Below are 57,671 nucleotides of genomic sequence, written 5' to 3'. Positions count from 1 at the left end.
AATCACTGCTAGGAGATGGCGGCATTGATTGCTGGTAAAAATTGATTTGACCGATCTGGTTTGCGTTGACTTGGATTGCCACCCCATTCTGCATCAAGCTGCGCCACTGGGCTTCCTCAAGACGTTCGAGCTGGACCTGAACACGCCCCTTGAGATGTTTAGCAGAAAGGAGCAATTGCTTTCCAACAATCATCACACCCAGCAAACCGAGAAACAGCAAATTGCCATAGCTGAGTGGGTTTTCCTGGCTGAGGGTAGGCGCGTTGTTCCATACAAAACCGATGTAGGGCGATGTAACTTGGTAAATGTCGGCTACTAGGTTTTGCATCAGCCCACCCAAATGCCCAAAAATCTTTGTGCCAGCAAGCATCTCTGCTTGTTGGTGTAGAAAAATCAAGGATGAAACCAAATAAAATAACGCCCCCAGGACCATCAAGGAGAACCCTGCTCCCTGACGTATACGGTAGCGTTGAATCGCTTGTTGAATGTTCATTCCCTGCACCCGCTCTTCGTTAGCTGATTTCGTCCGCGCCCGCTCTGCAGCCACTAACAATGTTGCTAACGGCATCAAATGTTAACGGCTCCTAGTCGTTTTTCTTGAGAATCGAAACAGTACTTACAACCCAGTCGCATGATTTCACTGCGCGCCATAGCCCCGGTGCTACGCACAAGCTCGCTACACGGTCAGGGACTGCGACAGAAACAAAATGACGCGGCGTATTTCGCATTTCTTACTGCTGAGCCTAGCCGTTAGTTGAATGCTGGCCCCATCACCAAATGGGCTATACACATGCCAACGATATTTTGCCGAATCTGCTCTCTGTTCGTATTGTTGACGTTCCACGGGGGCAGCTATGCCGCCTCTGCTCATGAGCAGGAACAGCTCAGCCTAATCCAACAGCAACTCGACACTATCGAACGAATTACGACGCGAGCTGAGACAGTCAGTACGGCTGAACCAAACGAACGCTATCGCTTCGACTATCCCCGACTGACCCAGGACATTCAGCGCATCCGTCACGGAGTGCAGGGCTACCTGTCCCCTTCCCGCGCTCAACCCCGCGATCCCAATGAACTGATCGGTGATTACCGCCTGGACACTCCGCCCGCGGAGTCCACGCCATGAGCATGACTGACGCTCAGACCGCAGCTTTCCAAAACGCCTCCGGCTTCTCGGCACAGAACAGTTCGACGCTGTGGCTGTCCCTGGTTCTGGTCCTGACTTTGCTTTGGTGTGCCTGGGTGATGTGGACGGCCTACCGGGGTTGGGCGACAGGCAGTGTGCGCTTTGGAGCCTTCGGCGGCAGTGCCGCGCGCGTCTTGCTCGCCCTACTCGTCCTGATGTTCTTCACCCTGTCCTAACCCAGGAGATCGCCTCCATGCTCAAGTGCCTTGTCCCCCTAAGAAACAACCTGCGTGATCGTGCCAGTCAACGTCTAATCGGATTGTTGTTGGTGCTCGGTCCAGGCTTCGCATTTGCCGAACTCCCCACCATGGAAGCGCCTTCACGTGGTGAAGGCTCCGGGTTGATCGAAACGATCAAAAACTACGCCTACGACGGCGGGATACTGCTCGGTCTGCTAATCGCCCTGCTCGCGTTTCTCGGCGTGGCCTGGCATTCACTGACCGTCTACGCCGACGTACAAAACCAGCGCAAAACCTGGAAAGACCTCGGCGCCGTAGTCGGCATCGGAGCCTTACTGGTGGTGATCATCATCTGGTTCCTGACCAAGGCTGCCGCGATTCTGTGAGGTTGCTATGAACGACGCTATCGAACGCCTTGTCGACGGCACCTTGGTCTTTCTGCCAGAGCGACTCAATCGCGATCCTGCCGTATTGCGCGGTTTAACCAATGATGAGATGTGGCTAGCGCTCGGCACCGGCGCTGTCATTGGCCTGCTACTGGGCGTTCCTCTGGCGATCGCCACCGCCTCCATTGCCGTGGCGCCGACCAGCATGATTGCAGGCATGGCGCTGGTGCTATTTGCCGGTGGCACGCTACTGCGCCGGGCCAAACGGGCTCGGCCCGAGACCTGGTTGTACCGCAAGCTCGAATGGGTACTGGCCAGCCGTTGGCGCCTGGGTCGCGGCAGTTTGATCCTGCATTCTGGCGTCTGGACGGTTCGTCGTTCGCGTCGACTGCGTCCTGCCCTGTTCCGGTGGCAGCCATGAGTCGATTTCGGAACAAGGTGGATGCCCAACAGGCCCATATCTTCAGCCTGCGTCAGGCGGTAGTTACCCTCGCCTTGGTCTGCGCCGGTCTCTGGTATGGCTGGTGCTCGGCACCGACCGATCTGACCGTGCATGTCCCCCCGGATCTGCGCTCGGGCAGCACGCGCAAGTGGTGGGATATCCCCTCAGAGAATGTCTATGCCTTCGCCCTGTACATCTTTGGTCAACTCAACCGCTGGCCCTCCGATGGCGAGCAGGATTATCGCCGCGCCATCTATGGCTTGCAGTCCTACCTGACACCCGCCTGCAAGGCCTTCCTCGACGGCGACTACGAGTACCGCAGGGCTGCTGGCGAACTACGTCAGCGGGTGCGTGGCGTCTACGAAATTCTGGGCCGAGGCTACAGCGAAGATCCGGAACTCAGGGTCAAGCAACTCGACCGCGACAGCTGGTTGGTCAAGCTCGACCTCAATGCCGATGAGTATTACTCCGCCGAACCGGTGAAGCGGGTAGTGGTGCGTTATCCATTACGCGTGGTGCGTTTTGATCTGGACCCCGAACGCAATAAGTGGGGGCTGGCACTGGATTGTTATCAGGGCACTCCGCAAAAAATCTCCCTCCCTGGAGGTGAGCCATGAAGCGGATTTCTACCCTAGGACTCACCGTCGCACTGATGCTATGGGGAGCTGCAGCGGGGGCCGTCGAACTGATGCACTGGGAACGCCTCCCCCTCGCGGTCCCATTGGTGATCAATCAAGAGCGGGTGGTCTTTGTCGACGAGGCTTTTCGCGTTGGCGTACCCTCAACTCTGACAGGCAAGCTGCGCGTGCAATCTACCGGCGGCACGCTGTACCTGCGCGCGTCAGAAGCCATTGCACCTACCCGATTACAACTGCAATCGGTCGCGACGGGCGAGATCATCCTGCTGGATATCGCGGCCACGCCTGGTGATCAACCGCTGGAGCCCGTGCGTATCCTTAAGAACCCTCAGGCGCAGTCTGCCGAGGCTGAATCGAGCACCGTCCCTGTTCCAGAACGTACACCGATCCCGGTCGCTTTGACGCGCTACGCCGCGCAAAACCTGTACGCGCCGCTACGCACCGTGGAATCCCTGCCTGGAGTACGCCGCGTCCCGCTCAAGCTGCGCACCGAACTGCCGACCCTGCTGCCGACCGAAAACGTGTCCAGCACACCCATCGCCGCCTGGCGACTCGGTGATTACTGGGTGACGGCAGTGAAGTTGCGCAATCGTGGTTCAGCGACGGTGCAACTCGATCCGCGTCAGCTTCAGGCCAAGCTGTTCGCCGCAACCTTTCAGCATGCTTTCCTCGGGCCTGCCGGCAGTGCTGAAGACACCACCATTGCCTACCTCGTCACCCGCGGTGCCGGCCTCGAGCAAGCCGTGCTACTCCCGCCCGTTGCGCGAGGTGCTGACGATGAAAGCTAACGCCTTGCTCAAATGGCTAGTACCGGCTGCGCTGCTGGCCGTAGTGATTATTATCCTGAAAAGCTGGGTCGTGGGTGGTAGCACGCCCTCTTCAGAGCACCCTGTTGACCACGGCAACCTTCAGTTATCCGCCGAGCAAGCCAAGTCGCTTGGCATTGCGGGCGATACCCCACGCGACACCGTCGCCACCCTGGTCGGCCAGGTGAAGGCGATGCGCAGCGACATGCTCGGTTTGAAGAAACACAACGATTCACTGCAGACCGAGAACAACCGCCTGCGCGAACGGGAAAACAGTGTCGACTCGCGTATCCAGACCGCGCTGGGCAGTGTGACTCAGCAGGTCGACGAAGGCCGCCGACAAGCCAACGAGGCCCGGCTCAAAGCGGAACAAGACAGTCGTCAGGCTCGCGGTCTGCTGACGCAATTGCAGGATCAGTTGTCGGGGCTGACCGGTAAAGGCAAGGACATGCCAATCGGCTTGGGGCTTGAGCCGGGTGACGGTGCTCAGTTCGAAGGGCAGCATTCTGCTAATGATGCGCTGCAGTGGATTGAACCCTCGGATGCTCCGTCCACCGACGCCCGAGGCAAAACCAAGACCTTCTCCGCATTGAGTCTGCCTACCGCCTTCAACTCACTGGAAGGCTTGAACGATAACGCTGTCGATCGTAGCCAGAAACAGTTACGTGCACTTACCAAGGCTGAGCGCGACCTGACGCGATCCGTTGATCGTACCGAAGGCGCGAAGCCGGTCTACACCATTCCCGAAAACGCCACACTGATGGGCTCGGTCGCGATGACCGCGCTGATCGGCCGCGTCCCGGTGGACGGCACCGTGAATGATCCCTACCCCTTCAAGGTGCTGGTCGGCCCGGAGAACCTGACGGCCAACGGCATCGACCTGCCGGACGTCGCGGGTGCCGTGATGAGCGGCACGGCGTCCGGTGACTGGACCCTGTCTTGCGTGCGCGGACAGGTCGAGTCGATCACCTTTGTGTTTACCAATGGCACCATCCGCACGGTGCCTCAGCCGAAGGCGGTGGCCAGCCGCAATGCTTCCACCACCCAGAGCTCAAACACCGACAAGATCCGTGGCGGACTCGGTTACCTGTCCGATCCGTATGGTATTCCTTGCATTGCCGGCGAGCGCCGCTCGAACGCTCAGCAATACCTCGGTAGCCAGAGCCTGATCACTGCGGCCGGCGCCGGTGTCGCCGCCTTGCTCGGGGATGAGCAAAACAACAGCAGCGTGATCAGTTCGGGCGGCAGTACCCTCGGGGTCACCAGCAGCACGGGCAACAGCGCGCTGAACTCAATCCTCAGTGGTGGGGTCAGCGATATCCGGGAGTGGATCAACAAGCTGTATGGCGAGGCCTTTGCTGCCGTGTACGTGCCACCGGCCGCCCAAGTCGCACTGCACCTCGACCATGAGATCACCATCGATTACGAGCCCAAGGGCCGGAGCGTTCGCCATGAAAAAGACCATGCCTCCCTGCCTGACCTGGATTAGCGTGCTGTGCTGGGTCCTAGCGGGGTGTTCTACCGACAAGGACACGCTTTTGCCCCATGGCGAGCAAACCATGCTGGACATCTGGAACGGCGCCGGTTCGCAAGGCACTCAGCAGCAACTGCTGGAGGCTCGGCAGCAGTTACGCCGTCCGCTGGCCCAGCCAGATTTCTCCGTTGCTCTCCAGGAACCGTACACGCGCACAGCGGTGAACGAGATCCACAACTTGTTCCTTCGCCTGCCCAATCCCGATCTGGTGCTGTACGTGTATCCGCATTTGAGTGGTACCGAGCAGGCACCGGTCCCGGGCTACTCGACCGTCTTTCCGTTCTACCAACGTGTGCAGTACGCATTACCTGGTGAACGTCAGGAAGACTTGTAGTGCGTACCGGCGATTCGGGCAACCGCCCCCCCGCATGGAAAGCCTGGCGCAACTCATTACGCCCTCGCGCCACCTTGGCCGATGAAGCCGCACTCTATGCGCATAACCCCAGCTTCACTGATCACCTACCGTGGGTCGAGTACCTCGATACCGAGCAGTGTTTTCTGCTCGATGACGATCGTTCGGTGGGGGCGGTGTTCGAGTTGCTGCCCATCGGCACCGAAGGGCGCGAACCCGATTGGCTGATGGCGGCCCGCGATGCCCTTGAGGATGCCCTGCAGGACAGCTTTGACGAGCTGGATCAAGCGCCTTGGGTGGCGCAGTTTTTCTGCCAGGACGACAACGACTTCACCCCCTACCTGACCCGGCTCACCGATTATATTCAGGACAGCGCGCGAGGCACGGTCTTCACCGAAGCGTACCTGGAACTGACTCGCCGACATCTAAAGGCCATCGCCAAGCCGGGCGGTCTGTTTGAGGATAAGGTGGTGACGCGCCTGCCCTGGCGTGGCAATAACCGACGGGTGCGCCTGGTGATCTATCGCTGGCTTGAGTCTGGCGCTGAGGAGGCAGGACTCACCCCGGTGCAATCCCTGCAACAGACTTGCGAACGTATCGCGGCTTCGTTGCAGGCGTGCGGGGTGCAATCGACGCGAGTCGATGGCCGCGGTTTGTATGCCTGGTTGTTGCCCTGGTTCAATCCAGCGCCGAAGCTCACCGATGAAGCGCCCGAGGATTTCTACCGCCGCGTGGCCTATCCGGAGTTGGGCGACGGTGAATCGCTGGAAATGCCCTTCGATCATGACTTCGCCGAGCGGCTGTTCTTCAATGAGCCGCGTTCGGATGTCCAACGCGGACTCTGGTACTTCGACAGCCAACCCCATCAGGTCATGGTGGTGGACAAGCTGCGCCGGGCACCGTCGATTGGTCAACTCACCGGCGAAACCCACAAAGGCGATGCGGTGAACGCCCTGTTCGACCAGTTACCTGAAGGAACGGTGATGAGTCTGACCCTGGTGATCAAGCCGCAGGATGTACTTGAGGATCAGTTGAACCGCCTGGCCCGCAAAGCCATCGGTGAAAACCTGGCCTCGACCCAGACTCGTCAGGATGTCGAAGAGGCTCGCGCGATCATCGGCCGCCAGCACAAGCTGTACCGAGGAACCCTGGCGTTCTACGTACACGGTCACGATGAACAGCAATTGCACCAGCGCTCGGCCAGCCTTGCCAACGCGCTGTTGGGCGCGGGGCTGCAACCGGTACGTGAAGGCGATGAGGTCGCCGCCTGCAACAGCTACCTGCGTTGGTTGCCGATGGCTTACAACCCGGCCCGCGACACGCGTAAATGGTACACCCGCCTGATGTTCGCCCAGCACCTGGCGAACCTGGTTCCAGTCTGGGGCCGCAGCACCGGCACCGGCCACCCGGGCATCACCCTGTTCAACCGCGGCGGCTCGCCATTGAGCTTCGACCCATTGTCACGCCTGGATCGGGCCATGAACGGTCATCTGCTGTTGTTCGGCCCCACCGGTGCCGGCAAATCGGCGACCCTGGTCACCCTATTGATGCAGGTCATGGCCGTGTACCGCCCTCGCCTGTTTATCGTCGAGGCCGGCAACTCATTCGGTTTGCAGGGCGACTACTTCGCGACACAGGGCTTGTCGGTCAACAAGGTCCAATTGAAGCCTGGCGCCTCGGTCAGTCTCGCCCCCTTTGCCGATTCCTACCGTCTAGTCGAGCAGCCAGATCAGGTGGCGAGTCTTTCCGTTGATGAGTGGGACGATGAAGCGGTAGCCAGTCACGAGGACCAGCGCGACGTGCTCGGCGAACTGGAAATCACCGCCCGGTTGATGATCACCGGCGGCGAGGCCAAGGAAGAAGCCCGCTTGAGTCGAGCCGATCGCAGTCTGATCCGCGAGTGCATTCTGGATGCGGCACAGACGTGTGTCGCGGTGGGTCGGCAGGTACTGACCCGAGACGTGCGCGACGCCTTGCTGCGCGTCGCCGCTGACCCGCACTTGCCGGAAAAGCGTCGCGAGCGTGCCCAGGAAATGGGCGAGTCCATCGACCTGTTTTGCCAGGGTTTCGAGGGTGAACTGTTCGATCGCGAGGGCACGCCTTGGCCCGAGAGCGATGTGACCATTGTCGATCTCGCCACTTACGCTCGCGAAGGCTACGAGGCGCAGATGTCCATCAGCTACATCAGCCTGATGAACACCGTGAACAACCTCGCCGAACGCGACCAGTACCTGGGGCGGCCGATCATCATGGTCACCGACGAGGGCCATATCATCACCAAGAACCCGCTGCTGGCGCCATTCGTGGTCAAGGGCACGAAGATGTGGCGCAAGCTCGGTGCCTGGTTCTGGCTCGCCACACAGAACCTTGCCGACTTCCCCACGGCCGCGCAGACCATGCTCAACATGATCGAATGGTGGATTTGTTTGAACATGCCGCCCGCGGAAATCGAAGAAATCGCACGGTTCAAGAAACTCACGCCGGCACAGAAAGCCTTGTTGCTCTCCGCCAGCAAGGAACCGGGCAAATACACCGAGGGGGTCGTGCTGTCGATAAAACTCGAAACGCTGTTTCGAGCCGTGCCGCCCAGCCTTTACCTCGCCCTGGCCATGACGGAGCCCGAGGAAAAAGCCGAGCGCTGGACACTGATGCAGAACAACGGCTGCTCAGAGTTGGACGCGGCTTACCGGGTAGCTGAGCGGATCGATAGAGCGCGAGGAATAGAACCAACATAAAAATAGCTATTCAGGTATGGCGCGCCCAGAGAGTGAGCTGCGAAATTGCATCGCCCGCGCGGAGCTACTTTAAATCAAGATTATTTCTGTCAGTTTCAACACCACTTTCTATTGTTAATGATGCGACCCTGGCTGCGACCTTGCTTTAGCAGCCTTTTTCACTTCCGACTCCAAACTGTTTATCAGATAACTCAAATCATGCTTCGATATACGTTTCGGTCTGACCATACGCTCTGGATCATTAATGCGTGCTTTTGTTTTATCCGAAAGCGCACTATCTAGACAATTGGCAAAGTCCATTTCATCGTCGAATATAGCTTCTACTTTTTGAGCCTCATCATGAATCACAAGTGCCCTCAGAGGACAGCTCTTAATTGCTTTTAACAATCCATCATCAAGCGTAGTTACAACAGGAATCATGAACTGATTGCCCTTTTTTTCTGTCATAAGCGTTTCGCAATGTCGAAACATATAGAGGTCCCACGCAAGCGCGGAAATCCTGTCATTCGAATCTCCGTTTGGGTTCCGCAACGCGGGCTCGTCAAAGATGGGCATTCTACTTTGCTTATCAACGAATCCGCTCAGAGCCTTCCATCCAAAATAAAGCTCTTTTAGGGGCATGAGGTCAAAATTATCAAGACAGAAATCCACCAGGCAGCGAATACCGTCATCCACGCCTTGGCCATTCCAGCACTCCAGCATCGCGCGTAACATTATTGACTGCATCATGTCTCGCCGCTGGATACAGGCCCATGCCTCCCCATTGGTCAAGAATGCATCCCACATTTCCTCGGCTGCTGGTATGTAGTCCTTAATCTGTTCGGCATGCCCTTTCAGCGCCCTATCCCTAACCTCGGGGAGCTGCATCATGGCATCAAACATCTTTGCTGCTGCAACCTTCTGGTACGGCCATGGATTATTAGGCTTTACAACTTCACGTAGGTTTTCCAGTGTCGCAAACGTCCAATCAAAACCACGCCCGCTTTGATCTTCAATGAACTGCAAGGTCGCCCTCACCTTTTCGCGGTGTTTCGATTTTTCACGACGAAAAAAACCAGGTAACTCAGTAAGAAAATTTGTATCGAGTAGTGAGAAAAATGGAAACTCCAAGGGGGCACTACCGTCCCTCATCTGCCTCTCGATAGCATCGGAAAATGCAAAAATGCCCTTTCCCGCAAACAGAGGAGCCACAGGCACATTTGGATTATCTGACCTGCCCAGAGCCTGCAATGGAACCCCTCCCTCATCGCTCGCGAACAACACACGAATGCCCGAGAACGCTTCACGATCAGAAGCGACGATGTCTGCGAGAGAATCACCTGGTGAGCGAAGTAAAATGGCAGTCTTCACACGTAGCATCTTTTTCATTTCTTGACGCAGATCGAGTTTGTTTACCATCGTGATGTGCCCTCTTAAAGATATGCTGATGCGGTTGCCAACTCAGAAAATGAGAGCGGTCGGTGGGTTGCTGCCACATATCTGGGTTCCGTTGCGCAACCTGATGCCCGCTCGCTTTCGTCGAGAGCCGCGCGAGTTGCAGAGCAAACATCGGAAAAAGCGCTGCACCTAAAAACCACAAGTGACTCAGGACTGTAACCTGCTGGTCTGTGCCAATGCGATAGGCCAGGCTAAATGCAAACGTGTGATCAAGTTGATACAGGTATCCGTGTGTCGCGCTGAAGCCGCTGCTGAATCCTCAACAGGAATCCGGCTTCAAAAGCATCTTGGCAGTCACCGGCAGGAAGGGTCTTGCGTATTTGCGCCAGCTCCCACCACAGTGGTATTTCGCCGCTCGTATCGAGCCAAGCCTGAGCGCATTGCACGCCACGTTCGATCATTGGGGCAAATTCGCTGCCCCAAGGTGTCAGAAGACTTGGGCAACCATCCGCCGCAGGAATTGAGATGTAGTTTTCGTCCATACACACCCTAGATTTCTGATTTATTGTTAAACGCAGAGTCCCGCCTCGAAAATCTTAACGACACCAAATGAACGCTCGATAACAGGTATGAGCATCAAATGGCCTAGATCAACACCAATGTAGACTATATCCCGTGGATTGAGAGTCCCTCAAGGCGCAATTTGCGCGCATGACTCAAGACTACGAACAACTGCGCCTGCAACTGGCGGAGAACATCCGCTTGATACGGCGCGTGAAGAACCTTACCCAAGAGCAGTTGGCGCTCATGGCCGAGGTGGATCGTACCTATGTCAGTCAAATCGAACGAGGGGTAGGCAACCCGTCGCTATTGGTCCTGTGCAAACTCGCCAATATTTTTGAGATCACCGCGGATCAGCTACTCATCGAGCCTGACGCCCTTCGCCGTGTGCTGGACATCGAGTAGCCATTTCATCGTCCTGTAAATCCTTGTAAACCGACAACCCCACGTTCGGCTTTATCACTGACACCCCCCTCTTACGTCATTGAACCTGTCCAGGCCATTCATCTAGAGCCTGGATCATGTCTGTTTCCTGCCTGTCAATTGCGCCCCAGAATCTACGGCCTTTGGCGCTGAGCATCCTGCTGGCGTGCGGGCCGAGCATGGCGCTGGATACCGGCAGCATCACGTCCTCTGTATTGTCGCCAAATTGCCTTGCATACAGGGTCGTCGGCATCTGTTTCTGGCTCCTCTGCACGCCCTTCGGCTGCACAGTCAAAACCTCGACTAAGGTTCGCCATTTCATTCCTGAGCTGGTGGTCTCGAGCTACGCCACCACCGGCAATACCCCCTGGACCGAGATGGCCACACTCTCCTCTCCCATCAGCGGTGCGGAAGGTGGTGGCAACCTGATCACGCCGAACACCCACCGCGACAACCTGCCCCGCTTCAAGAACGTCGATGGCATTGGCCACCCCGGTGGCTGGATCGCCACGCAACTGGCTTCGCAATCCGGCTATGCCTGCGCCAGCGGTGCAACTGCATTCATGCCTTACTACCTGAGTACTCTGGACTCACTGGCCTGGCGCCACGGCACCCCGGAAAGTTTCTACCCCGAGTCGCTCATGCCGGGGATCCGTGAAGTTGGTAGTCAGTCCTCGGGAAACATGTGGGGCAACGTCTATCCCCGCCAAGGCTTTTTGGTACAGCCCGACGACTTCAAGGCGGCCGCGGTCATGGCACAACGGGCCGGCGATGTGATTAGCCGTAACGGACAGCCGCATGTGTATGTACCGCTCACACCCACCCCACGCGACGGCTACTGGCCACCGGGACCGATCGTTGAAAACGACGCTTCGACCCACAAATGGCAATTGCTTTACCCCCAGGTTCAGTCCACGTGCACGATCTTCCCCAGCGATCCAGTACAGAGCGCGGATGGCGGCTACGCCTGGTCGCTGTGGCGGCCCTATAGCTGCTGCAAACGTGAGGGACAGACCTTTCTGTTCAGTATCGACTTCGAGGGTGGTGCGTCATGAGCCGGTTTATCACCCGATCATGGTTGGACGTGATGAGTCTGTCATTCTGCGGACTGCTCGCCGTGGCCACGCATGCCCACGCCGCCGAAGGCGATTACCGCCTGGGCACTCAAGGCGAAGTACTCGACGACCGAGTGATGTACACCATTGGTGGCGGCTCGGCAGTCGGCTCACCGAGTTCGCTCTACCGACCCAGTGGTCTCGGTGTCGGCGGGTCATGGCGAGCGAACATGATGTGCGGAAACATGAGCCTCACCAACACCCTGCAAAACCAACTGAACGGCGTCACCGAAGGTTTCCAGCAGATCATGGGCAGCATCGTGCAGAACGCGACCCAAGCGGTGATGTCGCTGCCGGCGTTGATCATCCAGCGCGCCAACCCAGGCCTCTATGAGTTGCTCAGTAACGGGGTGATGCAGGGGCGCATCGACTTCGACCGCTCCAAGCTGACCTGCCAGGCCATGGCCGAAAAGATGGCGGATAAGGTCGGTCAAGCCGGTTGGGGCGCGCTGGCCAAAAACCAGGAGATGCAGGGCAATCTGGAGCAAATCGGCGGTGATGCGGTGGCCGCGGTGAAAAATACCGAGACCCATAACGGCAACAATGGCGTGTCCTGGGTCGGCGGTTGGAAGGCCGGAGGTAACGGACAGACGCCCATTCGAGTGACCGCCGACGTGGTGCGCGCGGGCTATAACCTGCTGCATAACCGTACGGTGGATGACAGTGCCTCGATCAGTAGCAGTGACTGCTTAGGCGGGGCTATTTGCCAGACATGGACCTCGCCCCGAGAGGAATCCGAATGGGCTGTTCGCGTGTTGGGCGAGAGCGAAGTCGCGACCTGCGACACCTGCGAAACCTTGCGTGCTACCGCGGGCAGCGGATTGACACCGCTGATTCAGGAGGCCTACAGCGAACGCCTCAAGGCCCTGCAAGGGTTGCTATCCGGCTCACTGCCGCCTACCCCTGACAACCTAGCTAAAGCCTCCAGCCCGATGCTGCCGGTGACCCGTGGTGTGATCGAAGCCCTACGTGACGACCCCGACCAGGATCTGCTGGCGCGACGCCTAGCCAGCGAGACGGCCTTGTCCAGCGTACTCGACAAAGCACTGCTGCTATTGCGTACTCTGCTGGCAGGCAGTCACGAGCCGAACATCGCCTCCGCCGAGCCGGCCCAGACAGCTTTGACGAAAAATATCGACGCCCTGGAGCGCGAGATACGCCTGCTACAAACCGAGCTGCAGGTCCGGCAGATGCTCGCCACCAATACCGCCAGCTTGGTGCTCGATCGGCATGCCGGTGGTGCCGATGCTTCGCGTACCGTCGAGCAAGGCGACCCCGAGCCCGGTCGACTCAATGATGCTGACGCCAGGCGCAAGTGAGCCATGAAACGCTCACTGCTACTCACTTTGCTTTCGAGTCTGGGGATTGCCGCGGTGATGGTCCTGACCGCCGCACTGGTCGCCTGGATCGGCCGCACTGCGCTGGGCAGCTTCGAGGCCTGGCAGCAGGCATTCGAATCCGTACGGCCCTATCTGCGGTGGTGGCGTGCCCTGCTCTACGGAGCCCTCTTAGCGCTCTGGTGGGATCTGCTTCGCCGCTACCGACATCGACCACAGGATCGACTGTGCGTGAAACGCATCGGGACATTAGGGCTCGTGCTCTTTACCTGCGTCGAACTCACCCGACTGTGAGGTCACCACCATGCTCATGAGCACCAACAGCTACCTGGAGTTTTACCTCTCTCTCTTGGCCTGGATCATCAACAATGGCCTCTGGAGCGTCCTGTCCGACACCGGGCTGTTCGCCGCGCCCTTCGGCGCGATCATCCTCCAGGAATGGCTGTCGGCCCGTCAGCAAGGCGCGGATGAAGGTAACAAGGGATTGCTCTCGGTGCCGCTGATCGAGACCCGGCTGTGGCTGGCCTACATCATCGTGTTATTCGGCTGCGCGCCTGTCTTTCCGTTGAGCCTGGCCTCAATCGCGTTCGATGATGTGGCGAGCCAGCGCTGCGGTATCAGTGTGGCTAAGCCAGCAGAAACCGCCTGGGGGACCACTTTCAATACCATTGGCGAACGCTCTGCCAACGTGCCGATCTGGTGGTTTCTGGTGCATGCCTTGAGCAAAGGGGTAACCGCCGCGGCCACCGCCTCCATCCCCTGCGCACCGGATATCCGGCAGATGCGCATGGAAATCGACAGTTCGCGCATCGACAGCCAGGTATTGCTGCAAGAAGTCGCCGACTTCACCCGCGATTGCTATGGCTATTCCCGTTCTCGGTTGTTCACCAACCGCCCGCAATTGGACAAGGCACAAAGTCACGACACGTCCTGGATCGGCTCAAGCTATTTTCTCGACACGCCCGGCTACTACGATACGGATCGTTCACGCACTCCGCGAGTAAGCTGGCCGTATGACGAAAGCCGCGATGTGTCCTTACCTAGGCTGGAGAATGGCGCGGGCTACCCCACCTGCAAGCAGTGGTGGAGTGATAGCGGTGTTGGGTTGCGCGAGCGCTTGATCCAGCAAGTCGATCCTTCGCTGCTGACTCAGCTGAAAGGTTGGTTGACTGGTCGCTCGAGCAACGAGATCGAGGATGCCACCCTGCGTGAGCTGGTCAGCCCGCGCCAACAATCGATGTCCATGTCGCCCGGACAGGTGTACCAGGACTATGGCTCCAGCGCCCGCGGCGGCTCGATCAATCAGGGGCTCAATAACCTGGCCACCAATACCGGATTGGCACTGGGTTCCTTCAGTAATTTTCCCGCAATGAATGCGCTACGCGCCGCCCTGCCTATGGTGCAGGCGTTCCTGATTATGGGCGTCATCATCAGCCTGCCATTGATCCTGCTGGTCAGTACCTATCAGCTGAAGACCGTCATGACGGTGACGTTCGCGCTGTTCACGCTGCACATGCTGAGTTTCTGGTGGGAACTGGCCCGCTGGGTCGACTCCAGCATGCTCGACACTTTGTACAACCAGGTCTCGGCTTCCAATCAAGTGTTGTTATCGCTGCCTACATCCGGCTTCATGGATGGAACCGTCACGGCACAGGTGATCGAGTATGTGATGGGGGCAATGTTCTTGGTGCTGCCTGGACTATTTTTGGTCGCCATGAGCTGGGCTGGCTACTCAATCGGCAACAGCCTTGAGGGGATGTTAGGAGGTGCAAGCAAAGCCGCGCATGGAGCAGCGGGCAAAGGAACAGATCAGTTGATGGGTGCTACGAAGAAACTCATCTGACGTCATCAGATGATTTGAAATGACCTATGTAGTGGCCATTGTCATCGTAGTTGCCAAGATAGGAGTTAGCCCCAAGATAGTCTGGACCTGGATTATCCCCTTCAAGATTCATGTCAATGACAGCCTTGGACTGCAGAAAAGCGATCTCAGCGATCATCACCACAACAGAAGCGACCAACCAGAAACCGATAAAGAGCAGCCCCCCAACCAACGCCAACTTGGCAGTCAGAAAGCTCCCGCGAACAAGAAATTTACCTGCGGGCATTCCTGTCGTCACCGCACGCTCAGCCGCGCGCGACTCAAACGCTTTCAACTTGCGATACCCGCGCTTTATCGACATGCCACAGGTATATGCCCAGCGGTGGGCACGTGAATTCTGAACAGAGTTCTGAGTCGGCATGGTCTCGCCCTCTTCTGAGCGTTTTCATGGTTGAGGCAGGAGTAACAGCCTACTACTGAAAACTGTCCGTGCCTGACCGTTTATCAGTTTGCCCAGCCGGAAAATCTTCACTGGAAGACAGAAGACAAGCCCCATGAGACAGCTTCTCTACAGTGATTGACCCATATAAATCGTCCGGCTAAATACAAGGTACGGATCGCTGTCATCGACAGCACCCTGCCCAGGTAGCCAGAGCCTTCAAGGCTACGTCACTTCGGTGATGGTTCCCCCAAGTGCGATTAGCGTTCGGTGGCTCGCACGATGACCGTATCTACGGTGATGAACGCCTACCGCTCTCCTGAGCGCCTTTCGAGCTCTGCTCGTGAGGTAAGCCCTCATGATTTTTCTTCAACCCACTGCGGGAAAATCTTTCCCCGCACGGGACAGGTTTCTTCGCGTTTTCAACGGAGACATACCATGCCCAACTCACTTACACAGGAAACACTGAACACCCTTCGGTTGCCCATCGTGTTCACTCCTGGCGCGTGGCAACGCGCAGTACTGCTCGATCACTCCGATCATGCTGAGAAGCTGCAGATCGATCGGCTGAGCAATGTATTGCGCGCAGCCTTCGAAGCCCACCTGGCCTATCCATATAAGCCCTATGTGCTGTTCGAGGTAGTCCACATTCAATCAACCGATCAGGTAGACCACGACCCGTTGCTGCAATTGAGTCTCAGCCTACTCCATGAACCGGGTCAGCCTGGCGCCTTGCTGATAGCGCTTGCAGGAGAACACCGGCGCTAAGCGCCATTGGCGGCGCCCACCTCCACATTCGGACGGTATGCAAGACCTGTATCAATGCAACCCATCACCCAACCGGGGAAACCTCCCCCGACGGGCAAGGCGTTCCTCCGTTTTTCTCTCGAGGAAATTGCCATGCGCGATATCTACCAAGACGTAACTGACAAGATCGTTACCGCGTTAGACCAAGGCGTTGCTCCCTGGATCAAGCCTTGGTCCTCAAGTGGTTCCGCTTACATCGGTTATCAACCCTACCCCATCAACGCCATCACGCGACGTCCGTATTCGGGCATCAATTTACCGCTGCTCTGGGCCGAGGCCAGGTTGCAGGGGTTCACTCAAGATCGTTGGCTGACCTTCAACCAAGCCAAAAAGGCCGGTGGGCACATCCGTAAGGGCGAGCACAGCACCCTGGCGGTGCTCTATAAGCCGATGGAGCGCGAGGAACAGACCGAGTCAGGCCAACCCGTACTCGATGAAAACGGTCAGCCCAAGGTCGCTCACTTCGGCATTCTCAGGACGCATTTTCTGTTCAACATCGAGCAAACGGAGGGGCTCGAAGCGCTCAATGATACCCTGCTTGAAACGGAACCGACCAATCCCTTCCAGGCCAACAGCGTTGCGGAAAATCTGCTGTTAAGTTCAGGTGCACGCATCGTTCATCGGCCTGTCGACGAAGCCTTTTACCACCCGATCAGGGATCTCATCCAACTGCCGACAAAAGCGCAATTCCACGATGAAGGTGGGTACTACGCTACCGCACTGCACGAACTGACGCACTGGACCGGGCATCACTCTCGGTTGCAGCGCGAAGGCGTGACGTCATCCTTTCCGTTCGGCTCGCCAGGCTACGCGTTTGAGGAGTTGATCGCCGAGATGGGTCCTGCGTTTTTATGTGCTTACGCCGGCATTCAGGGAGAGCTGAGGCACGAGGGCTATATCGATTCCTGGCTCGGCCTGCTCAAGGCTGACAAACGCGCGATCTTCCGCGCCAGTGGCCACGCCCGAAGCGCGTCGGAGTATGTGCTCAACCTGCAGCAGCAACTGAAGCAGATGGTAATGGATGACTCACGATGCATGAACGATGGAGTTTGATCGTTACCTCACCGCTGCAATCGCTTCACAGGGCCCAACACGAGTTGGACCCTTTTTTCTACGCCCAGAAAAAAATCCCCATGCCGCAGGGCTCTGACGCAAAAAATCAGAGATGGGCACACACCCGCAGCCTGTCATTCCGCATCCAGGTTCTGCGCCAAAAAATCCACCAGCTCGAGCGGACTCCGGCTGTCGATCACCTTGTAGATCAGATCGCGTTTACTGCGCGGCAACTTCTTAACCACGCTCTTCGCCGAGGCCCTGACGGCTTCTTCGGTCCCATGGATACGTGCCGCGAGCAGCAGCACGAGTGTGGCGTCAGTGAGGTTCATGGCAAGACCCAAAAAATAGGCACCGCAGTGTACCGACTCTTGTCTTTTCCATACCAGCCCCCCAACAAACTGACGTGTAGCAGTATCGATAATCCGATTGCCGCACAAAGGGACACCAGCCAAAAGGACGGGTAAGGGTTGGAAGGGAATGGGGATTCAAGGGTAAGAGCCCTATCCGAAAAGGCTAAAAGGCCACTGACCCAATCACTTCCCGGAGGTCACGATGCTCAGTCTGTTTCGCCACAAAAGGCAGAAGCCCCCTCCGCCGCCGACCGTGAGCGTCGCCGAAGGTTACCTGTCCATCGAGTCGTCCCAGAGCTTATTAGGAGCCGAGCACCGCCGCCAGTTGCTCGATCGCATCTGGCAGTACACCGCCCTCTCCCACGCGCAATTCACCCAGCTCTATTTAAATCCGATCCATCGTTACGCCGAACAGGTCCAGCAACTGCCCGCCAGCGAGACGCACCACCATGCGTATCTCGGCGGTATGCTTGACCATGGCCTGGAGTTGGTCGCTTGCAGTTTGAAATTGCGTCAGTCGTATCTGCTTCCCACTGGCGCTGCGCCAGAAGACCAAGCCGCCCAGACCGATGCCTGGTCGGCGGGTATTGCTTATGGTGCGTTGCTGCATGACATCGGCAAGATCGCCGTGGACCTGCAGGTCGAACGCCAGGATGGCCGTGTTTGGCATCCTTGGCAGGGCCCCCTGGATCAGCCCTACCGTTTTCGCTACTTCAAAGGTCGCGACTATCACTTGCATGGCGCCGCAACCGGCTTGCTCTACACCCAGATTCTCGACCGCCCGATATTGGATTGGCTCAGTGGATTTCCGTCGCTGTGGGCCAGCCTGCTGTATGTCCTGGCGGGTCAGTACGAACGTGCCGGCGTGCTGGGCGAGTTGGTGATTCAAGCCGACCGCGTCTCCACCGCGCAGAACATCGGTGGCAACCCGAACAAGGCACTGCAGGCACCAATGCATTCGCTGCAACATCACTTGATCAGCGGACTGCGTCATCTGGTTCAACACGAGTTGAAACTCAACCAGCCAGGTGCCGCGGGTTGGTTGACTCAAGATGCTCTGTGGCTCGTCAGCAAGACCGTCACCGACAAGCTGCGAGCCTATCTACTGTCGCAATCAATTGAGGGCATTCCCTCGTCCAATCTCGCGGTGTTTGACGAGCTGCAGTCACATGGATTGGTTGAGTCCACGCCGGAAGGCAAAGCCATCTGGACCGCTCTCGTCAAGCAGGGAAACTGGCAGCAGAGCTTTACCTTTCTGCGCCTTCAACCGGCGTTGATCTGGGGGAACGAAGACCGGCCTGAGGTATTTAGCGGAACATTGAGCATTGCGGCTCATGAGCACTTAACTGACGCCCCGGTACCAACATCAGCGCCTGAGACAGTTAGTACAAGGTCAGGCCAAAGCCAACCGCAGCCGGATCCCATGGCGCTAGAGGATACCGACTACCTCGGCACGCTGCTGAACATGTTCGAGTTGGAGGAGCCTGAGGCCCGTGATGTCCCCTCAGAAAGCGCTGTCGAAACTTCAACGACTCCATTGGATAACCCAGGCCAGGCATTCCTGAATTGGGTCAAGAAAGGCATTCTCAGCCACAAGCTGATCATCAACGACAGCAAGGCTAAAATCCACACGGTGGATGGGAGCGTATTTCTGGTCACGCCTGGTCTCTTTCAACGCTATACACAGGAATTCCCCGGTATCTCTCAGGGCGCCTGCCAAGACATCGAAGAATGGCGTTGGGTGCAGAAGCAGTTTGAGAAACTGAAGGTCCACAGGAAGCGCGACGATGGTTTAAATATTTGGGTCTGTCAGGTGGAAGGTCCTCGGAAGAAAGGAGAACTCCAGGGCTATTTGATAGAAAAACCAAAAATATTATTCGATGTTACGCTGGTGCCATCGGACAATATTTTTTTAAAATTGAAAAATCTTAAATGTTCGTAACATCCCAGAATCGACTCAGACAATCAGGCGCGTGCGCATTCCATGCCATCCGGCCACTCATTCTACAGTCATCCGGCCGAGCTGTCGGAGCGCAGCGACGCAGGTTTGCATTGTTAGTCTGAAGTCTCTGTCGCCGTCAATTTCGTTGCGCGCCTGCGCATCGATTCGCCCTTCAGCTCAATCCGGTAAACGCTCCACGACGACCTCTCTGCTTCGATAAAAGAGGTCGACGGTAGCGAATTAATCCTGCGCTGCTGCCTACCTTGTGGGTGGCCGGATGCCCGTGGAATCCGCACTCAGCGCGTGGAACATGTGCGCCAGTGCCATTCCTACCCTGCTTTTCCTTCTGCGGAGATGTTGCCTCGACAACGCTGACAGACTTCCTAGAAAGGCAGCTCATCCGCCGGTACTTTATCCGGCGGCTCTTTGCGTGGAGATAGGTGCTCCAATAAAAATCGCAGCTTGCCCAGCAGTTCGTCGAAGGTGATTACTTCCACGTTCTTACAGGCATTTCGAAACACTTCGAAACTCCGGCGTTGCATGTCCTCCTTGGGCAAAATGCCGGCGATGACCACGCATCTGATGGCATCCGGACGTGAGTCTCGGAGCTCTGGGCGTTGCTGATGAATTAACCAATTCTCGTGAAGTTTGCTCTGCTGATAAAGCACCTGAGTAACCGCCCCACTCAGCTCCTCGTCAGGCGCGAACACTTCTTTGTTTCGGTAGGGCTTCGCACGCAGCAAGGAACTGCTTGGTTTCTTAATTTCCACAATGGCTAGGGCGAGGCCTTGCTCGGCGAATAGATAGTCACCAATCTGTGCGCCGGTACCGTCCAATCTAGAGCCCTGGGCATGAAACTGGGTGTGAAGCAATCTAACAGGACGGGCGAAAATCATGGTGAGGATGAAGATATTGCGCTCAAAGAATTTCTGCCAGACGTTTTCAGAAAGTCCTTTCTGAAGCATGCTTTCGTACTGTTCAATCATCTGAGCCAGGGTGACGCGTTCAATCTCGGCATGCAGCTCGATCAGTTCCCTGGGTACCTCCGTCGCCAGCTTTTCTACATTGGAGCGCAGCGCTTTGACCGTTGCTTTTCGCCCAGCGCGAGCGACTTCTTTGCTTTGTCTTCCCCGGTCCAGGCGAACCTCAACCAGTTGGCCTTCCGGGTTAACTTGGACAATGGGTGGAAACCTCTCAGAATCCAAAGGTGCCAAAAGCGTGTTGCGGATGTGGACTGTTCTGGCCTGTTTCACGACATCGCGCATTTTTCGAGTCGTGCGCTCGAATGCTCGCCGTATCGTTTGAAGATCATCCTCCGGAATTCGTACGGTATTGCCGTCCACCCTTAAAATATCGTCACGCCCCAACACGATGGTGTTAAGTTGCTGAAAGCTGGAAAGCCCCCGCCAAATTTCATCCAACTCCTTAGTTAGCCCTAGCCCATAGTTGCATGGGTTAAACGTCCGCCACGGAAGCGTCAGCTCTATGTCAGAAATCGCCGATGCCGGATTATCCGGTAGGCTTTTCCCAAAGTACTTTTCATAAGTGATTGTTCGGAAGCGGCCATGCCGAGGCTTCAGGTAGCGCTGTGCATGAGGATTGGAGAACACTGGATAGGTGACAATCTGCTTCTGATAGACCCTTGCCAGCCAATGCCAATCGGGTTCAGGCTGACTATGCCAACGACGGGGGTCAGAGGCATCCCGAACGAAAGTCTGCATGAACAGATCTCGATACTCTAGGCCTTCATCGGTCACGCCAGCTTCAATCCGAAACGCTGGCTCCATGACCTCAACATCCGTGTACCACCTACTTTGCCCCTGACGACGTTGCACTGCCATTGCTCTCCCTCCTGGGATTTGCACATGAACCTTCCGAGAAATGTGCAAGGTGATTGTCACGGACAGCTGCGTAGTCATGTAGCGGTTAGGCGCTAGGAAGGTGTCTAGAGAGTCCGGGGCGATTCACACGTCACGTTGAAAGCTCAGCCGTTGCGATCGATTAAGCACCGTTATTGAGATCTGCAATCATCATTGCCATCGAGCTCCGACTTGCACCGAGGTGAGTCAGCTTTTCGACGTTCTCAGCTGTAAAAAAGCGCCGGCCGGCAGCCACAATCTCTTGGGCCTTTAATATGCTCTGTGGCACCTCACCAACCCACTTCGCAGTGACTGTGAGATGCCGTGGGCTCATTGCATCAATATCGGTCGAGCAAGTCTTACTGAGCTCGCGCATGGGCTGAATTAGATTGGTAACTAACATTTCTTTGAAACGAGCCTTGATGAACAGAAGCCCATCCAGGCTGGCGACAGGTACTGGCTTGGTTGGCCATCCCTTTCCGTCATTCGCTTTTCGGTTCGAGGTTTCAAAAAATGCTTCAGCCTCCGTTTCTGTCATCGCCACTTCTTTCTCAATAACTGCGTTGTCTCGGTCAGCTCGCTGTTTCAGAACGGCAAAAATCCCAGTCCCTATCGCGCCCATTAGGCGGACCTTTTTTTCCTGCAACTCTCGATAATCTGACTCCAGCACCTCAATCGTGGCAATCATTCTCGGCATGTCTTCAATCATCGCCATTACTGACTCGATACGCCGACGGCGGGCAATAGCCTGATCAACTCGCTGACGCTCGCGGGTAAAGGTCATGCCAAAGTGTGTTTTGCCGCAATGGCTACCGATCGCCGTTTCATGACCGTCACTGGTGGTTATCAAATAACCGTTCAGGTGGGGGGTATGACACGACTCGATACCGCAAGGAATTCTGTCAAGGAATCGGTAAGGTGCTAAAACCGATCCAAAACGTCGGACAGCCTTCGGATGAAACGCAAGCGACGGCTCAAAGCCAGGTCTCGCCAGAAGGTCTTCATAGGTGTTGATTACAACCAGCTCTTGATTCAAGTCCCTTTACCTCCCGGATAGCTGCAGGTTACTGGCGATGAGCCAGCCCCCATATTAAAGCACTTAATCGCCTCTTATTTTGTAGATGAACGTCCAGTACGGATCGGAGCAGTAAAATCGTGCCCTCCATTTTGGGGCTGTGCTGCGAAAGAAAGCACAGCAACAAAACGCCCCTGTTAGCTCATATCTTTCACTTACGGCTCTTACACCGGCAGCGAAAAACTGGCGTCGGGCGTGGGCCATGCAGCCGAATTCGGTGATCCCGAGGACAAGGCTGGCTTTGTAGCCACCCTAGTCGTCGCAGACCAACCAGCCTTTCCAGTCGCCCAGGAAGTTGCGGGCATGCTCGCCTGATCGACCACGGCTGAAGTCGTACACCACTGCATTGATCGGGGCGGTGGTCGTCGTGGCATAGCCCCAGACATGCGCCCGGTGGGTTTTCTTCTCGCCTGGTGCGAGCATTTGCACAGGAGTTTCGTCGACATGCACTACGTTGTGCTCAAGTACGACTACGCGTAGGGCATCGATCAATGGCTGCAATTGCACACCGCAGATATCCACCCAACTGGCTAGCGTTAAACGAGCAATCGCAAGACCAGCACGCCCGAAGATTTGATCCTGGCGATACAGCGGCAAATGATCGGCGTATTACCGTAACGAACGCCGGCAGTGTTGCGGGCGCTTGATTCCGGTAAATCGGTAGCCACTTGCGGATCACGCTGGCGTTGATGCCGTGATGGATGGCTACGCTGAAAATCGTCGCTCCGGGTTGCAGGCATTCCTGAACGACCTGGGCTTTGAATGATTTAGGGTAAGAGCTTCGTTAGCGCATGAAAATCCTGGCGATAAGGGCGATCGCGTCCGCTTAAAATTCGCAGACACCATCGCCCTAAATGCTGGAGTTCGGTAGGTGACTTGGCCCGACGGATACAGTGCATCCACCATCTCTCCCACTCTATTATTAATGGCCGCCTAACCACCACTAAAGTATGAGCCTAACCAACTAATCGATAATTCGATGCCATGAGAAATACCATGTCCAAACCTTAATCATCTTGCTGGTGGCGTCGAAAGCGGGAGTGCAGCGTTTCAATCAACGGACTTGTACGTAGATTTGGAGCTTCGTATCGGACGGCTCGAGGCATCGCAATTCGTGCCCATATTCTGGCTGGTGCGTGAATTTCATACATAGCTAATGAATACGCGATCAAGGTGATATTACGCTAAGCTGGACGCAACGAGGCGCTACCAAAGGAGAGGATATGGCATCGGCCAGGCAGGATTTTGAGCGTTTTGTGGGATGGCTTTATCAGCCTGAAAAAGGCATCCCTTCGGATGTCCGTCGTCTAGCTGCCTTGGTTTTGTCGAAATTCGATGAATTGGCTGAGACCTCGCGTCAACGAAGTCAGCGATCCATATACCTAGTTGAACTGATTCGACGAGAACTCGAGGGTACCGCAGACATTGCTCCGGTCGCAGTTGCTCAGGCTGATCTCGGGACATGGCCTTGGGCGAAACTTCGACATCTGACACTCGGTCCATTTCGAGGCTTTCGAGCAGCTGAGCCATTCGACCTCACCAAGCAAATCATCCTTTTCTACGGCCCCAACGGTAGCGGCAAAACCAGTCTGTGCGAAGGACTGGAGTACGCGCTCTTGGGAGATGTCGAAGAGGCGGGAAGCAAGCGCATTGCTGCCCGCACTTATCTCGCCAATGTCCATGATGGGCGATTCAACGCACCAATACTGAAAGCGACCGATCAGCAAGGGCGAGAAGTAAATGTCGTTGCCAACGCTGACACCTATCGTTTCTGCTTCGTAGAAAAGAACCGGATCGACGCGTTTTCCAGAATCGCCGCACGCCCCAATGCCCAACGAGCGGAACTCATTGCCACTCTCTTCGGCATGGATCAGTTCAATGAGTTCGTGGGCCATTTCAATGAGAGCATCGATGGGCAGCTTATCCTTCTCGGCGAACAACAGACCACATTGACTGCTCGCCGAAATGCGTTGGCAGCAGATAGAACGACCGTTGAAAATGAAGCAGCATCCCAGCAAGCACTGGCGGAAGAAGAGGCAGCCCTAGCGAAGGAGTACGACGCCGAGATCACATATGACGTGCTTAAAGAGCTTATCGGTACCGCCGAAACTCCGGGTCGCCTTCAGGAACTCGAAGCGATTTTGGAAGCAGTACCGCTTAATGTGCTCGGCGTAACGCGCCAGGGCCTTCTAGATGCTTTTGAGAAGACACACAAATGTGATGAGGAGCTCAAAGACATCGTTGAAGCTCTTCGCGCCAGAAGCGACCAAGTCTCTTTTAAGGCGCTTTATGACTCGGTCCTGGCCCTACAAGAAGTCGCGGGAGACCGGTGCCCGGCCTGTGACACCCCACTGAAAGGTCAGACTCACGTAGCTGCAGATCCATATCTAAGGGCGGGCGAAGGGCTTAAACAGCTTGAAGAGCTTGGTGTTCTCCAGGAGCAGCAGCAGGTTACGCAGACCACGCTTGGGCAAGCGTCACGTGAGTTGCGCCAGATGTTCAGTCCCGTCGCCGCTTTCATCGATGCCCAGCCCGGAGAAAATAAGGCCATTTCCCAGTGGATTGGTCAGCTTCCAGAAGAACCGGTTGAACGTTGGTGGTCAAGCATCTACCCCCAAACGGTGGTGATTCAAGATGCACTACCGTCCCTTGATGAAATCCTGTCTGTGGTGGATCGCATGGCAGCACAAGACGTTGCGTCGTTGCAAGCTCAGCAGGATCGCCAGCCGCACATTACGGAGCGTCGACGGCTCAACGAATTCCAGCTCAAGGTTCAAGCCCAGGATCTTAAGAGACAGCAACTGCAAGAGAACGTTGAGGCTGCAAATAGCCGTATCAATGCATTCGACGAAACAAATGCTGAGCTAATTGCCCAAGCGAACCAAGAGATTCTCGACATAGAGCGGGATACCCCCTTCAAGGGGACCTATGACCGATTTCTTGTAGAACTAAGGTCCTACAGGGATCAGCTCCCGGGGCAGTTGATAGCGGGACTCAACGACGCCGCCAAGGATCTTTACAACGCATTCAATCGCAACGATCGGGATGAGGACAAATTATTCGCACTGCATCTTCCAATTGGAGGTGAAGGGAAGATTGAGATCTGCTTCCAAGGTAATCCGGGCGCTCGGGTCGATGCACTTCACATACTTAGCGAAGGCCATATTCGCTGCCTCGGGTTGGCAATCCTCATGGCTAAGGCGAAAAGCATAGAATGCCCTGTCATCGTCTTCGACGACGCCATTAATGCAATCGACCACGATCATCGAGGCGGTATCCGAGAAACAATCTTTGAAAGTGACCACTTTGCTCAAACTCAATTAATCGTCACCTGTCACAGCAACGAATTCATCAAGGACATCCAGCAACATATCCCCGTCCAGAGACGCAATGGTTGCCAGGTCTATCTGTTACGCCATCATGACGGCAACTATCAACCCAGAGTGACCGGAAACGTACCTAGCGCAAACTACATCGCGAAAGCTAGGGCCGCAAGAGAGGCCCTGAATGATAGAGATGCCCTAGCAGCGTCACGCCAAGCCTTAGAAATGCTGTCTGAAAAGGTATGGCGTTGGCTCGGCAGCCACGACCAGGGGGTCTTAAATATCATGCTCGCCGGGGTTGGTGCCGAGCCCGGGTTGAGAAACCTTTGTGAAGCACTGGTCAAGAAGTTACGGGATGCACAAACATTCAACCATGCCAACAAAGGCCCCCTGTTGACCGCCTATGATCGCATTTTGGGAATCCCAGCCACTAACCTAGTGTGGACCTACCTTAACAAGGGAACGCACGAAGAAGCTGACCGCGATGATTTTGATGGAGAGCTTGTGGAGTCAGTAGTTCACACCTTAGAAGAGCTTGATCACCTCGATCTACGGGCTGGACGCTAACGATGCGATGCCTGTGCCCTGCCCATCTTTGGTACCCGATTAGAAGTACTGATGCGAGTGTGAACATACCCTATGCGATCCATGCCTTTTACTCGACCTACACTCATTGCTGCAGTCGAATTGCTAGAGCAGAACACGCAGGCACGCTTTAATCAGGTTGTGCTTCGGCTTGGCCTCGAGGATGAAATCACCTCAAGCACTAGCCTTAGCGTGGCCAAGAAATGCGATCTCCTCGGCCGCATCGTGGTGCAACGCGCCGAGACCGTAGTTCAGACGCTTGATGGCACCATGAGCTTGGGTGAGGCCGTAATTCGACAGGCCGCGCAGCTGGAGCAACAGGATCAAACTCAATCCTTGCATGCAGCTTTCGCGCGGAGCTTGGCGCGGGACGGCTATGTGCTCGTCTTTGATGACCATGGGCTAAACGCCTCCATTCGCGCCGCTCTGCCCGGCGAGGTCCAACTTCCTGAAACCGACGACGAGGTCCACCGCCTCCTGAAATTTTTCGGGTTCGTTATCCCTCTCGGTCATATTGACCAGGCGATTGAAGCCCACACACGCGGCGACTGGGCGGCCTGCAATAGCCAGCTTCGGACGTTCTTCGAAAGCCTGTTGGACGAGATAGCCCGTAATATCCGGCCGCTAGAGGCGGCTCAGCGCCCAAGCTCTGAGAACCGGCGCGCACTCCTTGCGGAGATCGGTTTTCTTGCTGTGGACCGTAACGAATGGACGCAGGATGGAAAGAACTACATCAACGGTCTCTTCAAGATGCTCCACTCGGAAGGCTCCCATCCGGGCCTTTCCGACGAGGATCACAGCACCTTCCGATTACATGTAGTGCTCATTACGGCGAGGACTTTCTTGCGCCGCCTATCAACCGGCCGGTGATGCCCATGGCTTTTTTCTCGCAAGATCAGTTAGATGCAATCGCCCGCGCGCTTGGCGATACCACAGAGGGTCTGAGCGGACCTGAGATCGAGCACCTGCTGGCCTCGTGCAAGATTGCCGATCCCGGACCTATGACGAAGCGCGTACGTATCTACAACGCTTTTGCAGAATGCCAGAACACCAAACGAAACCGTACCAACATCCTCGAGTTCATTCGGCGCGCCATGAAGCCCGCTCGCTACATTCACGAGCCTAACCGCTACGAGCCAATGCGGGCTCGCCTGAACCAGGCGCTTGTGTTCGCCGGGCTTGTGGTCGATGAGGCCGGCGAGCTGAAGTCGGCGGATGTAGCCAAGACCTTGCCAGAAGCTCTGCAGAGGGCTCGCGACTTGCGCGCGGACCTTGAAGGGCGAGGGGTTCACCCAGATGTCTTGAAATTCTGCCGCGCCGAACTTCTCGTTGACAACTACTTTCATGCGGCGCAAGAAGCTGTCAAAAGTGTTGCTGACAAGATGCGTACCCGCACCGGAATGGCCGATGACGGATCTGCTCTGGTCGATCGTGTTCTCTCTGGCAATTCCCCTCTCATGGCTATCAACGCGCTGTCGACGGCTAGCGAACGTAGCGAGCAGAGTGGGTTTGCCAATCTTGTCCGCGGTACATTCGGCATGTTTCGCAATCCGACCGCGCATGAGGCCCGAATACATTGGGCGATGACCAAGGAAGACGCACAAGACCTGATGTCGATCGTTTCTCTGATTCATCGACGCTTAGACATGGCGCAAGTGCTATCACGCGCGTGATCATTAGAGGTATCGAGAGCTAAATGGAAAACGAACTAGAATCCGATCGCATCGGCCGCATTGGGGAGCGACAGTTCGAATTGCTCTGCGAACGCGCTGCTCTTTGTTGCAATAAGAGCGCCATCGACGTCATGGGTTGGGACTTTATCGTCGAATTCCCGATGGCGCTGGCTGGGCAACCGTCGTTGCCTCTCGATCAACGTCTAACCAATGCTGCTCGGGTTCAGTTGAAATCAACGCTCGGCCGCACCGGGAACCGTATCCGTCTAAGCCTGTCGGCCATCGAACGCCTGGCCAAGGATCCTCGGCCCGCCCTCATCATCGTGTTTTGCCTGAGCAGTGACGGCGAAATCCACACCGCGTATCTCGTCCATCTTATAGGGAAAGAGCTCGCACGCATTCTTAAACGGTTGAGGCTCGCGGAGGCTCGTAAGGCCCATGACATCAACCACACCGATATCAGCTACGCCTACGAAAAAATTGGGTTACGGTTCAAACCGACACCCGGGGGCTTGTTGGCCGCGGTGAGTGACGCGTGTGGGCAAAATCCTAGCGCCTACACAATCGAGAAGCAGCGGCAGCTTGTCGAACTCGGTTATGAGAATGGCCAGTTCGAGGCAGAAGCCATTATCCAAATCGAAGGTCCGGAGCATTTCAGCAATATCCTACTCGGCCTTGCACCCTTAAAACCGCACCGCATCCAAGTCTTCGATAGCCGTTTTGGCATACGCCTTCCCTATCAAGGCACAATTTTTGACGACATCGAGGCGCTGTATCTTACCCCTCCCACCTTGGGTTCCTGCGAGATTTCAATCCGTGGCCTCGGCTTCGGACAAGCCGCACGGTTCGACGCTGAAATGTTTATCGGACCGTCGCTTTCAGAACTTCATGGACCAGAGCTTCTCATCCGCTCCGCAGAAATGGACATTCGTCTAACCCCGACGGGACTCAAATTTGAAAGCGTCGGCTTGATCGATGATATGCAGCACAGCTTGGAGGAATGGGCAGAGCTACTTCGCGCGCTAACGCTCATGTCATCTGGTCGGGCGACCTTGGCGATTACCGGAAACAGCAAGATTCCCCCGATCACACTACATGTCAATCAACCGGTCACAGGGCCGTACCTCAAAGAACTGCCGCTCATTTCCACATTCGCGGACGGGTGGTTACGTCTTCTAACGAACGCTGGCATGCGCTCCACTGCTAGCTTTACGCTCGATGCTTTCTGGGAGGCGAATGAAGCACGGATAGCCGTGGATATCCTGCTTAACCCGCAGCCTGAGGCCCGCTTTGAATTCCAATCTCTAGGAACTGAAGAGGCATTTCCCCCTTCGGAAGGGCTGTATTTCAACATCGCGTCATTTGTCGATACCAGCATCGCTTTCAGCGCGAAGGTTTTCTTTGTAAAAACCGAAGATCCTGACTGGCAATATCGGTCAAGACGTTTCGAAGCCCTTGATGTTCGCCCGAAGGTCGATGACTTGGAAGAATATGGGTTCGACCAAGCGACCGCCTCAGGCCTGAAACTGGTCATCGATCCAAGGAACATCAAGACGGTGCCCCTGCGGAATGCAAGCTAGCCACCGAGCCCATGGATATGCGTGCATCACTGAAACAGCATTGGCCCGAGTGATTGCCGTGTTCGGTGCGGCGCAGCCACACTGCGAGTATGGGTGAGCTGACGAACCGAGGCAATCGCCCGGTCTTACTGCCACACCAAGTGATCTACACCGGCAATTGGAGAGGCACCGAGGCCGTACCAAGAGGTTCAGACCGCGTGCTGAGGTCGAGCTGGGGTGTTCGTCGTATGAGAGCACTGCGATCGTGGGTGGACGCCAGCGGTCGGTGAGAGCTACCGCGACGCAGGTCAATTCCGGAGCTTCATAACCGCTCGATTCCTACGGGCTCACTGGCATCGAATAATCCCAAATATCGGGCCAGGCCGATGGCATGAGCCCATTGACGATATTGACAGGTCCTGTTTAAAAGTCAGCATCGCGGGCTATCCATGCGGGGACATTACAGATGAAGATCACTTGGCAACGCTGCTTGACGTACGACGAGGCGAAAGATCGCCATCGCGTCATTTACCTTCACGAATGGGACAATAAGCCATTCTATTGGGGAAAAGCACACAACAGCTTTTTCGGCGGCGGTAAACGCCAGATTGGCGACCTCCATGCAACCGGTAGGTACAACTCGGGCTATCGGCACTGGATCGAAGGGTGTCTCAGGCATGGAGCGAAACTCTATGTCGGACAACTTAGCGATCTCGCTTTGACAAATATCAATGAAGTAGAAAATTACCTTATCCATGAATACGGGCACGAAATGAATATCCGCGTGCGTATGCCACCCGTGCCTCTAGACATTGAGCACCTTGGCGACGTTCCTGCCTCGATTGCAAAGAGGCGAACGAAGGATACGGAGATCACCTGCGGATCTCGTGATTTAGTGTGAAGCTGTAGAGGAATCAGCATGGAAATCTCAGAACATCAGCAACAGCTTCTTAGGATAACTCGTCACGAAGCGGCCCACTTTGTCGTAGCTGAAGCGATGGGATTCGCGGGGCAGCGCATCTCGATTCATTATCAGGATACTGACCGCTACCGCGGAAAAGCAGATCACGACCTGACCGAACGTTGCGGCTCCTTGGATGAGGTGAAACAGTACGCAATCCGGCGAACGATTACGCTAATGGCCGGGGCCATTGGTGAGGCACTAGATTCGGAGGGACGAATCGACAGAACAGAGGCTGACCGAATCTTCGAAGGTGAAGACACTGGTGCTGGCAGCGATAGGTCCACGTCACACGAATTTATCCATCTGATCTACCACGTCAGCGAGCCTGAATCAGCGTCCCCTGCCGACATAAAAAATCAGCTATGGAAGCAAGCTGTGGCTGTGACTTACATGCACGCAAATGTCGTGGAGGGGATCGCGCAAGCCCTTATGGCCACTATGGTCCTCAAGCCCGACGGCCTTCACATGGAGTTGACCAACCAACAAATCGAAATTCTGTTAGGTCAGAGCATCCCCAGGATGGACGGTCAACTGGAAGCGCTCTGCAAGGAAATTAACGGCCTAACGAAGCAGACAGATGACACGCTTCGGCCTGTGCTCTAACAAAGCCTCAGTGGCGTGGAGGGGCCTCGGGGTTGCGATCGTGTCCGCTATGAAAATAGGCGGACACAATCGCCCTCAATAGGAAGGTTGGAGTGCTCTAGGCCGAAGGAACAGTCACTCTTTGAAGACGTTTATCAGACCATCAATTACCGGGATGAAACTTTCGGCGTGGGGGGATGGCATACCTACGCTCTATGGCCACTCTGAAAGATGTTGAGCAAAGATGAATTTACGTTTTGCTGGATCATTGTCTGTGGCTTCGGCGCGTTTTAGGGCTTCGAGCAAGCCCAACCTCTTCTCCGTCACCAGCTGTAGCAATTTTTCAAGCTCTTCGATCGTGAGGAAGAACATGCGCTGCAGCGGTATCTGGAGGCTCTCGGAGTAAGCAGCGTAAATCTCGCTCAACTCTTCCTGCCCTACAGCACTAGCCAAGCTGATACCGCTTCCGATATATAGCTCCTTGTAGGTCACCACAATCAGATACGTTTCAGGCCTCGCTCTGATGATTGGGTCAGCGTCCCCGAGAGCAAAAAGCCTTGCATTAACAGCGTGGGCCTGCTCAACAGCCTTGAGCAGGGAAGTCGAGGTCGCCCCCCGCACTACTCCTCGCAAATGAGCAGCTTTACCACGAGGAGCCATTTCGACAGCTTTGGCCTCAATGTAAATGTTGGCATCTCCATCTACGACCAGAAAATCAACCAGCTTCCCCTTCCCTACTAGTTTTTTCTCTAGAGCCTTTTCATCAAGGTACACCAGGCGTGTGGTGGCGATTAGACCACCGATGTATGCCTCAAAACGTCTTCCAGAGTTGAGTCTAAACTTTTCACTATCTGATTTTTTCAACGTATCAAAAACGAAGTGATCGAGATTTTTCGCAAGCAATTGAGGATAGACACAGCAATAATAATCCATGCTCTTTAGGAGCGGGAATCTGAGAAAAGGAGTTTCCTCGACAAACTCACTAATCCGATGCATCTTTGAATCTTGATCGCGCAACGCATCGGGCAATTCAGAAGTATGAATCGATATGGCTTTCAAAAAAGCATCAACATGCTTCGGATCGATCTCGTGTTCGATGGGTGAAAAGTAATCTCGTCGAAAGACTGGAGAGCAGCCGTCTTCCATAAAGCGGCTCAAGAGCCCCAATGACAGCCGTATGAATGAGGATATCGGCAACCCAACTGCTTTGACGAAGATCTCTGGAAGAAATGCTCCTCGTTTACATTGAGAAACAACTGATTTTGGCGAGCGATAGCATCCAAATTTATTCTGTTCTGATATAAGAATTGCTGCGCAGCGAGCGCTCGAAAGAAGAGCGTCAGATCTTCATACTGGCTGGGTTTTCGGCCATCCCAAGACAGTCTATAAATTTTATTGATTAGCTCATCAAATTCTTGATCGTTTATTCGCGGACGACCACTTTGAGAGACCTGCTCATCCATAAACACCCATTTCAGCAGTACCAGATGAATCCACGGCTGCTTCCTTATCTGGTTAATTTCCTCTATTTCCTCACGGTATAGCAAGCCCATGGAAGCTGACAGGATGCTGACAGGCTCATACTTTCTGAATTTATTCCTGATTGGTTTGAGCAGCGTATAAAACTGCTCATTCGTAATAGACTTAGTGCTACTAGGGCGCTGGACTTGAGGCGTACCCTGGTCCCCAATAACTATACCCAGGATCGAGTGCTTTATATTCATTGAATGTCCTTTTTCTGAGATGCAAACAAGCTCAAGCACGCCTTAAGGCTGTGAGGTTAACGGCGGGCGCTTCATGGCTGTCGTCAACCGAGTCCAGACGAAGATCCAGAAGATAGTGGTAAATATGGACAGCCGAGCCGTTCACCGGCCGCGTCTCCCGGTAGCCCCTCAAATGAGGATGGTCTTTATCGAGCGTGAGGGTGCCCCGACTGTCGAACCCAGCATAAATGGTTTCATTGACCCACCGCTCGTACTCCGAGCACAAACATCGGAAGTTGCCGGTCGAGTAAACGACAATGGCAATGGAGGTAACCCCCAGCGAGTTATATCCTGCGATCTTGTTAAGATGGTCTTCGGCCGTCTTGCGTTCGAAACGGCGCAGGCGGAAGGCCTCAACAATCGAAATGCAACTCGTGCCTACGTAGATGCCACCATCAATTTCCCCTACCCCTTTTTTCGAGGCAGAACTGCCCACCCTCGCTTGGTCTTTCACCGTCCAGCTCAAATAATCCAAGCGATGGCCCAGCAGCGAAGTCAACCAGTCATTGATCATGTTTTCCTGGTCTATCGACATTGGTGCGTCACCGTCCGTGGGGCGGTACAAGTTGTTCTTTCGCGTCAGAAGCTCCTGAGCCACTCCGTACATATTGTTTGCAAGGAAAGCTTCCAACGTATCGCCCTGCTCTGTCTGACCAAACACCAGGCATTGCTCGTGCGGTGGCAATGCGCGGATTTCCTGCCACATGACCCTCGCCTGCGTGTGGTTGGGCTTGATATACAGGTCAATCACATAAGGAGAACGTTTCAAGCGCAAGGCGTTGTTCTTCCGAAGATCCCTTTCCAGCGCTTCGAATGCCTGCTTCTGCTCGGCAGGTAATTCGACATGCAGCTTTTCGACCTCATGCAAATGCGCCAGTGCCTCCTCCACCTGCTCTTGTTCTTGAAGGCACACGCAACGGACATGCACGAGCTCGCAAGAGAGTAGAAAGCGCTCCGGCACATCACGCCAGACACAATCGAACTCTTGCCACTGCTTGCATTCCAACAGAAGCCCCAGTGCCTCCTCGAAATCCAAGGCTCCTACGTCCTGCGACTCAACAGCACGATAGACCTCGCGCCACTGCACATAGCGTTGCCAGTTCTCGCTGCCTACCTTGCTCGCCCCCTCCTTTTCTGCGAGGGCACGACTCGCCTTGAGCCTTCCCGTCGCATAGGAGATCTGCCGCTGAGCCTTCAGCAGGGCATCGAACAGGTTGAACGCACGCTGGGCATCGATACTCAAATAACAGTTCGCCATTAATTGCCGGGCATATCGAGAGACCTCATCACTTGCCTGCATGGCATCGTCGAGGAACGCGTCCAGCCTGGCAATCCGTTCCTTATCGTTGAGGGTCGCATCGTCGGCAATCGCTTTAAGCTCAATCAACTGGTCCAGCGGCTCAAATGAGACAGAGGAATGGCTGCGTTTACAGGAAGCGCCATACTTCACCAGACGCTGTGCAAGCTTTAACTGACCGGCGTTGGCCGCCATCACCGCCACTCGGAAAATCTCTGGAATCCAGACAATCCTTTCAGACTCGAAGTCCAGCGTGGCCACCTGCTCGAGAATGCGCGACTTCCTTGCAGACGATCGCGTCGCCTCATACAGCTCGAGCCACCCGCCAAGGGGCGTTGGCCGGTCTTGCAGTACGCCCAGGAACTTCGTGAAGTCATCTTCCGGGAACAAGTTGCTTGCCTGGCACACCCGCGCCCACAGCTGGACCTTGCTGTGCCCAACACTATCGTTGAAGACTTCGAATACCCCCGTCAAGCGATCGGCGGCAAATCCAAAATCCTGAATCAAGCACAGCAAGGCGTCGAACACATTTTTTCTGCATTGGGGGTCAGCATCGACGACAAGCCTTAGCAGAAAACGCAAATGAGTCCTTACCGCGCCAAATAGCCCCCTGTGAGCTTCTTCAGTGGCCCCGGCGTCATGTGCGAGTAGACCATCAAAGGCATGGATCACTGTTCGACGCAGGCGCTCATTGCAACAGCGCAGCAGCCCACTCCAGTCAAAGCTGTCGAAGACGGGGCCGTCATCTATGCTGACACGCGCGCTGCCAAAGCGCTGTTTCAGATGCCTCAGGTAGTCCTTTGCCAATAACGTGGCAACCTCCGCTCTTTTCCCCGCATCGCTGCCTGTGCCCCCCTCTGACAACGCCTGGATGCACCAGAACGAAAACATCCACTCAGCAACCGGTAGCTCGTCATTTCGATCCCGCAGCCGCTTGCGCCTGGCCACCAGAAAATCAGCAGCCAGGTGGCAATGGTCTTTGAACAGACGCGAGGCCCTGCCGTCTTCAGGCCCGCGATACTCCATACGCTCGACTGCCTGCTTCAAGCCCGGCAGCAGCCCCTTGCTCTCGACATGAGATGCGGTCTCACGCTCCGCCATCCAGGCGAACACCTCGGCAATCGCCAGCACGGTGTCCCTGGCCGCCTCGGCGTCAATCGTCTCATCGTGGGCAATGGCATACACATCCAGGGCCTGGGCGAACACCAATTGCTGCCACGCCCTGTCGTAGTCGTAACGGTGCGACAACCGCTGAGCGGCACGGTGCAGCCACTCATGGATCTGGATCAATCCGATATGACTGGTCGCCCTGTGGCGCAGCAACAGGCACGCATAACGTGAGGAGTGGATTTTCCTGAACAGGATTTCTGCCAGATGCGGCGCCTGCGTCGAGCGCTGCAACAAAAGGTGCGTGTAAGGAAAGCTGTCACGCCGTGCATCATCTTCGCATTCATACTTCACGATGCCTTCCACGAGATGATGGGTCGTCTCGTAGTCGTAATAGTTCCTCGCATCTTTCCACCACTGGAAACAATCAAAAACGCGCTCGTTCGGTAGGCGCCGATAACGCTCGATCACGTCGTCCAGTTGGGACAGATCCAGTGCTGGGCAATAGGCCTCCTGCTCGCTCCCAACGGAGCCGGTACGCACCTCATCTGAATCCCGCCGTGCAGGTCGCACGATCGCATTCATTCGATTCTCGGACAACGCGATATCGGCCGCACATTGTTCCCAGCTGTCATGCAGGAAGTCATCAGCCATCACATACTGAAATGCACCGGCTAGGAAGTCCTCGCGCGACTGTGCAGAGCGGAACTTCAGGTAAAAAACATACGGCCGCCTATAAGCCAGCACCATTTTCAACCACCATTCCTTGAATGCCACCTCCTGGTCCGTCCTTGAGGCCCTCAACTGCTCCCAAAGCAGTGTGCCGACCCCGACAAGGTCTTCGTCCTCGAAGGAAATCTTGTACCCACCGTATGACGCAGACAACTTGTGACATGCTTGCACGTAGCCCATTTCGGTGACACAGCACTCATCGACCCGCACATGCGGCGCCACCCAGCCGTCGCCACCGTGTTTGATGTCATAAAGAGAAGCCACTGTCGCAAGCTGTTGCTTCAGCTTTTGCGGCATGTCGTGGGCGACGGGAATCGGCCTGACCACCTCCAGCAGCCCACTTTTAAAGGTAACCACACGCTGCTGTTCAAGTTCGGCCAGCGGCACAGGGTCTTTCAGCGCCTGCCAGCCCTCCTCATCATGCAACCAGGTCGCCTGTTCTTGCAGAAGGCCGAGCACCGTGGTGCGGTTCAGTACGCGAGGATAAACAGCGCCGGCCGCCAGCAACTCAGCGATATAGCCATGCAGGGGTGTGATGACGTCGGGCTCGCCTTGGTTCTGACGTTCGTAAAAGTCGAGTTTCTTCTCGAGATCTTGGATGAGACGTGCCGTATCCACCCCATGCCTCCTTGCGCCGCTGAAAATAGCCGGTCACGCTACCACTCCAGGGGCAGGGGCGCATTTGAATTTCGTACCCGCAGCTAGATGAACGAATCTTCATGTTGCCCGTTCCTCTATACTCGGTGATGGATGTCTATCCAAGAGCATCACCACGCGGCCAACTAGCATGACCACGCCGACGCTCAGGAAAGCAGGTTCGAATGAGCTACTACGGTCTTTGACCCAGCCGATCAGATAGGGCAGCACGAAACCGGCTGATGCCCCCAACGCCGCGATCAAACCGATGCCCGCCGCGGCTGCCCTGCCCGACAGCACTCTGCTGGGCAATCGCCAGAACGGCGCCATCGAAGAAAAGCAGGCCGCGCAAGCGGTCGCGAAAGCCGCCATGATCAGCACTGGAGAAGGCAGCGCCAGTACGACGCCGATGGACACCGCGCACATCACCGGGGCAGCGCGATATGCCAGACCTCGCTGCCTGACCTTCCGGTGTAGAGTGCGCGCAGCAGCATGCTCACCGCAGCGAAACAGAAGGGAATGGCGGTGATCTTGCCGATCTCGAAGGCCGTGTAATGAGTCTGGAAAGCTTCCTCGAAGGACTTGATCACCAACGGCCAGGCGCCTCCTCTGCAAGCCGAGACTGCCGTACACTGAAAACCATCAAGGACCACGCTGGTCCGTGTCAGGAATCGCCATTCGCGATCGCTCGCGCACCCGATGTGAATGGGGGCAAAACTGGGGGCACAATTCGATTTTTGCGGGTTATAACTACCGTTTTAGAGCCTAGTCAAAATGTTTTTCGGGGATCCGGATAGTCTCTGAACCAAGGACGAACGCCTGAAAATGCGAAATGCCATAGCGCAAGGTCCTGCTTGCGCTTGATTTTACAAGCGACTAGCCAAATGCCATCATTCGCGCACCGATAGCTTTAGCCAAGGACGTTGCGTGAGCCACAAGTTCAAATTCCTGACCCTTCCTCACCGTTCCGGAGAGGTCGCGAACGTTTTCATTCACGGCTATTCGGCCGGTCACGATATGGAAGACCGATGCGCGCTACGCAAGTGCATACCGTCCTCTTTACACAACTGCATCAACATCTTCGCCTTCTGGCCGTCAGGTCATTGGGCTCAGTTCGATGATTGGTCAAGCAAAAGTATCCTTGCGGCGGGCCGACTCAGTTTTCTGGCCGGTGCAGGGCTCGCAGTGGCTGATCGCGCGGTCCACTTCAATACCAGTCGCAAGCGCGCCACAGCCATGGGCAAAACGCTGCTATCGCAGCTTGAAACCTATCTGTTAAAACATCATCCCTACGTTTCGAAAGTCAATCTGGTCGGACATTCACTCGGCGGACGTGTCGTCATCCATGCCCTGCTCGATTTGCAAGGCAAACCTGCGGATGACAGCCTGGTGATCGGCGATGTTCTTCTGATGGCTGCAGCGAGCACGCTGTCGGGAGATGAAGCGAAAACCATTGGCGAACGCATTAATGGCAAGCTCTACAATGCCTGGTCGAGCGACGACAAGGTCCTGTTGTTCAATCTCGGGGAAAACAGTGCCGGTCGTCAGGAGATCGACCATTGCCAGAACGTGCCAATGCATGGGTTTGGCCATACGGACTATTGGCCACGTCTAGAACGGGTGCTGCGGGCATCAGGCTTCCATGGCTACAGGGGTGGCCTGCCCTCTACAAAACAACCCGAGATGATCATCAAGAGCCCCGATCCGGTCGTGGCCGACCACCTTCTCTATGACCTGCTTGAATTGACTAGCGACGGAATTCGCAACCAGGTCGTCAAGCACCTGCGTAGCAGCAGCTGGACAAAACTGGAAACGGAGCATTCGCTCTATCTGCTGACCAAGGAATTCCAACTGCTGGGCGGTCACTGCCTGGTCAACCTGGCGCGGGGAAAAGGTCTCAAGTACGTTCAGATCCTGCTCATGCTGGCCGAACATTACGGGTTGGTAAGCGAGTTGCACGACTGTGCGCAAGTGATCGAAATGGAGGCGCTGCTGATCAGCAAATGCTTCCAGTCGTCATTCGGCGAAGAGCATCTGCTCGCATCGATGCAGGACATTGTTCAGCAAATGCATGGCCTGTCAGAGAAGGCGTATTTCGAACAGGTCGATGCCCTGGCAGCGAGTCTGACCGTTACTTCGTACTTCTCGACCCCTGAAGCGCCCGCACCGGTTTATCGCAAGACCGGCTCCGCACAGACGGGTGAAAGTAAAGAGTTGGTGCTCGCTAGCGGGTCGATCCTGACATCGTTCAGCACTCTGATGCCGACCGAACGTATGAAGGCAGCGGTGAACAATCTGAAAAGTGCGGTCAAACCTGGCTACTCGGCATTGATTCCAGCGGTTGCGGCTGTCTTCTACGCGCGCTTGAAGCTAAACAATGAAGGGTTGCTCTGACTTGCTGAGATAAAACCTGGCCAGCGGCTGCTGTCCAGGCTCACCGGATCAAACCACGCCGTACTCGCCTTCGATGACACTTTGCGAGTCAAACGCTTGGCTTAACTGGGTCTCAAGCTCTGCCAGTTGAGTCTGGCGGTTGCGCAGGTCATCGAGGCTAGCCTCCTGCTCGACCAGGATCTTCTCGAACGCCTTGATTTGTGGCGCGAAAATATCCATGACTTTTTCGTGATCCATCAGCAGTTTCATTGGCTCGGCAAAGTAGCTTTTGACCACTTCGGCCAAATCGCCCTGCAACTGTTTCAGTTCGGTTTCCGCACGCTGCTGCTGAGCAACACTGATGACGTCAGTCAACACCTGAATGCCTGCACCAATCGGGCCGGCCCACCGGCTGATGTTGGCAGCCAGCTTGGTTGCTTCCCAAGGTTTGAATTTGTAGACATAGCCGGTGAGGTTTTTCAGGGTCTCGCGGGCCAGGAATACGCCACTCTTGATGCTTTCAACAGGAATTTTCGATACGGCCGTCAGCGCACGGCTCGACGCTGACAACGCCGACGCGGTGATGCTGTCGGCGAAGTCCGAGGAGCTGTCTAGTTGATGTTCGATCTTGGCACTGATGCCGTTCATGATGCTTGAGGACTGGTTGAATGCGGTGCTGAACAGGTGATCTATGCGAAAGCGCAGCTTCTCGCCGATATCATTGTTCGAAAAACCAATCTGCGATTCGAGAAAGGCGCGCACCTGGTCGCGCGGCAATGTGCGAATGCTGTTAAGCAAATCGGTTTCGAGGTTGTTCAACTCTTCGTAGAGGTTGCCGACCGTCGCTAGGATTTTCCGTTTGCCTTCGGCAATGTCCTCCTGGATGCGTGCGGAATCACGTCGCTGGTTATCGGCCAAAAGCCTGAACTTGATCAGTTCGTCCTGAGCCAGGGCAATTTTCTTGCCCAGCACATCACGCACGACATCGATGCCGGTCTTCTTGATCAGGGTTTCACGACCGCTGCCATCGAGTACTTGTTGCGTCACCACTTTCAGTTCGCTGATCCGCGAGCGCTGGTCATATAGGTCCTTTTGCTCCAGCCAGAACTCCAGTCCGCGGCTATTCGGGTTGGAGGCTACGCAGACCACATTGATCGCGTCACGCTCGGCCGCAGAGAGGTCGACAAAACGCTGCAATTTATCCAGCAGGTTGTTCTTTTTGATTGTGCTCTGCTGCTCGAACTCTTCGGCATCGCGCAGATCGGCAACTTCATCCATTTTATTGATGACGAAGATGGTCGAACTCAACTTGTTCAGATCGCGCAGTACCCAGCGGACGATGTCCTGGTGACTTTCCTTGAGCGGGTTCGTGGCATCGACCACGTAGAAGATCAGATGAGCCTCGGAAATGTAGTTCTTGGTGATATCGCCGTATTGCACCAACGCGCCGTTTTCGGCTGCCTTTTCCTTGTCACCGAACAGACCGGGAGTGTCAACAATCTCACAACGATCCTGAAGATTGTCGGGACGATAGATCGCCAATGCGTCCGAAGACTCATTGGTGTCGATCTTCATGTCTTTCATGACCTGGCCCAGCCAGCCTGCAACGACGCTGGTCTTGCCGTCAGAAAATGCACCCAGCAAAGCGATACGCAGCGCATCCGACTGAACGTCGCCAATCGCTTTTTTGATCTTTTCGATGTCCTGAGAGACGTCCAGCCCAAGGGCCTCCAGCGCGCCCACCAGTTTCTGGAGGTTGTCGAGCGACTTGATCACCTCGGTCTTGCTGGCGTTGAAATGTTTAAATTGTTCCATAGGGTCTATCTCCCACCTCGTTTTTCAGTGCCTGAATCGAGGCGATCTTTTCATCGAACAAGCGAGTGACGTCGGCCATCTTGCGGCGTTCGTCTGTTAATTGGCTCAAGACTGAGCTTTCGATTTTGTCCTTGATCTTCGCCAGCATGTCTTCGGTATCACGCTTGAAGGTCTTCGTTACCTTTTCACGCTCGGCCTTGATGGCCTTGGCAACTTGCTCCTGGGCTTCGGCAATCTTCTTGCCACGACCACCGAAGAGGTAACTCAGCCCCGCGGCGAACACGCCGATCACGCCGCCCACAATCGCTCCGACGATATTGCCGATCACCGGAAAAAATGTACCGATACTGAACCCGCTCAAAGCATAGCCGCCGATGCTCAGCAAGAAGCTGCCTACGTCAGAGAAGTTGAAGCTGATAGCGTCCATGGCACTGGACAGCGAAATGGAATTGTTCGCCGCCTCGCTCAAACGCTGCTGGAAACTCACCCGCTCGGCATTTTCCTGCAGGCGCTTGAGTGCACGCTCGATGGTCCGGGACAGGTCTTCAAGCAACTGCTCCTGGATCGCCTCCAACCTTTCGGACAGTTTTGCCTGCCCCTCACTGACATGGCGCTGAATGACACGCTCGACATCATCCTTGTCACTGAAGTGCACTTCGACAGCTTCGCGCGCCGCAGAGGTCAGATCGTAGAAAAAGCGATCCAGTGCACTATTGCGCTTGGAACCGAAGCTGCTCGCCTGATCCTGGAAACTCTTGCGAATGACCTCCTGACACTCGAGAACTTCCACGCCGATCCTGGCGCAGACTGCCTGATGCTCGTCTCGTTGCTTTTGCAGGTCCGCGATGGTGTCTTGCAACAGACGCAGTACTTTGCGTTTGTTGCTTTCGACGATGTCGACCTCAAAATTGGCGCAGCCATCGCCGATCGCCCGGTGCAACTGATCCAGTTGGCTGAAGCTACGCATCGCCTGTTGACTGACGAAGTCCTGTTTGTAGGCACGTTGCGATTTGAGCAGGTCGGTGCGAGCAGGGTGAATGCTGGTCAGACCACGTTCGTCGAATGCGACCCCCGTAAAACCGAGCAATCCTTGCAGGCTTTGGCAGCCGCTGACCAGCTCGGTACCCAAGATGTCTTCCAGCACCCCACGAGTCTGTTCGCGGGTCGCGACGGCATCTTTATGAGTCCGCTCCAGGGATTCGCGGTCACTGGCGAATTCGTAGGAGTCCGCCTTGCCGCGCAGATTGCAAATCGCGTACACCTTGGCATCACGATTGAGGTAGTGCTTGATCTTCCGGGCAGTCTCGGCCTCTGGTTTTTTATTGGTGCCGTTCACGTAGAACACCAGATGGGCTTTGGCGATGGCCGCCTGAACCATTGCTTCGTATTTCGACTCGTTACCCTCGATACCGGGGACGTCGATAAGGTGAAAGTTTTTGCCCTGGTGGCAGAACTGGTAAATCACGTTGTCCTGGGTGAAATCTGCCTGGCCGGTGCCAACGATCTCGCCGTCGACCTGGCCGGCACAACGCTGCAGATTTTCGAGTTCTTTTTGCTGTTTTAGCAACGTCGGGAGCCTGTCGCTAACCAGCTCGCTCAAAGAGTGTTGTTCGTGCATTAGTAGGTCCGGATTCTACGAAGGGAAGGTCATTGCAAGGGCATCTACGCAATGGCTCACAGCAATTGCGCATAACCCAGGACACCTGCAATGGCTCCCAACACAATCCCTCCCACTAATCCGAATACCAGCTTCATCCTGGCCCGCTGCTCCAGCGAAATACGGGCAGACTCACTCTGACGTTGGCACTCGCTCAATTGCGCCTGGGTGGCCTGCAACTGACTGCCCTTCTCCACCAACTGTTGCTCAAGGCGCTGAAAGTCGCCACGCATGCCCTGAAGCTGCAAGCCTGTCTGCTGCAGCTCGCTCTGGGTTTGCGTGTGGTTTTTCTGGCTGTCAGCCAGTCGTGTTTCGGTGGCCTGCAATGCCTGACAAGTGCTGTCGAGATCGCTGACGGCAAGGCTCAGGCGCTCATTGCAGTACGTGTAATCCTGCCGAGTATGTTCGAGCTGCTGGCGGGTCGTCTGCAGATCGCGCTGGGTCTGATTGACCAGCGCACCGATGTCGTCGCCCAGCGCAGCTATGTCTTCACAGAAACTCACGTAACGATTACTGAGCTCCTCGATAAGCTCATCGCTTTTGTGCGAGAACACCGCTTGAATATCAGCGGCGGTCGCCTGGTTGCGCTGAATCAGGGCTTGGCGTTTCTTCTCTTCGAAGAGGATGCGCAGACTCTCGATGATGGTGCTCTTGCCGGCGTTGGTTTCGCCAAAAAAGGCAATGGTGAAGTTGTCCCACTCGGCGTGCTTTTCCAGATAGGAAATCTCGCCATCAAAACGCGACTTCATTTCGCCGAGTTTTTCCTTGACGCTGGCGAGGTGGAGATTGCCCTTGTCATTACTCACATCAAGCCTGGAGACATCATCCAGCGCGGTGGCAATGTCGCTGGCTACGCGGGCATATAGCCTAGAGAAATCTTGAGCCTTACTCATATCGTTCCCTGTTGTTTTTTCGGCTGGATCCAATTCAGCCCACAAGTTGCATTTTGCCATCAAGACTGTCAAGTTCACTTCTGTCGCATAGACGTCTTGGATCCGGCGTTTTGCTCTCAGCGAGAAAGGTATTTATCAAGGACAGACTGCTCTGGCAGCAACAACCTGCGGTTCTCGATACAAAAAGGTAGAACCCAGAGTTTCAAGTCATTCGAGTTGCTGAAGTGAAATACCGGCAACGGTTCCGCAAATGATTCTGTCCATGGGTAGATCAACACAACATCCCCGGCGTCTTTCAGGTAGACATGTGCATACGCGTGCACCTGGTAAAAGTCGGCCTGGCTGAGCAGGTATTTCTCACGACTGTTGCCTTTAATGCTGTCCAGAAGCTTCCACTTGGTATCAAGCACCATATGGGGCTGAGCGCCCTGCTCGATCAGCAGATCCGGCTTGAGGCGAAACCAGTCTTGTTGCCGGTGGCTCACGAGATGGTGCTTGCTGGTCTGGGTCCGCAGAGCGAAACCCTGCCGAATTTGAGCATTCAGATGTTTCGCCACATAGGCTTCGAACAGCGCCTCCATGGGAAACAGCAAGGAAGGCGCGTCGCGCTTGCCTGCGCCCGCTACCGGACTGTCGCCCTGCAGGATCAATCGCGCCCAATCAAGTGCGGGCTCGTAGTAAGCCATGCCTCGATCAAGCCGGATGCGCTTGAGGTCCTGGCTGATGTCACTACACAGTGGCACTTCGGCAAAAACAAAACTCAACTCTCGCGCCAACCGCTGATTATCGGGCGATTTGCAGATACTAAGCGTATTACGCAGGGCACTATTAATGAGCCTGTTTTCTGCTCGATCCTGAATGAATTCGTCGAATTCGGTAAAAAAACGGTCACGGCGCAGCAGATTCTGCGCCAGGTGAGGAGCCATCAAGAGCTTGCCGCGCAGGCTGGAAAGGTTAGCCTGCCGAGCGCTGTAGTCGCTGCGCAATCCTCTATTTACAACATTTCGTACGGCCTCAAGAAATTGGCGAAGGAACACCTCGAGCAACGGCATGTGCTCCATTTTCAGATCAGCGTTCGATGTCTTGATATGGCGAAAGCCCCGCAGGCACTTGAGCATATCGATCAGCAATCTGCGTGACCTGGCCGCACACATATCGCGACCGATCTTGGGCAGAATCTCGATTTGATAACCGCAGGGAGCACGCAGCACGCCAACGTAATTGCTGAACCGAATGGCGCGCCGGCCCTGCCGACTGGTCAATTTCAACCAGACCGGAGCGCGTTCGTCAGGGGTCAGGCACTGCTCTTCCAGCCAAGCGAAGACTTTTAGGGGAACAGTCGTGCCATTGGAGTCTTCATCCGAGGCGACCAGCGTATCGAACTCGAAAATCTGTATCGCCGTCATTCAGCAAACGTCGCATAGACACCGACATAAGCTGGCGGTCTACCAAACACCTCGTTATTCAAGCGGTATTGAGGCCGCAACGAGTATTCATCCAGATCATCACGGGTGCCGAACAGCGCTTTGGACCCCCTTTCGGCGTTCTGTTCGTGGACAAACTGAAGCGCCTCGTCGGTTTTCTGGTTATCGCCCAGTACCAGGCGGACTTTCTGCCAATCCTCGAAAAAGTATTCTTCCAGCAGTGGAAGGATACGTGTCCGGAAAATGGTGGCGAGCGCCTCGAAACGTGCCTCAGGGACAAGGTTTTTCAACGGTGTGAAGTACGCGTGTCCGATCGTATGTTCACGGTCATATAACGCCTCGATGCGTGCGTTAAGTGCCGTTAGCAAACGATCAAGCTGTATTTCATGCTCTCCACTGACAACCTTGATTTCGGTCAGCACACGAGGGTCGGGCATCAATTCGACGAACTCAAAGCGCCGGCGCAATGCCGTATCAACCAGCGCCAGCGAACGATCAGCGGTGTTCATTGTGCCGATTACGTCAACGTTTGAGGGGACGCTGAACGATTTGCCCGAGTAAGGCAATGTTAGTGTCACCTCATACTCGCCACCCTTGCGCTTGTCGACTTCGATCAGCGTGATCAACTCGCCGAAGATCTTGCTGATGTTGCCGCGATTGATCTCGTCAATCACCATCGCGTATTGCTGGTGTGGATCGGCCTGGGCCTTTTCGCACAGTCGAAGAAAGGCACCTTTTTTGATCTCGTATCGGACATCCTTTGAAGCGACTGATTCAGCGTTTCCATCAACCGTCGGCCCCTCGGAATCGACCAGCACCGGGCGCAGTCCTTCAACGAATTCTTCGTAGCCGTAGGACTGGTGAAAGGTCACAAACTCATAGCGTTTTATCCCATCGGCAGATGTGTATTTGCCACTGAGCAAATGTTGCAGCGTGCGGGTCTTGCCAGTGCCCGGAGGACCAAAATAGATTTCATTGCGTGGGGCAGTAGCTCCCTCGGTCAATACTAGGCCAACTGGCTGCTCGCCCTCCTCCCCGCCGGTTTCTTCTTCGCTGCTGTAATCATCCGGCCAGAAACCAGGACGATTGGATTGTTGAATTTGCTGAGGCCAGACACCAGTCTTTTGGTCGTTTACCGCTTCGACCGATGCCACCAGCTCCTCACTCAGATCCTGGTTTTTCGATATCGTACTCAAGTCACCGAATGAGACCCACCTGACCGACACACGATTCGCTTGCACGAACAGCACTCCGACCGATGATCCCCTTATCGCGCTCTTCTGCTTCCACCCGAATACCAGCTGGGCGTTAGTGGACTTTGTAGACCACCAATCAAAACCCACTTCATGTATCGCGACGGCCAAGCGCACAAATAACTGTGTCGTCTCGCGACTCCATTGTGGTTGCCGCAGTCTGAAATCCTTGCTGACCTCGAAGTGCCTCAATATCTCGGCGTCGGTGAGTGCAGTGGTCAAGCCAAGTTGATCAGCCATTTCGTCGTATCCAATTCCAAAGTGTGTAATAGCCGCGGCGCTCCATTCGACAATGCCGTGAAAGCCACGCTTCAGGCCTTCTTCAGCCGGCAAGATCGCGACAATCGGTGAAGCTTCAAAAGGGCCACGCAACTTCTTATAACGTTCGCGCAAGCCATCATCTGCAATTTTTGTGTCGACCAGATCGAGTTTGACGACGAAGCCCTTGGTGGCATCAATCCCTACGGTATAAGCCAGCCCCAGTGGAGCATCCCTGCGAGGGTAGATACGGGCCCAGTTGTAGCCCAAAAATTTTTTGTGCCACTGGCTTATGGGTCTGCGAATAACGCGGGGGGCTGTGCTATCGGGGAAGACGCGGTGTTGCAATGCATACGCCCAATCCTTGGTGATGTCATAGGCTTCGCGCAATTGACGATAGGCTTGCCGGTGAGAAGCATCGGTTTTGTCAAAAGGCCTGTCCTGCCAGGTACGCAAGCACTGGAATTGGTCTTGGGTGAAATAGGTTGGCGCCACTGATGTCGTTCCGTCCCTTGAATGTGATCGCATCGTGCCATCACTGCCGGCGTGTGGATAGATCTTTGCGGTCTCGCCACCCCTTATTAATCGTCAGATAATCCTCACCCCACAACTTCACCCCGACTCTTGCACGCCGGGCAACACAGAATTGCTCTGAAACCAATTGATAGCCCCCTAACGAAAGGCGCATGCTAGAGGGCTTCACTCGGGCTTATATCATTCCGAATGATAGTTACCTTCGTGTCATTCGATTCGTTTGCTACTAACCCGCCGAGCATCATCCGCCCATCTTCAATACATTGGCGGATGCATCCATGGAACAATCACTCAAACATTTGCGCTTCCCGTTGGCTATGTTGGCCGTACTGGTGATGAGCGCCTGTGGCAAGACTCCGGAAACCGCTGCGGCCATGCCTGCTGCCAAAGTCAGCGTGGCCAAGGTGCTGGAACAACCGGTCAACGAGTGGGACGAATTCACCGGGCGCCTGGAGGCGCCGGAAACCGTTGAAATCCGTCCGCGGGTCTCCGGCCAGATCGACGACGTCGCCTTCACCGAAGGTGCACTGGTCAAGAAAGGCGACCTGCTGTTCCAGATCGACCCCCGTCCGTTCCAGGCTGAGGTCCGCCGCCTCGAAGCTTTGGTTGCCCAGGCCCGTGCCAACGCCACCCGCAGTGAAAACGAAGCCGGCCGTGGCGAACGTCTGCGTGCCAGCAACGCCATTTCCGCTGAGCTGGCTGATTCGCGCACCAGCGCTGCACAGGAAGCACGCGCCGCTGTCGGCGCGCTGCAAGCGCAACTGGATCTGGCCAAACTCAACCTGAGTTTCACCCGCGTCACTGCGCCCATCAGCGGCCGCGTCAGCCGCGCCGAGATCACCGCCGGTAACCTGGTGACTGCCGACACCACCCCGCTGACCAGCGTTGTATCCACCGACAAGGTCTACGCCTACTTCGACGCGGATGAACGTGTGTTCCTCAAATACACCCAGCTCGCCCGTCAGGGTCAGCGCGGCGCCACCACTCCGGTGTACATGGGCCTGTCCAATGAAGACGGCAACCCGCACCTGGGCCAGATGAACTTCGTCGACAACCAGGTCAACCCGAAGACCGGCACCATCCGTGGTCGCGCCGTGTTCGACAACAGCGATGGCACCTACACCCCGGGTCTGTATGCACGCCTGAAACTGGTCGGCAGCGGCACCTACAACGCCATGTTGATCAATGATGAAGCGGTCGGTACCGACCTCGGCAAGAAGTTCGTACTGGTGATGGACGGCGACAACAAGACCGCCTACCGCGCCGTCGAGCTCGGTCCGAAGATCGAAGGCCTGCGCATCGTGCGCAGCGGCCTGAACAAGGACGACACGATCATCGTCAAGGGTCTGCAACGGGTTCGTCCTGGCTCCCCGGTTTCGCCTGAAGTGATCCCGATGGCCAGCGAGCAAACCCTTGCCGCTCTCGCTCAACAACGACAAGCGCTGGAAGCCAGCAACCTGCCTAAAGTCGCACCTGCCAAAGGCGCGTCGGGTTCGGTTGTGAAACTGGCTGCTGCGACCCCACGTGGTTAAGGGACGACAACTCCGATGAATTTTTCCCAATTCTTCATTTCACGGCCGATCTTCGCAGCGGTGCTTTCGCTGTTGATCCTGATCGCCGGTGCGATTTCGCTGTTCCAGTTGCCGATCAGCGAATACCCGGAAGTCGTGCCACCGACCGTGGTGGTGCGTGCCAACTTCCCGGGCGCCAACCCAAAAGTCATCGGTGAAACCGTGGCGGCTCCGCTGGAGCAGGCCATCACCGGCGTCGAGAACATGCTGTACATGTCCTCGCAGTCCACCGCTGACGGCAAGATCACCCTGACCATCACCTTCGCCCTGGGCACCGACCTGGACAACGCGCAGGTGCAGGTACAGAACCGTGTGACCCGAACCGAGCCGAAACTTCCCGAGGAAGTGACGCGCATCGGTATCACCGTCGACAAGGCCTCGCCCGACCTGACCATGGTTGTGCACTTGACCTCGCCGGACAAACGCTACGACATGCTGTACCTGTCCAACTACGCGATCCTCAACATCAAGGATGAGCTCGCTCGCCTCGGTGGGGTCGGTGACGTGCAACTGTTCGGCATGGGCGACTACTCGCTGCGGGTATGGCTCGACCCGAACAAGACCGCTTCGCGCAATCTGACCGCGACGGATGTAGTGACCGCCATTCGCGAACAGAACCGTCAGGTGGCCGCCGGTCAACTGGGTGCTCCGCCTGCTCCGACGGCGCAAAGCTTCCAGCTGTCGATCAACACTCAGGGCCGCCTGGTCTCCGAGGAAGAGTTCGAGAACATCGTCATTCGCGCCGGCGACAATGGTGAAATCACTCGCCTGAAGGACATCGCCCGCGTCGAACTGGGATCCAGCCAATACGCCCTGCGTTCGTTGCTGAACAACCAGCCAGCCGTAGCGATCCCGATCTTCCAGCGTCCCGGCTCCAACGCCATCGAAATCTCGAACGAAGTTCGCGGCAAGATGGAAGAACTGAAGAAAAGCTTCCCGCAAGGCATGGACTACAGCATCGTCTATGACCCGACAATCTTTGTGCGCGGCTCTATCGAGGCGGTGGTTCACACCCTCTTCGAAGCACTGATTCTCGTGGTTCTGGTGGTGATCCTGTTCCTGCAGACCTGGCGCGCCTCGATCATTCCATTGGTGGCGGTGCCGGTATCGTTGATCGGTACGTTTGCGGTAATGCACCTGTTCGGTTTCTCGCTAAACGCCCTGTCGTTGTTCGGCCTGGTACTGGCGATCGGTATCGTGGTGGACGACGCCATCGTGGTGGTGGAGAACGTCGAGCGGAACATTGAACTGGGGCTCAACCCCTTCGACGCGACCAAGAAGGCCATGGGCGAAGTGACGGGCCCGATCATTGCAACGGCGCTGGTGTTGTGTGCGGTGTTCGTACCGGCGGCGTTCATCTCGGGCCTGACCGGTCAGTTCTACAAGCAGTTCGCACTGACCATCGCGATCTCGACCGTGATCTCGGCCTTCAACTCGCTGACCCTGTCGCCAGCGCTGGCGGCCGTATTGCTCAAAGGCCACGATGCGCCGAAAGACCGTTTCTCGCGAGTGCTGGACAATATCTTCGGTGGCTGGCTGTTCCGTCCGTTCAACCGTTTCTTCGACCGCGCCAGTCATGGCTACGTCGGTACCGTGCGCCGGGTCATCCGTGGCAGCGGCATCGCCCTCTTCCTGTATGCAGGCCTGATGGTGCTGACCTTCTTCGGTTTCTCCAGCACGCCGACCGGTTTCGTACCCGGCCAGGACAAGCAATACCTGGTGGCCTTCGCACAACTGCCGGACGCCGCGAGCCTGGATCGTACCGAAGACGTGATCAAGCGCATGTCCGACCTGGCACTGAAACAGCCGGGCGTGGAAAGTGCCGTAGCGTTCCCGGGCCTGTCGATCAACGGCTTCACCAACAGCCCGAACGCCGGCATCGTGTTCGTGACCCTGAAACCGTTCGACGAGCGTAAGGACCCAAGCATGTCCGCCGGTGCGATTGCCGGTGCCTTGAACGGCCAGTACGCCGGGATTCAGGAAGCCTACATGGCAATCTTCCCGCCGCCGCCGGTACAGGGGCTGGGTACCATCGGAGGTTTCCGCCTGCAGATCGAAGACCGGGGCAACCTGGGCTACGAAGAGCTGTACAAAGAAACCATGAACATTATTGCCAAGAGCCATAACGTTCCGGAACTGGCCAACCTGTTCACCAGCTACACCGTGAACGTGCCGCAGGTCGATGCCGCCATCGACCGGGAAAAAGCCAAGACCCACGGCGTGGCCATCAGCGACATCTTCGACACCCTGCAGATCTACCTGGGTTCGCTGTATGCCAACGACTTCAACCGCTTCGGGCGCACCTATCAGGTCAACGTTCAGGCCGAGCAACAGTTCCGCCTCGAATCCGACCAGATCGGCCAGCTGAAGGTACGCAACAACAAAGGCGAAATGATCCCGCTGGCGACCTTCATCAAGGTCAGCGACACCTCGGGCCCGGATCGCGTGATGCACTACAACGGCTTCATCACTGCTGAAATCAACGGTGCGGCAGCCCCGGGCTACAGCTCCGGACAGGCCGAAAAAGCCATCGAGAAACTGCTCAAGGATGAACTTCCGAACGGCATGACCTACGAGTGGACGGACCTGACCTACCAGCAGATTCTGTCCGGGAACACTGCGCTGTTCGTGTTCCCGCTCTGCGTATTGCTGGCGTTCCTGGTGCTTGCGGCTCAATACGAAAGCTGGAGCCTGCCACTGGCGGTGATCCTGATCGTACCGATGACCCTGCTGTCGGCCATCACCGGTGTGATCATCTCTGGCGGCGACAACAACATCTTCACCCAGATCGGTCTGATCGTACTGGTGGGCCTGGCGTGCAAGAACGCGATTCTGATTGTCGAGTTCGCCAAGGATAAGCAGGAAGAAGGCCTCGATCCGCTGGCCGCCGTACTGGAAGCCTGTCGTCTGCGTCTGCGGCCGATCCTGATGACCTCGTTCGCGTTCATCATGGGGGTGGTGCCACTGGTGTTCTCCAGCGGTGCCGGTGCCGAGATGCGTCATGCCATGGGTGTGGCGGTGTTCTCCGGGATGCTCGGCGTAACCTTCTTCGGTCTGCTGTTGACCCCCGTGTTCTATGTGCTGATCCGCAACTTCGTGGAGCGCGGTGAAGCGCGCAAAGCGGCCAAGGCGCACACTCTTCAAAAGCCACTGGAGGCGCATCAATGAGTCTGAAAGTCTTCCTGCCGAGCCTGCTGGTGCTGGCCCTGAGTGCCTGCGCCGTCGGCCCTGACTACAAGACCCCGACGACGGAGGCGGCGAACATCACGTCCGCCACCGACGGCGCCGCCGGCCAGAAGAACTTCGACCGTTCGAAATTCGAAGGCATCTGGTGGCAGCAGTTCGACGATCCGACCCTCAACCAGTTGGTGACTCAATCGCTGCAAGGCAACCGTGAACTGCGCGTGGCGTTCGCCCGCTGGAAAGCCGCCCGGGCGATCCGTGACGACGCCAGCAATGATGCGATGCCGACCATCACCAGCCGCGCCAGCAGTGACCTGGCCAAGGGACAGATCCCCGGCCAGACCACCAACCGGGTCAACAGCGAGCGCTATGACCTGGGTCTGGACATGGCCTGGGAGCTGGACCTGTTCGGACGCATCCAGCGCAATCTGGAAGCCAGCGACGCCGACCAGCAAGCCGCTGAAGCCGATCTGTACCAACTGCAAGTCACCATGATTGCCGAACTGGTGGACGCTTACGGTCAACTGCGCGGTGCTCAGCTGCGGGAAAAGATCGCGCTGGCCAACCTGAACAACCAGCAGGAATCGCGCAAGATCACCATCAGTCTGCGTGACGCCGGCGTGGGCGATCAACTCGATGTGGAGCGGGCCGATGCTCGTCTGGCGTCGGTCGAAGCCAGCGTGCCGCAGTTACAGGCAGAGCAGGCACGGCAGAAAAACCGCATCGCCACCCTGCTGGGTGAGCGCCCGGACAAACTGACTGTCGACCTGAGTCCGAAAGACTTGCCGGCGATTGCCAAGGCCTTGCCGATCGGGGATCCGGGCGAACTGCTGCAACGGCGTCCGGACATCCTCAGCGCCGAACGCAAACTGGCTTCGGCCACGGCGCGTATCGGTGTGGCCAAGGCCGACCTGTTTCCCCGGGTCAGCCTCAGCGGCTTCCTCGGCTGGACAGCCGGGCGTGGTTCGCAGATCGGTTCCTCGGCGGCCAACGCTTGGGCGTTGGGCCCGAGCATCACCTGGGCGGCGTTTGACCTTGGCAGCGTGCGGGCCCGTCTGCGCGGCGCCGATGCCGATGCCGATGGGGCACTGGCGAACTATGAGCAGCAAGTATTGCTGGCGCTGGAAGAGTCGGAAAACGCCTTCAGTGATTACGGCAAACGTCAGCAACGCCTGATTTCGCTGATCCGTCAGAGCGAATCAAGCCGCAAGGCTGCCGATCTGGCTGAAATCCGCTACCGCGAAGGCACTACCGACTTCCTGGTGTTGCTCGACGCCCAGCGCGAACGTTTGAACGCTGAAGACAGCCAGGCCCAGGCCGAAGTGGATCTGTATCGCGGCATCGTCGCGATCTACAAGGCCCTCGGCGGTGGCTGGCAGCCAGAGACGGTCGCCAGCAAGTAACAGTTTTTTAAAGAGCTCCTTTGGTTGGCCGCAACCAACCAAATTCTTTGCCCCGCGTATCATTCGGTCGCGGGGCTTTTTTGTTCCTGACGTTCCTGGTTTTCCAGCACCGTAACTGTCGCGGTGGTGCCGGCTCTCAGCCGATCCTTGCCTGCATAATCGGGATCGATGCCGATCCGCACCGGTACCCGTTGCGCCAGTTTCACCCAGGTGTAACTGGGGTTGATGTTGGCCAGCAATCGACTGCCCGGCGCATTTTCCCGGTCAGCAATGGCGAAGGCGATGCTTTGTACGGTGCCGCCAAATTTTTCCCCGCTCATCAATTCGATCCGCACCCGGTCACCCTCCTCGATCCGTGGCAACTTGGTTTCCTCGAAATAGCCGCTGACATAAAAGGAGCCGCTGTCCACCAACGCCAGCAGGGGGCCACCCGCTACCGCGTAGTCCCCCTGACGGGTCAGCAGATTGGTGACATAACCACTGACCGGTGCTTCGACGCGGGTACGTTGCAGATCCAGTTCCGCCTGGGTCAATGCGGCAATCGCCAGTTGCACGTTCGCTTCGGCGAGACCGAGATTGGCCTGATTGCGTAACAGATCGGCCTGGGCCACCGCCACATCGGTGCTGGACTTCTCCCACTCTTCCCCGGAAATCGCGAAACCTTGTTTGAGCGTACGTCGCCGACGCTCTTCGCTCTGGCGCTGTTTGAGCAACGCTTCGCTGGCGACAATGGCCGCTTGCGACTGACCGAGCGTGGCCCTCGCGACCTCCACCGAGCGTTTTGCATGCTCGACAGCCAGGCTGTAGCGAGCGGGGTCGATTTCCAGCAACAACTGGCCCTTGTCGACATGCTGATTATCCTGCACCGCCAGCGAAACGATGCGGCCCGAGACATCCGCCGAGAGCGTCACCACATCCGCCCTCACCCGCGCATCTCGCGTCCACGGGGCCCGGGTGTAATGTTCCCAGGCAAACCAGCCAAGCACGACTGCCAGCAGCACCACCGCCAATGTCGTCAATCGAGTGAGCAACGTCTTCAAGGTTTCAGGCTCCCATCAGCAGAATCAGTGCAGCGCACACACAGGCATACAAGGCGCCTTCGAACAGTGCCTCGTGCCAGACAAAACGCAGGACGCCGAGTCGGCGCAATCCCCAGTCGAGCAGCAGAAAAACCGGTATGGCCAGCAACAGGGCCTGAGCGATGGGAGGCAGGTAAACGCCGCCGATCTCGAAATCAATGGGCAAGGACGGGCTCTCCTTCAGGACGGTCGGGCTGCAAATGCTCGCCATGTCGTTCCAGAAACGACACCACGATCAACAAGGCCACACGCATGCGAAACACTGACCACAAGTGTTGATGGGTGGCGACATGCAAGGCATCCAATTCATCGCCAAGCGCATGCAGCGTCGTCAGCAACGGTGTCAGGCGCACGTCCGGTCGGCCGGCGACGAAACGACCGGTCTGATGCAATGCCGTCGACAGCTGCCGACCGAAAGCGTCCGTGAGCAAGGCGTTGTTCTGTGCCTGTTGCCTGAGCTGGTGCATGGCCACACCCAGCGCTACACAGGCGAGACTGATTTCATACAGGCGCTGCATGTCCCGATCGTTGGCGGCCGGCAACACGCCCAGCATCGAGGTCAGGCGATCAACCATGCGACTTTCGAAGGCAAATTGCTGTTCGTCGGTGGCCGGGCTCTTGGTCAGTTGGTAGACCTGCTCCCGTGCCTCATTGTAGAAGCGCCGAATTCTCAGCACGGGGCGGAACGGAAAGATCCAGGCATAGACGATCAGAGCCAGCATTGCCGCGCTGACGTAGGCCCCGGCAAATTCGAACCATTGAATGGCGGTGTTCTGCCCGGTGCCGACGTTCTGCGGACCGAGCATCAGGAAACTCGACAACCCCAGGCCCATACCGATACCAGCGGTGGCCGGGCTGGCCAGCCCGACTGCGATCACATACAGCAAAGGCGCAAGCAGCAAGGCCAGCATTTCGAAATCACTGATCGCCGGAACCAGCATGAACTGATAGAACGCCGAGACGACCAAGGCCAGTCCCAATCCTCGGGCGTAACTCTGCGCGGCAATCAGCGGGCGTGGAAACGTCGCCATCAACGAACACAGGATGCCCACCAGAATCATTCCACCGCGCGCACCGTCCCAAGCGGTTTCGATCCAGATCAGCCCGGCCACCAGCAGTGCGCTGAAGGCGCGAATGGCGTTCATCGTCGCGAGGGTGAAATCCAGGTGCAAGGGGCTGGACTGGCCGCGGAACATGCAACTGGCCTCGCGCCCTTCCTGTATCGCATCGCTCAGTTCGAGAATCTGCTCCAGCTGCTGTAACAGCCGCGCCTGTTCCCAGCGCAATGCCCACGCCAGCGAACGCAGGGTTGCACTCATGTCTTCCGTCAGTTGTTCGGCCTTGTAGGCGAGCCCTTCGAACTGCTGTTGCAGCGCGACGAACCGGTGCCGCACCTCGGCCGGCAATGAGCGCCCTTGCTGCGCGAGCTGGTCCAGCAGGGCCAGTTCTTCTGCGCGCAATTGCTGGATCTCCAGCGGCAGATCGCCCTCCCAACGCTCGGTGAGCAGTTCCCGCTGGTGACGCAACGCGGTCAGGCGCGAGGTCAGCAGCATCAATTGATTACCCAACAAGAGCACCAGATTGTTAGCACTGCGCAGGCGTGGGGCGTCGAAATACAAATGCCGGCGCAGGCCCTCAAGGGCGCTGATTTCCCCCAACAACTGCATTTGCCGGCGCTGAAAGTCCGCTTCGCTTTCTTCGGTGCGCAACACGGCGGCCGAATGGGTGGCGACCAGTCTGATCACCTGATCGACTTTCGCGAAATAGTTGCGCGACACCGCCTCGGGCCGCGCCGTCAACAGGCTGACCACGCACACGCACGCCACCGCCAGCAAGGTCTCGGTGACCCGGGTCACCGCCAGCAGAAAAGTGCCGTCCTGATCTGGAATCGCCAGCAGCGCCACCACGACGGCGGTATACCCGCTGAGCACGAACGCCTGGGAACTGGTGTAGCGCAGCAACGTGCCGCCGGCCGTGCACAGGGCCAGCCACAACGCCAGGGTCGTGATGAACGGCAACGGCGCCTGAGGGAAAATCGCCATCAACACCACTGCCACCACCGCGCCAAGGGTCGTCCCGATGATTTGCCCGAAGCTGCGTGCGAGCGCCATCCCGGCCAGCGGCTGACTGATGATCACCACGGCCATGATCGACCACTTGGGCTGATCCAGATCGAACAGGAACGCCAGATACAACGTCAGCAATCCGGCGGCAATGGTGCGCAAACCAAACAACAGCACGGCCTGGCTGGGTTGGATCACCGCCTTGAAATAAATGAGCAGGGATTGCATGGATAGCCTCGTAGAAACAACTTCTGCAAGCGTAGACACTGCATGGAAGGCATGACGGCTAATAAGGTCGACACATGCTGTAGGTCGATTCAACGCCCGTAGCAGGTCATATCGGGCAGAGGGTTTGACTCACGGCGCGAGCTGACAGAAGCTTGCGACCTCCGCTACAAAACGAAAGTTTCGGAAATTCGCATGCCTCAGTCTCGCCGCTATTTGCTCATCAGCCTCGGCCTTGTGCTGATCCTTTTCGTGGCCTGGCTGTCATTGCGCAGTACCGCGCCCGTGGTGCCAGAAGCGATCAGGCATGGGTACAGCGAAGCGCTGGCCGCCGCCCGTGCCGGCCAACCGGGTGCTGCGCGGGTTCTGTACCAGCAACTGGGGCGTCCGGATCTGTCGGTCAAGCGGCGCGTCTGGCTGCATGCGGAGCTGCCCAACTATCCGAGCCCGCAGGCCCTGAAGCTGGCGGACGCCGATCTGCAAAACGAAGCACCGGAAGTGCGGCTGGCGGCAATCAAAAGTGTGACCGGCCTGGTGCCGGGCGGCCAGCGCAGTCTGCTGCTGGGCCCATTGCTCGACGATGAGGATCAGACTGTACGCTTTGCTGCGATCAACGCTCTGCTCGGTTTGTCACCGGATCAACTGGGCCTGTATTTCGCGCCGTTGCAGCAAGGAATCGACGTGTGGGAACAGGCGCTCAAGAGCCAGCCGCAAAGCGCCGCCAATTACCTGCAACTGGCGCGCCTGTATCTGCATAACGCCGACCTGAAACAGGCACAGCATGCACTGGAGCACACCCTGCGCCTCGACCCCGGCAACCTGCCGGCGCTGGTGATGCAGATCGAAGTGCTTGACCGTCAGGGCCAGAGCGACGACGCCCGACAATTGCTCGCCAGACAATTGAAGGCCCAGCCCGATTCGGCTTATCTGCAACATGCCCTGGGGCTCTGGCTGCTGCACCACGATCAACGCGAGTACGCCCTGCTCGGCTTGTCCAAAGCCGTGGAACTGGAGCCTGACAACAAGGATTACCGTTACGACCTCGCTACCACCCTGCACAGCGCCGAAGAACTGGAAGCGGCGCAAAAACAGTTGCAGGAAATCGTTCAGCGTCACCCTGCCGATCGCAAGGCCAGGGTGCTGCTGATCAATTACTGGAAAGAAAGCGGCCAGTTGCAGAACGTACAGATTCTGTTGGCCCAGCTTGAACAGATGAACCCCGACGATCCCTCGTTGCAGCAAGGCCTCTAGCGGTCTTCCCGACACGCCCCTCAAGAAACTCGGAACCGTCGTCTCGG

48 protein-coding genes and 2 pseudogenes (1 of these 50 cut by a window edge) are annotated in these 57,671 nt (G+C 56.4%); 28 read left to right on the top strand and 22 right to left on the bottom strand.

Annotated features, from left to right (window positions below):
* A protein-coding gene (locus L6D81_RS07905; RefSeq protein ID WP_236178732.1) for a hypothetical protein crosses the window boundary here: on the bottom strand, positions 1–568 show its 5' portion. It extends 89 nt beyond the left edge of the window; the window shows 568 of its 657 coding nt (coding positions 1–568); it begins with the start codon at positions 566–568; its stop codon lies off the left edge, out of view.
* Between the two features lie 222 nt (positions 569–790).
* On the opposite strand from L6D81_RS07905, the gene L6D81_RS07900 reads away from it, so the two are divergent.
* Genes L6D81_RS07900 through L6D81_RS07860 form a run of 9 tightly spaced genes read left to right on the top strand, consistent with a single transcriptional unit; the run spans position 791 to position 8,258 of the window.
* A complete protein-coding gene (locus L6D81_RS07900) occupies positions 791–1,126 on the top strand; it encodes an integrative conjugative element protein, RAQPRD family (protein ID WP_236178596.1) in 336 nt (111 codons plus the stop codon).
* The gene (locus tag L6D81_RS07895) at positions 1,123–1,362 is read left to right on the top strand and encodes a TIGR03758 family integrating conjugative element protein (RefSeq protein WP_236178595.1); all 240 of its coding nucleotides are present in this window, start codon (positions 1,123–1,125) and stop codon (positions 1,360–1,362) included. Before L6D81_RS07900 ends, L6D81_RS07895 begins: the two co-directional genes overlap by 4 nt.
* Before the next feature lie 17 nt (positions 1,363–1,379).
* Entirely contained in the window at positions 1,380–1,751 is a 372-nt protein-coding gene (locus L6D81_RS07890) for a TIGR03745 family integrating conjugative element membrane protein (RefSeq protein WP_236178594.1), read from the top strand.
* Between the two features lie 7 nt (positions 1,752–1,758).
* Positions 1,759–2,172 carry a TIGR03750 family conjugal transfer protein gene (locus L6D81_RS07885; RefSeq protein WP_236178593.1) on the top strand — a complete coding sequence of 138 codons (414 nt, stop codon included), beginning with the start codon at positions 1,759–1,761 and terminating at the stop codon, positions 2,170–2,172.
* The gene (locus tag L6D81_RS07880; protein WP_236178592.1) at positions 2,169–2,810 is read left to right on the top strand and encodes a PFL_4703 family integrating conjugative element protein; all 642 of its coding nucleotides are present in this window, start codon (positions 2,169–2,171) and stop codon (positions 2,808–2,810) included. The genes L6D81_RS07885 and L6D81_RS07880 overlap by 4 nt, the downstream gene beginning before the upstream one ends.
* Positions 2,807–3,619, top strand: a complete 813-nt coding sequence (locus tag L6D81_RS07875) for a TIGR03749 family integrating conjugative element protein (protein WP_236178591.1) — start codon at positions 2,807–2,809, stop codon at positions 3,617–3,619. The genes L6D81_RS07880 and L6D81_RS07875 overlap by 4 nt, the downstream gene beginning before the upstream one ends.
* Positions 3,609–5,126 (top strand): TIGR03752 family integrating conjugative element protein, encoded by a 1,518-nt coding sequence (locus L6D81_RS07870; RefSeq protein WP_236178590.1) that lies wholly within the window; start codon positions 3,609–3,611, stop codon positions 5,124–5,126. Before L6D81_RS07875 ends, L6D81_RS07870 begins: the two co-directional genes overlap by 11 nt.
* A complete protein-coding gene (locus L6D81_RS07865; RefSeq protein ID WP_236178589.1) occupies positions 5,089–5,505 on the top strand; it encodes a TIGR03751 family conjugal transfer lipoprotein in 417 nt (138 codons plus the stop codon). The genes L6D81_RS07870 and L6D81_RS07865 overlap by 38 nt, the downstream gene beginning before the upstream one ends.
* On the top strand, positions 5,505–8,258 hold the full coding sequence (locus L6D81_RS07860) for a conjugative transfer ATPase (RefSeq protein ID WP_236178588.1): 2,754 nt from the start codon (positions 5,505–5,507) through the stop codon (positions 8,256–8,258). The genes L6D81_RS07865 and L6D81_RS07860 overlap by 1 nt, the downstream gene beginning before the upstream one ends.
* Positions 8,259–8,372: 114 nt before the next feature.
* On the opposite strand, the gene L6D81_RS07855 is transcribed toward L6D81_RS07860, so the two are convergent.
* Positions 8,373–9,656 (bottom strand): hypothetical protein, encoded by a 1,284-nt coding sequence (locus tag L6D81_RS07855; RefSeq protein ID WP_236178587.1) that lies wholly within the window; start codon positions 9,654–9,656, stop codon positions 8,373–8,375.
* Between the two features lie 248 nt (positions 9,657–9,904).
* On the bottom strand, positions 9,905–10,177 hold the full coding sequence (locus L6D81_RS07850; RefSeq protein WP_236178586.1) for a LasR-specific antiactivator QslA: 273 nt from the start codon (positions 10,175–10,177) through the stop codon (positions 9,905–9,907).
* A 169-nt stretch (positions 10,178–10,346) separates the two neighbouring features.
* Here L6D81_RS07850 and L6D81_RS07845 point away from each other — a divergent pair, with 169 nt between their 5' ends.
* The 5 genes from L6D81_RS07845 (at position 10,347) to L6D81_RS07825 (ending at position 14,914) form a co-directional block, all read left to right on the top strand.
* A complete protein-coding gene (locus L6D81_RS07845; RefSeq protein ID WP_087092597.1) occupies positions 10,347–10,601 on the top strand; it encodes a helix-turn-helix domain-containing protein in 255 nt (84 codons plus the stop codon).
* Between the two features lie 116 nt (positions 10,602–10,717).
* Complete coding sequence (locus tag L6D81_RS07840; RefSeq protein WP_236178585.1) at positions 10,718–11,674, top strand: TIGR03756 family integrating conjugative element protein; 957 nt, start codon at positions 10,718–10,720, stop codon at positions 11,672–11,674.
* A gap of 32 nt (positions 11,675–11,706) precedes the next feature.
* Positions 11,707–13,053 carry an integrating conjugative element protein gene (locus tag L6D81_RS07835; RefSeq protein ID WP_373874293.1) on the top strand — a complete coding sequence of 449 codons (1,347 nt, stop codon included), beginning with the start codon at positions 11,707–11,709 and terminating at the stop codon, positions 13,051–13,053.
* 3 nt (positions 13,054–13,056) lie between these two features.
* Positions 13,057–13,365 carry a hypothetical protein gene (locus L6D81_RS07830; protein ID WP_236178583.1) on the top strand — a complete coding sequence of 103 codons (309 nt, stop codon included), beginning with the start codon at positions 13,057–13,059 and terminating at the stop codon, positions 13,363–13,365.
* 10 nt (positions 13,366–13,375) lie between these two features.
* Positions 13,376–14,914 (top strand): conjugal transfer protein TraG N-terminal domain-containing protein, encoded by a 1,539-nt coding sequence (locus L6D81_RS07825; RefSeq protein WP_236178582.1) that lies wholly within the window; start codon positions 13,376–13,378, stop codon positions 14,912–14,914.
* Here L6D81_RS07825 and L6D81_RS07820 read toward each other — a convergent pair.
* Positions 14,907–15,314 carry a DUF3742 family protein gene (locus L6D81_RS07820; protein WP_236178581.1) on the bottom strand — a complete coding sequence of 136 codons (408 nt, stop codon included), beginning with the start codon at positions 15,312–15,314 and terminating at the stop codon, positions 14,907–14,909. The genes L6D81_RS07825 and L6D81_RS07820 overlap by 8 nt on opposite strands.
* Before the next feature lie 456 nt (positions 15,315–15,770).
* On the opposite strand from L6D81_RS07820, the gene L6D81_RS07815 reads away from it, so the two are divergent.
* Positions 15,771–16,100, top strand: coding sequence for a hypothetical protein (locus tag L6D81_RS07815; protein WP_236178580.1), 330 nt, complete (start codon positions 15,771–15,773; stop codon positions 16,098–16,100).
* A 132-nt stretch (positions 16,101–16,232) separates the two neighbouring features.
* Entirely contained in the window at positions 16,233–17,192 is a 960-nt protein-coding gene (locus tag L6D81_RS07810; protein ID WP_236178579.1) for an ArdC family protein, read from the top strand.
* 134 nt (positions 17,193–17,326) lie between these two features.
* On the opposite strand, the gene L6D81_RS07805 is transcribed toward L6D81_RS07810, so the two are convergent.
* Positions 17,327–17,524 carry a DUF7740 domain-containing protein gene (locus L6D81_RS07805; protein ID WP_236178578.1) on the bottom strand — a complete coding sequence of 66 codons (198 nt, stop codon included), beginning with the start codon at positions 17,522–17,524 and terminating at the stop codon, positions 17,327–17,329.
* Between the two features lie 223 nt (positions 17,525–17,747).
* On the opposite strand from L6D81_RS07805, the gene mobH reads away from it, so the two are divergent.
* On the top strand, positions 17,748–19,487 hold the full coding sequence (gene mobH, locus L6D81_RS07800) for a MobH family relaxase (RefSeq protein WP_236178577.1): 1,740 nt from the start codon (positions 17,748–17,750) through the stop codon (positions 19,485–19,487).
* A 383-nt stretch (positions 19,488–19,870) separates the two neighbouring features.
* On the opposite strand, the gene L6D81_RS07790 is transcribed toward mobH, so the two are convergent.
* The 4 genes and pseudogenes from L6D81_RS07790 to L6D81_RS29670 form a co-directional block, all read right to left on the bottom strand.
* Entirely contained in the window at positions 19,871–21,328 is a 1,458-nt protein-coding gene (locus tag L6D81_RS07790) for a Shedu immune nuclease family protein (RefSeq protein ID WP_236178576.1), read from the bottom strand.
* Between the two features lie 160 nt (positions 21,329–21,488).
* Positions 21,489–22,382, bottom strand: coding sequence for a hypothetical protein (locus tag L6D81_RS07785; protein WP_236178575.1), 894 nt, complete (start codon positions 22,380–22,382; stop codon positions 21,489–21,491).
* Between the two features lie 216 nt (positions 22,383–22,598).
* Positions 22,599–23,030: pseudogene (locus L6D81_RS07780) on the bottom strand (IS66 family transposase); the annotation flags it as partial.
* Positions 23,031–23,082: 52 nt separating this feature from the next.
* A pseudogene (locus tag L6D81_RS29670) lies at positions 23,083–23,193 on the bottom strand (transposase); the annotation flags it as partial.
* A 451-nt stretch (positions 23,194–23,644) separates the two neighbouring features.
* Between L6D81_RS29670 and L6D81_RS07775 the strand changes: the two are divergent.
* From L6D81_RS07775 to L6D81_RS07750, 6 genes are all read left to right on the top strand, one after another.
* Positions 23,645–26,311, top strand: a complete 2,667-nt coding sequence (locus L6D81_RS07775; protein ID WP_236178574.1) for an AAA family ATPase — start codon at positions 23,645–23,647, stop codon at positions 26,309–26,311.
* A 120-nt stretch (positions 26,312–26,431) separates the two neighbouring features.
* Positions 26,432–27,199: a hypothetical protein gene (locus L6D81_RS07770; RefSeq protein ID WP_236178573.1), complete on the top strand. Its 768-nt coding sequence runs from the start codon at positions 26,432–26,434 to the stop codon at positions 27,197–27,199.
* Positions 27,200–27,204: 5 nt separating this feature from the next.
* Positions 27,205–28,002: a TIGR02391 family protein gene (locus L6D81_RS07765; protein ID WP_236178572.1), complete on the top strand. Its 798-nt coding sequence runs from the start codon at positions 27,205–27,207 to the stop codon at positions 28,000–28,002.
* Positions 28,003–28,025: 23 nt separating this feature from the next.
* Positions 28,026–29,582: a hypothetical protein gene (locus L6D81_RS07760; protein WP_236178571.1), complete on the top strand. Its 1,557-nt coding sequence runs from the start codon at positions 28,026–28,028 to the stop codon at positions 29,580–29,582.
* Between the two features lie 445 nt (positions 29,583–30,027).
* Positions 30,028–30,462 carry a hypothetical protein gene (locus L6D81_RS07755; protein ID WP_236178570.1) on the top strand — a complete coding sequence of 145 codons (435 nt, stop codon included), beginning with the start codon at positions 30,028–30,030 and terminating at the stop codon, positions 30,460–30,462.
* An 18-nt stretch (positions 30,463–30,480) separates the two neighbouring features.
* Positions 30,481–31,128: a hypothetical protein gene (locus tag L6D81_RS07750; protein ID WP_236178569.1), complete on the top strand. Its 648-nt coding sequence runs from the start codon at positions 30,481–30,483 to the stop codon at positions 31,126–31,128.
* 192 nt (positions 31,129–31,320) lie between these two features.
* Here the strand turns inward: L6D81_RS07750 and L6D81_RS07745 are convergent, their stop codons facing one another.
* From L6D81_RS07745 to L6D81_RS07725, 5 genes are all read right to left on the bottom strand, one after another.
* Positions 31,321–32,253, bottom strand: coding sequence for a hypothetical protein (locus L6D81_RS07745; RefSeq protein WP_236178568.1), 933 nt, complete (start codon positions 32,251–32,253; stop codon positions 31,321–31,323).
* Between the two features lie 8 nt (positions 32,254–32,261).
* A complete protein-coding gene (locus tag L6D81_RS07740; protein WP_236178567.1) occupies positions 32,262–32,831 on the bottom strand; it encodes a hypothetical protein in 570 nt (189 codons plus the stop codon).
* A 31-nt stretch (positions 32,832–32,862) separates the two neighbouring features.
* Positions 32,863–36,624, bottom strand: coding sequence for a hypothetical protein (locus L6D81_RS07735; protein ID WP_236178566.1), 3,762 nt, complete (start codon positions 36,622–36,624; stop codon positions 32,863–32,865).
* Between the two features lie 99 nt (positions 36,625–36,723).
* Positions 36,724–37,059, bottom strand: a complete 336-nt coding sequence (locus L6D81_RS07730) for an MFS transporter (protein WP_236178565.1) — start codon at positions 37,057–37,059, stop codon at positions 36,724–36,726.
* An 8-nt stretch (positions 37,060–37,067) separates the two neighbouring features.
* A complete protein-coding gene (locus L6D81_RS07725; RefSeq protein WP_236178564.1) occupies positions 37,068–37,235 on the bottom strand; it encodes a hypothetical protein in 168 nt (55 codons plus the stop codon).
* A 334-nt stretch (positions 37,236–37,569) separates the two neighbouring features.
* Here L6D81_RS07725 and L6D81_RS07720 point away from each other — a divergent pair, with 334 nt between their 5' ends.
* A complete protein-coding gene (locus L6D81_RS07720; protein WP_236178563.1) occupies positions 37,570–39,036 on the top strand; it encodes a DUF726 domain-containing protein in 1,467 nt (488 codons plus the stop codon).
* A gap of 48 nt (positions 39,037–39,084) precedes the next feature.
* Here L6D81_RS07720 and L6D81_RS07715 read toward each other — a convergent pair whose 3' ends face one another.
* Genes L6D81_RS07715 through L6D81_RS07695 form a run of 5 tightly spaced genes read right to left on the bottom strand, consistent with a single transcriptional unit; the run spans position 39,085 to position 46,843 of the window.
* Complete coding sequence (locus tag L6D81_RS07715; RefSeq protein ID WP_309295817.1) at positions 39,085–40,830, bottom strand: LeoA/HP0731 family dynamin-like GTPase; 1,746 nt, start codon at positions 40,828–40,830, stop codon at positions 39,085–39,087.
* On the bottom strand, positions 40,817–42,448 hold the full coding sequence (locus tag L6D81_RS07710) for a GTPase (RefSeq protein WP_236178561.1): 1,632 nt from the start codon (positions 42,446–42,448) through the stop codon (positions 40,817–40,819). Before L6D81_RS07710 ends, L6D81_RS07715 begins: the two co-directional genes overlap by 14 nt.
* Before the next feature lie 56 nt (positions 42,449–42,504).
* Positions 42,505–43,452, bottom strand: coding sequence for an AAA family ATPase (locus tag L6D81_RS07705; RefSeq protein ID WP_236178560.1), 948 nt, complete (start codon positions 43,450–43,452; stop codon positions 42,505–42,507).
* A gap of 44 nt (positions 43,453–43,496) precedes the next feature.
* Positions 43,497–44,786: an McrC family protein gene (locus L6D81_RS07700; RefSeq protein ID WP_236178559.1), complete on the bottom strand. Its 1,290-nt coding sequence runs from the start codon at positions 44,784–44,786 to the stop codon at positions 43,497–43,499.
* Entirely contained in the window at positions 44,783–46,843 is a 2,061-nt protein-coding gene (locus L6D81_RS07695) for an McrB family protein (protein ID WP_445009269.1), read from the bottom strand. Before L6D81_RS07695 ends, L6D81_RS07700 begins: the two co-directional genes overlap by 4 nt.
* A 284-nt stretch (positions 46,844–47,127) precedes the next feature.
* Here L6D81_RS07695 and mexE point away from each other — a divergent pair, with 284 nt between their 5' ends.
* The 3 genes from mexE to L6D81_RS07680 are packed head-to-tail and all read left to right on the top strand — an operon-like array spanning position 47,128 to position 53,006.
* Positions 47,128–48,381: a multidrug efflux RND transporter periplasmic adaptor subunit MexE gene (gene mexE / locus L6D81_RS07690; protein WP_236178557.1), complete on the top strand. Its 1,254-nt coding sequence runs from the start codon at positions 47,128–47,130 to the stop codon at positions 48,379–48,381.
* Between the two features lie 15 nt (positions 48,382–48,396).
* Positions 48,397–51,588 carry an efflux RND transporter permease subunit gene (locus L6D81_RS07685; protein WP_236178556.1) on the top strand — a complete coding sequence of 1,064 codons (3,192 nt, stop codon included), beginning with the start codon at positions 48,397–48,399 and terminating at the stop codon, positions 51,586–51,588.
* Positions 51,585–53,006: an efflux transporter outer membrane subunit gene (locus tag L6D81_RS07680; protein ID WP_236178555.1), complete on the top strand. Its 1,422-nt coding sequence runs from the start codon at positions 51,585–51,587 to the stop codon at positions 53,004–53,006. Before L6D81_RS07685 ends, L6D81_RS07680 begins: the two co-directional genes overlap by 4 nt.
* A gap of 59 nt (positions 53,007–53,065) precedes the next feature.
* On the opposite strand, the gene L6D81_RS07675 is transcribed toward L6D81_RS07680, so the two are convergent.
* Genes L6D81_RS07675 through L6D81_RS07665 form a run of 3 tightly spaced genes read right to left on the bottom strand, consistent with a single transcriptional unit; the run spans position 53,066 to position 56,376 of the window.
* On the bottom strand, positions 53,066–54,046 hold the full coding sequence (locus L6D81_RS07675; RefSeq protein WP_236178554.1) for an HlyD family secretion protein: 981 nt from the start codon (positions 54,044–54,046) through the stop codon (positions 53,066–53,068).
* A 4-nt stretch (positions 54,047–54,050) separates the two neighbouring features.
* Positions 54,051–54,251 (bottom strand): DUF1656 domain-containing protein, encoded by a 201-nt coding sequence (locus L6D81_RS07670; protein ID WP_039768281.1) that lies wholly within the window; start codon positions 54,249–54,251, stop codon positions 54,051–54,053.
* Entirely contained in the window at positions 54,241–56,376 is a 2,136-nt protein-coding gene (locus tag L6D81_RS07665; RefSeq protein ID WP_236178553.1) for an FUSC family protein, read from the bottom strand. The genes L6D81_RS07670 and L6D81_RS07665 overlap by 11 nt, the downstream gene beginning before the upstream one ends.
* Positions 56,377–56,568: 192 nt before the next feature.
* On the opposite strand from L6D81_RS07665, the gene L6D81_RS07660 reads away from it, so the two are divergent.
* Positions 56,569–57,624, top strand: coding sequence for a tetratricopeptide repeat protein (locus tag L6D81_RS07660; protein ID WP_236178552.1), 1,056 nt, complete (start codon positions 56,569–56,571; stop codon positions 57,622–57,624).
* Positions 57,625–57,671 lie beyond the last annotated feature (47 nt).

This window comes from Pseudomonas sputi (assembly GCF_021603585.1).
GTDB lineage: Bacteria > Pseudomonadota > Gammaproteobacteria > Pseudomonadales > Pseudomonadaceae > Aquipseudomonas > Aquipseudomonas sputi.
The sequence above is the reverse complement of the archived record's forward strand: the minus strand, read 5'-3'. Positions and strand labels throughout refer to the sequence as shown.

Bases quoted from the DNA above. Each gene is read 5' to 3' on its own strand.
- L6D81_RS07900 (WP_236178596.1), top strand. From the start codon at position 791: ATGCCAACGATATTTTGCCGAATCTGCTCTCTGTTCGTATTGTTGACG.
- L6D81_RS07895 (WP_236178595.1), top strand. From the start codon at position 1,123: ATGAGCATGACTGACGCTCAGACCGCAGCTTTCCAAAACGCCTCCGGC.
- L6D81_RS07890 (WP_236178594.1), top strand. From the start codon at position 1,380: ATGCTCAAGTGCCTTGTCCCCCTAAGAAACAACCTGCGTGATCGTGCC.
- L6D81_RS07885 (WP_236178593.1), top strand. From the start codon at position 1,759: ATGAACGACGCTATCGAACGCCTTGTCGACGGCACCTTGGTCTTTCTG.
- L6D81_RS07880 (WP_236178592.1), top strand. From the start codon at position 2,169: ATGAGTCGATTTCGGAACAAGGTGGATGCCCAACAGGCCCATATCTTC.
- L6D81_RS07875 (WP_236178591.1), top strand. From the start codon at position 2,807: ATGAAGCGGATTTCTACCCTAGGACTCACCGTCGCACTGATGCTATGG.
- L6D81_RS07870 (WP_236178590.1), top strand. From the start codon at position 3,609: ATGAAAGCTAACGCCTTGCTCAAATGGCTAGTACCGGCTGCGCTGCTG.
- L6D81_RS07865 (WP_236178589.1), top strand. From the start codon at position 5,089: ATGAAAAAGACCATGCCTCCCTGCCTGACCTGGATTAGCGTGCTGTGC.
- L6D81_RS07855 (WP_236178587.1), bottom strand. From the start codon at position 9,656: ATGGTAAACAAACTCGATCTGCGTCAAGAAATGAAAAAGATGCTACGT.
- L6D81_RS07850 (WP_236178586.1), bottom strand. From the start codon at position 10,177: ATGGACGAAAACTACATCTCAATTCCTGCGGCGGATGGTTGCCCAAGT.
- L6D81_RS07845 (WP_087092597.1), top strand. From the start codon at position 10,347: ATGACTCAAGACTACGAACAACTGCGCCTGCAACTGGCGGAGAACATC.
- L6D81_RS07840 (WP_236178585.1), top strand. From the start codon at position 10,718: ATGTCTGTTTCCTGCCTGTCAATTGCGCCCCAGAATCTACGGCCTTTG.
- L6D81_RS07835 (WP_373874293.1), top strand. From the start codon at position 11,707: ATGAGTCTGTCATTCTGCGGACTGCTCGCCGTGGCCACGCATGCCCAC.
- L6D81_RS07830 (WP_236178583.1), top strand. From the start codon at position 13,057: ATGAAACGCTCACTGCTACTCACTTTGCTTTCGAGTCTGGGGATTGCC.
- L6D81_RS07825 (WP_236178582.1), top strand. From the start codon at position 13,376: ATGCTCATGAGCACCAACAGCTACCTGGAGTTTTACCTCTCTCTCTTG.
- L6D81_RS07820 (WP_236178581.1), bottom strand. From the start codon at position 15,314: ATGCCGACTCAGAACTCTGTTCAGAATTCACGTGCCCACCGCTGGGCA.
- L6D81_RS07815 (WP_236178580.1), top strand. From the start codon at position 15,771: ATGCCCAACTCACTTACACAGGAAACACTGAACACCCTTCGGTTGCCC.
- L6D81_RS07810 (WP_236178579.1), top strand. From the start codon at position 16,233: ATGCGCGATATCTACCAAGACGTAACTGACAAGATCGTTACCGCGTTA.
- L6D81_RS07805 (WP_236178578.1), bottom strand. From the start codon at position 17,524: ATGAACCTCACTGACGCCACACTCGTGCTGCTGCTCGCGGCACGTATC.
- mobH (WP_236178577.1), top strand. From the start codon at position 17,748: ATGCTCAGTCTGTTTCGCCACAAAAGGCAGAAGCCCCCTCCGCCGCCG.
- L6D81_RS07790 (WP_236178576.1), bottom strand. From the start codon at position 21,328: ATGGCAGTGCAACGTCGTCAGGGGCAAAGTAGGTGGTACACGGATGTT.
- L6D81_RS07775 (WP_236178574.1), top strand. From the start codon at position 23,645: ATGGCATCGGCCAGGCAGGATTTTGAGCGTTTTGTGGGATGGCTTTAT.
- L6D81_RS07765 (WP_236178572.1), top strand. From the start codon at position 27,205: ATGGCTTTTTTCTCGCAAGATCAGTTAGATGCAATCGCCCGCGCGCTT.
- L6D81_RS07760 (WP_236178571.1), top strand. From the start codon at position 28,026: ATGGAAAACGAACTAGAATCCGATCGCATCGGCCGCATTGGGGAGCGA.
- L6D81_RS07755 (WP_236178570.1), top strand. From the start codon at position 30,028: ATGAAGATCACTTGGCAACGCTGCTTGACGTACGACGAGGCGAAAGAT.
- L6D81_RS07750 (WP_236178569.1), top strand. From the start codon at position 30,481: ATGGAAATCTCAGAACATCAGCAACAGCTTCTTAGGATAACTCGTCAC.
- L6D81_RS07745 (WP_236178568.1), bottom strand. From the start codon at position 32,253: ATGGAAGACGGCTGCTCTCCAGTCTTTCGACGAGATTACTTTTCACCC.
- L6D81_RS07740 (WP_236178567.1), bottom strand. From the start codon at position 32,831: ATGAATATAAAGCACTCGATCCTGGGTATAGTTATTGGGGACCAGGGT.
- L6D81_RS07715 (WP_309295817.1), bottom strand. From the start codon at position 40,830: ATGGAACAATTTAAACATTTCAACGCCAGCAAGACCGAGGTGATCAAG.
- L6D81_RS07710 (WP_236178561.1), bottom strand. From the start codon at position 42,448: ATGCACGAACAACACTCTTTGAGCGAGCTGGTTAGCGACAGGCTCCCG.
- L6D81_RS07700 (WP_236178559.1), bottom strand. From the start codon at position 44,786: ATGACGGCGATACAGATTTTCGAGTTCGATACGCTGGTCGCCTCGGAT.
- L6D81_RS07695 (WP_445009269.1), bottom strand. From the start codon at position 46,843: ATGCGATCACATTCAAGGGACGGAACGACATCAGTGGCGCCAACCTAT.
- mexE (WP_236178557.1), top strand. From the start codon at position 47,128: ATGGAACAATCACTCAAACATTTGCGCTTCCCGTTGGCTATGTTGGCC.
- L6D81_RS07685 (WP_236178556.1), top strand. From the start codon at position 48,397: ATGAATTTTTCCCAATTCTTCATTTCACGGCCGATCTTCGCAGCGGTG.
- L6D81_RS07680 (WP_236178555.1), top strand. From the start codon at position 51,585: ATGAGTCTGAAAGTCTTCCTGCCGAGCCTGCTGGTGCTGGCCCTGAGT.
- L6D81_RS07665 (WP_236178553.1), bottom strand. From the start codon at position 56,376: ATGCAATCCCTGCTCATTTATTTCAAGGCGGTGATCCAACCCAGCCAG.
- L6D81_RS07660 (WP_236178552.1), top strand. From the start codon at position 56,569: ATGCCTCAGTCTCGCCGCTATTTGCTCATCAGCCTCGGCCTTGTGCTG.